Annotated in this window: 45 protein-coding genes and 2 riboswitches (2 of these 47 running past the window's edge); of the genes, 19 read left to right on the top strand and 26 right to left on the bottom strand. The window is 70.3% G+C overall.

Annotated elements, in window-relative coordinates; translation table 11 throughout:
• The 4 genes in view from HAV40_RS10570 to HAV40_RS10555 are tightly spaced (each overlapping or abutting the next) and all read right to left on the bottom strand, a layout consistent with a single transcriptional unit that may run on beyond the window.
• Positions 1-1,360: the 5' portion of an ABC transporter ATP-binding protein gene (locus HAV40_RS10570; protein ID WP_166380673.1), read on the bottom strand. 308 nt of this gene lie to the left of the window's left edge; 1,360 of the gene's 1,668 nt are visible here — the first part of the coding sequence; its start codon is at positions 1,358-1,360; its stop codon lies off the left edge, out of view.
• Positions 1,347-2,504 carry an energy-coupling factor transporter transmembrane component T gene (locus tag HAV40_RS10565; protein ID WP_166380672.1) on the bottom strand — a complete coding sequence of 386 codons (1,158 nt, stop codon included), beginning with the start codon at positions 2,502-2,504 and terminating at the stop codon, positions 1,347-1,349. The genes HAV40_RS10570 and HAV40_RS10565 overlap by 14 nt, the downstream gene beginning before the upstream one ends.
• On the bottom strand, positions 2,491-3,375 hold the full coding sequence (locus tag HAV40_RS10560) for an LPXTG cell wall anchor domain-containing protein (protein ID WP_203670841.1): 885 nt from the start codon (positions 3,373-3,375) through the stop codon (positions 2,491-2,493). Before HAV40_RS10560 ends, HAV40_RS10565 begins: the two co-directional genes overlap by 14 nt.
• Complete coding sequence (locus HAV40_RS10555) at positions 3,372-4,673, bottom strand: prenyltransferase/squalene oxidase repeat-containing protein (protein WP_166380671.1); 1,302 nt, start codon at positions 4,671-4,673, stop codon at positions 3,372-3,374. Before HAV40_RS10555 ends, HAV40_RS10560 begins: the two co-directional genes overlap by 4 nt.
• 92 nt (positions 4,674-4,765) lie before the next feature.
• Positions 4,766-4,879: riboswitch (cobalamin riboswitch) on the bottom strand.
• 47 nt (positions 4,880-4,926) lie between these two features.
• A riboswitch (cobalamin riboswitch) is annotated at positions 4,927-5,065 on the top strand.
• Between the two features lie 131 nt (positions 5,066-5,196).
• On the opposite strand from HAV40_RS10555, the gene HAV40_RS10550 reads away from it, so the two are divergent.
• The 3 genes from HAV40_RS10550 (at position 5,197) to HAV40_RS10540 (ending at position 8,580) form a co-directional block, all read left to right on the top strand.
• On the top strand, positions 5,197-5,700 hold the full coding sequence (locus tag HAV40_RS10550) for a hypothetical protein (RefSeq protein ID WP_239085653.1): 504 nt from the start codon (positions 5,197-5,199) through the stop codon (positions 5,698-5,700).
• A 255-nt stretch (positions 5,701-5,955) separates the two neighbouring features.
• Positions 5,956-6,474 (top strand): HutD/Ves family protein, encoded by a 519-nt coding sequence (locus HAV40_RS10545; protein ID WP_166380670.1) that lies wholly within the window; start codon positions 5,956-5,958, stop codon positions 6,472-6,474.
• Between the two features lie 369 nt (positions 6,475-6,843).
• Positions 6,844-8,580, top strand: coding sequence for a tetratricopeptide repeat protein (locus tag HAV40_RS10540; RefSeq protein WP_239085654.1), 1,737 nt, complete (start codon positions 6,844-6,846; stop codon positions 8,578-8,580).
• Positions 8,581-8,642: 62 nt separating this feature from the next.
• Here HAV40_RS10540 and HAV40_RS10535 read toward each other — a convergent pair whose 3' ends face one another.
• The 3 genes from HAV40_RS10535 to HAV40_RS10525 form a co-directional block, all read right to left on the bottom strand.
• On the bottom strand, positions 8,643-9,701 hold the full coding sequence (locus HAV40_RS10535) for a beta-ketoacyl-ACP synthase III (RefSeq protein WP_166380669.1): 1,059 nt from the start codon (positions 9,699-9,701) through the stop codon (positions 8,643-8,645).
• 118 nt (positions 9,702-9,819) lie between these two features.
• On the bottom strand, positions 9,820-10,299 hold the full coding sequence (locus HAV40_RS10530; protein WP_166380668.1) for a hypothetical protein: 480 nt from the start codon (positions 10,297-10,299) through the stop codon (positions 9,820-9,822).
• Between the two features lie 116 nt (positions 10,300-10,415).
• Positions 10,416-11,285, bottom strand: coding sequence for a hypothetical protein (locus tag HAV40_RS10525; protein ID WP_166380667.1), 870 nt, complete (start codon positions 11,283-11,285; stop codon positions 10,416-10,418).
• A 209-nt stretch (positions 11,286-11,494) separates the two neighbouring features.
• Here HAV40_RS10525 and HAV40_RS10520 point away from each other — a divergent pair, with 209 nt between their 5' ends.
• Positions 11,495-14,590 (top strand): hypothetical protein, encoded by a 3,096-nt coding sequence (locus tag HAV40_RS10520; RefSeq protein ID WP_166380666.1) that lies wholly within the window; start codon positions 11,495-11,497, stop codon positions 14,588-14,590.
• 90 nt (positions 14,591-14,680) lie between these two features.
• A complete protein-coding gene (locus HAV40_RS10515; protein WP_166380665.1) occupies positions 14,681-15,328 on the top strand; it encodes a hemerythrin domain-containing protein in 648 nt (215 codons plus the stop codon).
• An 18-nt stretch (positions 15,329-15,346) separates the two neighbouring features.
• Here HAV40_RS10515 and HAV40_RS10510 read toward each other — a convergent pair whose 3' ends face one another.
• Complete coding sequence (locus tag HAV40_RS10510) at positions 15,347-18,622, bottom strand: ATP-binding protein (protein ID WP_166380664.1); 3,276 nt, start codon at positions 18,620-18,622, stop codon at positions 15,347-15,349.
• Positions 18,623-18,840: 218 nt separating this feature from the next.
• Between HAV40_RS10510 and HAV40_RS10505 the strand changes: the two genes are divergently transcribed.
• Positions 18,841-19,080 carry a mycothiol transferase gene (locus tag HAV40_RS10505; protein WP_166380663.1) on the top strand — a complete coding sequence of 80 codons (240 nt, stop codon included), beginning with the start codon at positions 18,841-18,843 and terminating at the stop codon, positions 19,078-19,080.
• Entirely contained in the window at positions 19,077-20,180 is a 1,104-nt protein-coding gene (mraY, locus tag HAV40_RS10500; protein ID WP_166380662.1) for a phospho-N-acetylmuramoyl-pentapeptide-transferase, read from the top strand. Before HAV40_RS10505 ends, mraY begins: the two co-directional genes overlap by 4 nt.
• Positions 20,181-20,236: 56 nt before the next feature.
• Here mraY and HAV40_RS10495 read toward each other — a convergent pair whose 3' ends face one another.
• The 4 genes from HAV40_RS10495 to HAV40_RS10480 all read right to left on the bottom strand — a co-directional run bounded on the left by HAV40_RS10495 (position 20,237) and on the right by HAV40_RS10480 (position 22,435).
• A complete protein-coding gene (locus tag HAV40_RS10495) occupies positions 20,237-21,145 on the bottom strand; it encodes a phosphotransferase enzyme family protein (RefSeq protein ID WP_166380661.1) in 909 nt (302 codons plus the stop codon).
• Positions 21,146-21,288: 143 nt separating this feature from the next.
• On the bottom strand, positions 21,289-21,642 hold the full coding sequence (locus tag HAV40_RS10490; RefSeq protein WP_166380660.1) for a nuclear transport factor 2 family protein: 354 nt from the start codon (positions 21,640-21,642) through the stop codon (positions 21,289-21,291).
• Complete coding sequence (locus HAV40_RS10485) at positions 21,639-22,100, bottom strand: SRPBCC family protein (protein ID WP_166380659.1); 462 nt, start codon at positions 22,098-22,100, stop codon at positions 21,639-21,641. Before HAV40_RS10485 ends, HAV40_RS10490 begins: the two co-directional genes overlap by 4 nt.
• Entirely contained in the window at positions 22,097-22,435 is a 339-nt protein-coding gene (locus tag HAV40_RS10480; protein ID WP_166380658.1) for an ArsR/SmtB family transcription factor, read from the bottom strand. The genes HAV40_RS10485 and HAV40_RS10480 overlap by 4 nt, the downstream gene beginning before the upstream one ends.
• Positions 22,436-22,729: 294 nt before the next feature.
• On the opposite strand from HAV40_RS10480, the gene HAV40_RS10475 reads away from it, so the two are divergent.
• Positions 22,730-23,548 carry a transglutaminase-like domain-containing protein gene (locus HAV40_RS10475; protein WP_166380657.1) on the top strand — a complete coding sequence of 273 codons (819 nt, stop codon included), beginning with the start codon at positions 22,730-22,732 and terminating at the stop codon, positions 23,546-23,548.
• 202 nt (positions 23,549-23,750) lie between these two features.
• On the opposite strand, the gene HAV40_RS10470 is transcribed toward HAV40_RS10475, so the two are convergent.
• On the bottom strand, positions 23,751-24,317 hold the full coding sequence (locus tag HAV40_RS10470; RefSeq protein ID WP_166380656.1) for a GNAT family N-acetyltransferase: 567 nt from the start codon (positions 24,315-24,317) through the stop codon (positions 23,751-23,753).
• A gap of 186 nt (positions 24,318-24,503) precedes the next feature.
• Positions 24,504-24,725, bottom strand: a complete 222-nt coding sequence (locus HAV40_RS39180; RefSeq protein ID WP_203670845.1) for a S1 RNA-binding domain-containing protein — start codon at positions 24,723-24,725, stop codon at positions 24,504-24,506.
• 178 nt (positions 24,726-24,903) lie between these two features.
• Between HAV40_RS39180 and HAV40_RS10460 the strand changes: the two genes are divergently transcribed.
• Together HAV40_RS10460 and HAV40_RS10455 are read left to right on the top strand one after the other, a co-directional pair.
• A complete protein-coding gene (locus HAV40_RS10460) occupies positions 24,904-25,422 on the top strand; it encodes a DUF1877 family protein (RefSeq protein ID WP_239085655.1) in 519 nt (172 codons plus the stop codon).
• A 147-nt stretch (positions 25,423-25,569) separates the two neighbouring features.
• Positions 25,570-26,193, top strand: a complete 624-nt coding sequence (locus HAV40_RS10455; protein ID WP_166380655.1) for a DinB family protein — start codon at positions 25,570-25,572, stop codon at positions 26,191-26,193.
• Positions 26,194-26,773: 580 nt separating this feature from the next.
• Here the strand turns inward: HAV40_RS10455 and HAV40_RS10450 are convergent.
• Positions 26,774-27,577 carry a DUF3050 domain-containing protein gene (locus tag HAV40_RS10450; RefSeq protein WP_166380654.1) on the bottom strand — a complete coding sequence of 268 codons (804 nt, stop codon included), beginning with the start codon at positions 27,575-27,577 and terminating at the stop codon, positions 26,774-26,776.
• Positions 27,578-27,761: 184 nt separating this feature from the next.
• Here HAV40_RS10450 and HAV40_RS10445 point away from each other — a divergent pair, with 184 nt between their 5' ends.
• The 4 genes from HAV40_RS10445 to HAV40_RS10430 all read left to right on the top strand — a co-directional run bounded on the left by HAV40_RS10445 (position 27,762) and on the right by HAV40_RS10430 (position 34,825).
• The gene (locus HAV40_RS10445; RefSeq protein ID WP_203670847.1) at positions 27,762-28,418 is read left to right on the top strand and encodes a TetR/AcrR family transcriptional regulator; all 657 of its coding nucleotides are present in this window, start codon (positions 27,762-27,764) and stop codon (positions 28,416-28,418) included.
• A gap of 465 nt (positions 28,419-28,883) precedes the next feature.
• On the top strand, positions 28,884-30,209 hold the full coding sequence (nhaA, locus tag HAV40_RS10440) for a Na+/H+ antiporter NhaA (protein ID WP_166380653.1): 1,326 nt from the start codon (positions 28,884-28,886) through the stop codon (positions 30,207-30,209).
• A 473-nt stretch (positions 30,210-30,682) separates the two neighbouring features.
• The gene (locus HAV40_RS10435) at positions 30,683-32,098 is read left to right on the top strand and encodes an MFS transporter (protein ID WP_203670849.1); all 1,416 of its coding nucleotides are present in this window, start codon (positions 30,683-30,685) and stop codon (positions 32,096-32,098) included.
• Positions 32,099-32,242: 144 nt separating this feature from the next.
• Positions 32,243-34,825 (top strand): helix-turn-helix transcriptional regulator, encoded by a 2,583-nt coding sequence (locus HAV40_RS10430; protein ID WP_166380652.1) that lies wholly within the window; start codon positions 32,243-32,245, stop codon positions 34,823-34,825.
• Positions 34,826-34,887: 62 nt separating this feature from the next.
• Here the strand turns inward: HAV40_RS10430 and HAV40_RS10425 are convergent, their stop codons facing one another.
• From HAV40_RS10425 to HAV40_RS10405, 5 genes are all read right to left on the bottom strand, one after another.
• On the bottom strand, positions 34,888-36,363 hold the full coding sequence (locus HAV40_RS10425) for a thrombospondin type 3 repeat-containing protein (RefSeq protein ID WP_166380651.1): 1,476 nt from the start codon (positions 36,361-36,363) through the stop codon (positions 34,888-34,890).
• 254 nt (positions 36,364-36,617) lie between these two features.
• On the bottom strand, positions 36,618-36,809 hold the full coding sequence (locus HAV40_RS10420) for a hypothetical protein (RefSeq protein WP_166380650.1): 192 nt from the start codon (positions 36,807-36,809) through the stop codon (positions 36,618-36,620).
• A gap of 650 nt (positions 36,810-37,459) precedes the next feature.
• A complete protein-coding gene (locus tag HAV40_RS10415; protein ID WP_166380649.1) occupies positions 37,460-38,188 on the bottom strand; it encodes a hypothetical protein in 729 nt (242 codons plus the stop codon).
• Positions 38,189-38,551: 363 nt separating this feature from the next.
• Entirely contained in the window at positions 38,552-38,899 is a 348-nt protein-coding gene (locus tag HAV40_RS10410) for an ASCH domain-containing protein (RefSeq protein ID WP_166380648.1), read from the bottom strand.
• A 36-nt stretch (positions 38,900-38,935) separates the two neighbouring features.
• The gene (locus tag HAV40_RS10405; protein WP_166380647.1) at positions 38,936-40,780 is read right to left on the bottom strand and encodes an RICIN domain-containing protein; all 1,845 of its coding nucleotides are present in this window, start codon (positions 40,778-40,780) and stop codon (positions 38,936-38,938) included.
• Positions 40,781-41,393: 613 nt separating this feature from the next.
• Here HAV40_RS10405 and HAV40_RS10400 point away from each other — a divergent pair.
• Together HAV40_RS10400 and HAV40_RS10395 are read left to right on the top strand one after the other, a co-directional pair.
• Complete coding sequence (locus HAV40_RS10400) at positions 41,394-42,824, top strand: RICIN domain-containing protein (RefSeq protein WP_239085656.1); 1,431 nt, start codon at positions 41,394-41,396, stop codon at positions 42,822-42,824.
• 298 nt (positions 42,825-43,122) lie between these two features.
• Positions 43,123-44,196, top strand: a complete 1,074-nt coding sequence (locus HAV40_RS10395; RefSeq protein WP_166380645.1) for a hypothetical protein — start codon at positions 43,123-43,125, stop codon at positions 44,194-44,196.
• A 159-nt stretch (positions 44,197-44,355) separates the two neighbouring features.
• On the opposite strand, the gene HAV40_RS10390 is transcribed toward HAV40_RS10395, so the two are convergent.
• The 4 genes from HAV40_RS10390 to HAV40_RS10375 all read right to left on the bottom strand — a co-directional run bounded on the left by HAV40_RS10390 (position 44,356) and on the right by HAV40_RS10375 (position 48,375).
• Positions 44,356-45,552 (bottom strand): serine hydrolase domain-containing protein, encoded by a 1,197-nt coding sequence (locus tag HAV40_RS10390; protein ID WP_166380644.1) that lies wholly within the window; start codon positions 45,550-45,552, stop codon positions 44,356-44,358.
• Between the two features lie 82 nt (positions 45,553-45,634).
• Entirely contained in the window at positions 45,635-46,090 is a 456-nt protein-coding gene (locus HAV40_RS10385) for a hypothetical protein (RefSeq protein WP_166380643.1), read from the bottom strand.
• Between the two features lie 369 nt (positions 46,091-46,459).
• Positions 46,460-47,842, bottom strand: coding sequence for a hypothetical protein (locus HAV40_RS10380; protein ID WP_166380642.1), 1,383 nt, complete (start codon positions 47,840-47,842; stop codon positions 46,460-46,462).
• A 146-nt stretch (positions 47,843-47,988) separates the two neighbouring features.
• Entirely contained in the window at positions 47,989-48,375 is a 387-nt protein-coding gene (locus tag HAV40_RS10375) for a RidA family protein (RefSeq protein WP_166380641.1), read from the bottom strand.
• 131 nt (positions 48,376-48,506) lie between these two features.
• Here HAV40_RS10375 and HAV40_RS10370 point away from each other — a divergent pair, with 131 nt between their 5' ends.
• The 3 genes from HAV40_RS10370 (at position 48,507) to HAV40_RS10360 (ending at position 51,471) form a co-directional block, all read left to right on the top strand.
• A complete protein-coding gene (locus HAV40_RS10370) occupies positions 48,507-49,247 on the top strand; it encodes a hypothetical protein (RefSeq protein WP_166380640.1) in 741 nt (246 codons plus the stop codon).
• A gap of 162 nt (positions 49,248-49,409) precedes the next feature.
• Positions 49,410-50,558: a glycosyltransferase family 4 protein gene (locus HAV40_RS10365; protein ID WP_239085658.1), complete on the top strand. Its 1,149-nt coding sequence runs from the start codon at positions 49,410-49,412 to the stop codon at positions 50,556-50,558.
• A 250-nt stretch (positions 50,559-50,808) separates the two neighbouring features.
• Entirely contained in the window at positions 50,809-51,471 is a 663-nt protein-coding gene (locus HAV40_RS10360; RefSeq protein ID WP_203670853.1) for a response regulator, read from the top strand.
• 68 nt (positions 51,472-51,539) lie between these two features.
• Here HAV40_RS10360 and HAV40_RS10355 read toward each other — a convergent pair whose 3' ends face one another.
• Positions 51,540-57,554: an RHS repeat-associated core domain-containing protein gene (locus HAV40_RS10355; protein ID WP_166380639.1), complete on the bottom strand. Its 6,015-nt coding sequence runs from the start codon at positions 57,552-57,554 to the stop codon at positions 51,540-51,542.
• 28 nt (positions 57,555-57,582) lie between these two features.
• Positions 57,583-57,671, bottom strand: partial view of a LamG domain-containing protein gene (locus tag HAV40_RS10350; RefSeq protein ID WP_166380638.1) — the 3' portion only. Its footprint extends 3,370 nt past the window's final position; only the last 89 of its 3,459 coding nucleotides appear in the window; its start codon lies beyond the right edge, outside the window; it ends in the stop codon at positions 57,583-57,585.

Genomic DNA, 57,671 nt, shown 5'->3' with positions numbered 1-57,671 from the left:
CCTGGTAGTCCAGGCCGCGGGTCGGTTCGTCGAGCAGCAGCACTGCGGGTGCGGCCGACAGCTGGATCGCCAGGACGAGGGCCAGTTGCTGCCCGGCGGACAGGTCCCGGGGATGGGCCGTGCCGCCGATGCCCGGTGTGATCTCGTCGAGCAGCGCCCGTGCCCTGCCGCCGACGGTGGCGTCGCGATCGGCTTGGGCGAGTTCGGCGTCGACGGTGTCCAGATAGAGCAGATCGGTGGCCGTCTGCGGGACGAGGCCGACCAGGGTCCGGGCTGTCGCGGGTTTCATCCGGGCCGGGTCGGCCGGGCCTGCGGCGGTGGGCACCTCGACCCGGCCGGTGGTTCTCAGTCCGGCGCCTTGCAGGGCCCACAGCAGCGAGGACTTGCCGGATCCGTTGCGGCCCATCAGCGCGACGACCTCGCCCGCGGCCAGCCGCAGGTCGGCCTCGCGTACGGCGACGACCTGGCCGTGGCGGACCGAGACGCCGGCCGCGGTGAGCGCGGTCGCCTGCCTCGTCGTGGCGGTGCGGTGCGGCTGAGTGGGCGTGGCGGGCAGGCGGTGGCGCAGGTCGGCGGCGCGGCGGCGGGCGTCGCGTACCGACAGCGGCACCGGCGTCCACCCGGCGGCCCTGGCCAGTTGCACCACCGGCGGTGCGACGGTCGCCGTCGCGAGCATGGCCGCGGGGTCGCCCGCGGTGACAGCGCCGTCGGCTCCGACGTGCACGATCCGGTCCGCGTACGGGATGACACGTTCGAGGCGGTGCTCGGCCAGCACGACGGTGACCCCGAGGTCGTGCACGAGCCGGGTGATCGCGGCCAGGACGTCCTCGGCCCCCTGCGGGTCCAGCGCGGACGTCGGCTCGTCCAACACCAGCACCCGGGGGTGGGCGGTGAGCGCCGCGGCGATGGCTACGCGCTGCTGCTGGCCGCCGGACAGCTCATACAGACCGCGGTGGCGCAGGTCGGCCAGCCCCAGCAGATCGAGGGCCTGCTCGACACGGGTGCGCATCACCGCCGGTGGGAGGGCGAGCTGCTCCATGCCGTAGGCAAGTTCCTCCTCGACGGTGTCGGTCACGAACCCGGCCGTCGGGTCCTGTCCGACGACCCCGACGACGTCTGCCAGCTCGCGGGGCGGGTGGGTGGCGGTGTCGCGCCCGCCGACGGTGACCCGGCCGGTCAGCCGCCCGCCGGTGAAGTGCGGGACCAGGCCGTTGATCGCGCCGAGCAGGGTGGACTTGCCGGTGCCGGTGTGCCCGACGACCAGGCACAGCTCGCCCTCGTCGATGGTCAGGGTCACCTCGCGCAGCACGGGCCGGGCGGCGTCGGGGTAGGTGACGCTGACGCGGTCAAACTGGATCAACGGCGGGCTCCCGAGCTGGTGCGGTGATACGGGCCGGTCCGGCCGGCGGTGGTGGCGCGGCGAACGCGGCAACCGCGGCGAGCAGGATCGCGGCGGCGGGCAGCAGCGGCAGGGTGGGCCACTGCAGCGGGTGCAGGCTGGGGTTGAGCGCGGCGGGGTCGTAGCCGGTGCCCGCGGCGAGCACGACCGCGGCCAGGGTGCCGCCGGCGGCGACGGCCCATTCGGGCCAGCGCCACGGGTCGGGCCGGTAGCGGGTCCGCGATACGCGCCGCCCGCCCAGGACCAGCCCGGCCGCGCAGGCCAGCGTCCCGGCGGCGAGGCCGCCCAGGCCGAGGGGACGCGGCACGGTCGGGTCGAGCAGCCCGTACACGCCGACGCACAGCCCGGCCATGCCCGACAGCATCAGCACGCCGGTGATACGGCGTGAGCCGGGCGTGGCGGTGCCGGTGCGGCCGTAGCCACGGGAGTCCATGGCCGCGGCCAGGCGCAGGGACCGGTCGAGGGCGTCGTGCAGCACGGGTATGGCGATGGCGGGCAGGGCGCGGATGCCACGGGCGCGTCCGGCGCGCAGCCTGCGGGCCTTGGCGACCCGTTGCACGCTTTCGACCAGCTGCGGTGCGACGCTGAGCGCGACGGTGACCGCGACGCCGAGTTCGTACAGGGCGCCGGGCAGCACCCGCAGGGCCCGTTTCGGGTTGGCCAGGGTGTTGGCCGCGCCGATGCAGCACAGCAGGCACGCCAGCCGCATCCCGTCCACGGCCGCCGACAGCACCGCCTCCACCGAGACCGCGCCGCCGAGCTGGATGCCGGCGTACCAGTCGGGGGTGGACAGCTGCGGCAGGGTGAGCAGGACGTGGTCGTCGGCGGTGACGCCGGTGCCGAACACGATCCGGAACAGCACCCGGATCCCGACCACGACCAGGGCCAGGTACAGGTAGTAGCGAAACGCCCGCGCCCACGGGGCGTCGCCCCTACGGGCGGTGACGACCAGACCGAGGACCGCGAAGATCAGGGCGAGCAGCAGCGGGTTGCTGGTCCTGCTGGCGGCGGTGGCCAGGGCGATCGCCCACAGCCACCACGCCACCGGATGCAGCGACCGCGGCAGCCGCGCCCCGCTCAGCACCGCCACCTCAGCCGCCCGCACGCCGCCGCTTGGCCACGACCGCCCCCGCCGCGCCGATCAGCAGCACCAACCCGACCGTCACCAGCGCGGGCGCCGACGATCCGGTGTCTGTGCGCGCCGCTTCCACCGGTGCCGCGTCCAGGAACGACGACTCACTGGCGGTCGGGGTGGGCTCTGCCGACACCGATGACGATGGCGGGGCCGAGGGTGGCGGTGCCAGGGACGCCGACGTCGACGTGCCCGGCCGGGCGGCTGCCGTGGTGGGCGCAGCCCCAGGTTTGGTCGCGGCGGGTTTGGACGGTTTCGGGCTTGGCCTGGGCGAGCTTCCTCCGCCGGGGGTGGTGTTCCTGGCCCGTACGCTGTCGGGGCTGAACCTCGGACCGCCGCTGGTGCCGCCGGTGTCGGTGGCGCCGAACACCCACGCGTCGACGCTTCCCGGTTTGGGCTTGTAGCTCATCGCGCCGAGCTGGCTGTAACTCCACGAGTTCCGGCCGGGGTCGGCGTGCCAGTACGACCAGTACGCCGTGGCGGGCGGGGTACGCGCGCACGGGTCCTGCTGCGGGGTCGGGAACTTCTTGCCGCTCTGGTGCCCGGAGTAGCCGATCCGGCAGATGAACGCCGGCCCGTCATGGCCGGTGCCCTCGGTCTTCCAGCCGCCCTGGTTGAGCAGCTGGTAGCCGGTCGTCGGCGTCGACCCGCACGCGCGCAGCCGAGGCCCGCCGAAGTGCCCGAAGTCGACGACCAGGATCACCCCGGACGTGGTGGTGCACTGGCTGATCGGCAGCGGCCCGGCCTGCGCCGGGGCGGCGACGGCCACCGCGGCGAAGGTCGCCGCGAGCATGACCGCCGCAGCCCGCACCGCCCTGCGCGGACCGACGGCGACGCCGGTCACGGCCGACCCGTGGCGCTGTCGCGGCGTCGGCGGGTGACCAGCAGCAGCACAGCGCCCGCGCCGATGAGCGCCACGGCGACCGATGCCATCGTGGTCACCTCCACACCGGTGACCGGCAGCCCAGCGCCCGGGGTCTGGCTCGGCGACGCGGTCACCGACGCGGACGCGCCCGGTGTCGCGGTCACCGACGGTGTCGCGCTCGCCGTCGCGCTCGGCGAGGGCCGGGTGGTGAGGTCGCGCAGCAGCGTGCCGTAGGAGGTGCCGGTCAGCGCGACGACGATCTGGGTCGTGGCGCGCACGTCGGAGCCCTCGTCGACGGCGGTGACGTCGAACCCGCCGTCGCTGTTCTGCGTCGTGGCCAGCCACGCCTTCGCCTTGGCGATCTGCTCGGCGTGGGCGGCAGCGTCCAGGCTCAGCGCCTGGACGGCCAGAGCGGTGGAGTTGGTCGATTTGGGTGCGTCACCGTTCTGCCAGGGCATCTTCACACCGGGGAACGAGCCGTCGTCGTTCTGCCGCCCGGCGACCCAGGCGACCGCCTTGTCGACAGCGGCAGCCGACGCGGTGTCGTCGAGCAGGTCCAGCGCCATCGCCGCCATCGCGGTGCTGTCGACGTCGCCGGTGGGCTCGGCGGGCACCGGGATGAGGCTGGCGTACCAGCCGTCGGCGTGCTGCAGGCCGCGCAGGAACCCCACCGGCGCGGCCGCGTCGGCGACGGAGCCCGCGCGGACCTGCGCGATCACGCCCAGGGACTGGGAGAACACCGACTCGGCGAACCGGTAGTTGCCCGCGCCGGCACACCCGAGCGAGGTGTCGACGCCGGTGCAGGTGAGATCGTGCAGGGCGTCGATCAGGTCGTGGCCGGCGAAGTCGCGCGGGTCGGCTCCGGTGACCTGGGCCAGCACCGCGGTCTTGGCGACGGACCCGCCCGACGGCCAGTCCCCGCCGATGCCCAGCCAGTTGTCCAGGGTCGTCTGTCCGCCTTCGACGATGCCGCCAGAGCTGATGAACGCGGTCATCTCCCTGGCTTTGGCGTCGTTGGTGCCGGTCGCGGCCAGCGCCCAGATCCCGTCGACGGTCAGACCGTAGTCGGGGAACTCGGGCATGAAGCCGTAGTACTTGCCCTGATGCATGTTCGCCGGGTCGACCAGGTACGCGACAGCCTTGGCGGGGTCGGGGCCGGTGGTGTCGGCGAGCGCGGGCCGGGCGGGCACGGCCGCCAGCACACCGGTCAACACCGCGACGGCGCCGGCCGCGAGCAGGAAACTGGCACGGGCATGCCGGCTGGCAGGATTAGACATATGCACTTCTCCGGGGGTGAGCGGCGCAAAGCGCGGAACACCGACCATTCCGGGGTGCGGAGAGTCTGGCTCCGCGCCGTAGACCTCGACGACGCTGACAGCTGACCCAGCCAGGTATTCCGACTCGTCCCTTGCGGAACCTACGGCTGCGGGCCAGTGCCGGAATTCGACCGGCTTCCCCTGCATGCTGGGTCGCCCCCATACGACCACGGGCCGCACCGTGTCGTCAACGCGACAACGTGTCACGTTCGCAACAGCGCGGTGGCGGTCGCGGTCGCTTACGGTGAAGTCGTCATCGTGTGGGGGAATCCGGTGCAAGGCCGGGACTGACGCGCAACGGTATGGGCCTCCCGGGCCCGAGTCCGAACACCCGCCCGGTGACAACGCGGTACACGTCCACGCGACCTGGACACCACCGCCCGGTCCCGCGCCGGTCAGGTGGCGGACCAGGCATGGCTTCCAGGCGCGACCACTGCCCGGCCGCCAGGTGCCGGCCGGGCTGATCCCCGACAGGGAGCCACCGATGTCGCCCACCCTCACCTTGCACCGCAGCCAGCCGCTGGCCCGCGTACTGGCCGGCCTCGCCGCCGTCTTCGCGCTGGTCACCGCTGTCGTCGTCGCCGACCCGGCCCCCCGGGCCGCGCAGGCGGCCGCCTGCGCCGGCAGCACCGGCGTCACCGTCGTCGTCGACTTCACCGCCTTCGGCGCGGGCGTCGTCGTCGCCTGCGCCCCCGGCGACCCCACCAGCGGCCTGACCGCCCTGACCGGCGCGGGCTACTCCGTCACCGGCACCCAGCGCTGGGGCCTGGCGTTCGTCTGCCGTATCAACAACCTGCCCGCCCCCGCCCAGCAAGCCTGCGTCAACACCCCGCCCGCCTCCGCCTACTGGTCCTACTGGCACGCCTCCACCCACGGCGCCGCCTGGACCTACAGCACCCTGGGCGCGTCCAGCTACAACCCCGCCCCGGGCAGCGTCGAAGGCTGGGCCTTCGGCTCTGGCGCACAGCCCAGCATCACCGCACCCTGAGCTGTCTCCGGTCCGGGTCGCGACCTGCCGTCAGGCAGCCGCCACCCGGACCGGGCCCGCAGCGCATACACGGTCAGGTGGCCCTCCAAGCCCTCACTTGCCCGAAGCGCGTTCCACAGTGAGTTCGGTCGGGTCGATGCGCAGCCCCGCAGTCACGCCATCCGTCGGGTCCGTGGCGACCTGACCGAGGTTCACCGCATCCACCCCGCTGCACGGCATAGGCTGCCCATCATGGGTGTGACGCTGCTGCCAGCCGTGGACCGCGTCGCCGTAGCGTGGCGCAACGGCGGCGGAATCACCCGGGAGATCTTCGTCCATCCCCCAGGTGCCGATAACTACCGGTGGCGGCTCAGCATCGCCGATGTCAGCGAGGATGGACCGTTCTCGGCCTTCCCGGGCTACCGGCGCATGATCACGGTACTCACCGGAGTCGGCATGCGCTTGACCGTCGACGGTGCCGAGCACGACATCGGACCGCTGGAGCCGTTCGCGTTCGACGGCGACGCCCAGACCACGTGCACGCTGCTCGGCGGGCCGATCACCGACCTCAACCTCATCGTGCGTACCGGGGATCGGGGTGCGGTTCGCGTCGTCGACGTCACCGAACCGCTGACCGTCACCGGCCCGGCCGGGATCGTCGTCGTACGTGGGACGGCGACCGTGGACGGGCACCCTTTGCGCTCACCGGACGCCGCACTCGTGGACCGCGCGACGGACGCGACGCTGCAGCCGCACGGCGCGACAAGCGTGGCCCTGATCGATCTTCCAGCTTGATCACATGAGCGTAGTGCGGCGACCTGGCGATCAGGATGCCGGCCGAAGTCGCGGACGGACGATGCGGGCAACACGCCGAGCGTGTCAGCACCGCCTTCGCCTCGACACGGAACGCCGAAAAGCCGTGAGCCAGCACGCGCCCGCTGTGTTGTCGGGTCGGCAGACGACACCAGAAACTGAACATGAAACGATGTACATATTTACGTTCCTCTGGCTAAGATCTTGACGTTGGCGTCGGAAATGGATCACTGGGAGGTTCGATGAAGAAGATGGTCGTCCGCAGGAAGGGCACGCTGCGCCTGCTGTCCGGCGCCCGCCGGCTCTGGATCGAATGGTGCTGGTAGGCAAGCCCGGAGCGGGCACCCCCGGGTGCCCGCTCCCCCTTGGCGGGTGCCCGGAGTGACCGTCGGCGACTTCGGCTCGTTCGACTGCCACCGCGAGCGCGGCCCGTATGCCGGAGTCGACGCGTTCCTGGCTCGGATCGCTCCCGCAGTGCGGCCTCGCCTGGTAGCCCGCCATCAGGTGGAGCTGTTCGCGGTGGCGCCTCGTCTCGACCCACGGCCACCGGCGCAGGAGCAGCCGATCCGGTTCCACCCCGCACGTCGCACCGCCTGCCTGGCGTACGGTGTTGCGGAGTTCGTCGCCGCCTGGGCACAGACCCTCTCCGGGCCCGCCACGGTCCGCTTCGAGCACACCGCCGAAGCCGACGAGACCACAGTCGAGCTGCTGCACGCGCTGACCGCCCGCCTCGACGGCGGCCCGTTGCGGCTCATCCTGGACGACGGCGGCACGGTCGAGCCGCCACGTATGGACACCGCGCCCGATGCGATCCGGACCGCCCTGGGCGACAGCTTGGCACGGGGTTTCTACCACCACGCGCAGCGCCTGGCCCAGCGCGGCCGTGACCTGCTGAGCCCGCAGGACGACCTGCGCAACTGGTGGGCGTACACCACCGGGCTGGCCACGGCCCTGTCCGCGCTGGACCGCGCCGACGAGGCGCTGCGACTCTACGACCAGACGCGTATGGTCACCGATGACCGGCGGACCCTCATGTCGGCGGCATACTCGACCGCGATGCTGTACGCCCGCCACCTGCGCCCCGACGCGCAGGACCAGTCGCGGGCCCGTGACTGGCTCGAGCAGGCGATCACGCTGGCCGCGGGAATCGAGGATCCGAAGCAGCGGCTGGTCACGACCGTCTTCTACGAGCAGGGCATCGCGCTGCTCGACAGCAGGGCCGGGGAGCATGCCCGTGCACTGCGCCTGGTCGACGACGGGCTGAGCCGCCTCGAAGGCGCGCTGGCACCTGGTGAGCGGCCTCAGGACGTGGCCCGCCTGTACCACAACCGGGCGCAGGTGCACCTGGCTCTGGGCGACCGGCAGCGTGCCATGTCCGACCTCGACCGGGTCGTCGCACGCGACCCCGGCAACAGCGAGTACTACATCGACCGGGCAGCGCTGCACCGGGCGGCGGGGCGGACCCGGGCCGCGTCGCGCGACTACGACGAGGCCATCCGCCTGGGCCCGCACCTGCCGGAGGCGTACTACAACCGCGCCGTCATCCGGCAGGAGCAGGACCGGCCGGGCCTGGCCGCCGAGGACTTCGGCCGCGCCCTCGCCATCGACCCTGGACACCTCGACGCGCGGGTCGCACTGGTCAATCTGCACCTCGAACAGCGCGCTCTCGACCGGGCCGAGGCGCAGGCACGGGACGGCCTGGCGGTCCTGCCCGACGAGCCGGTGCTCTTGTGCACCCTGGGCCTGGTCCGCTCCGAGCACGGCGACCTGGCCGGGGCCGACGCACTGCTCACCCTGGCGGTGACCAGGGCGCCGGAGCTGGTGGAGGCATGGACCAACCGGGCGGCCGTACGGTTCGAGCAAGGCGATGTGACCGCCGCGCTGGCCGACCTCGACCGGGCGGTCGCCCTGTCGCAGGCCCCCGTGCCGCTGTACAACCGGGGCGCTGCCCTGGCCCGGCTGGGCCGCTGGGACGAAGCGGTGCAGGACCTCACCGTCGCGTTGGCGCAACCGGAACTGGACCGCTCGCTGCGCCGCGACCTTCGCGCCGAGCTGACCCGCTGCCGCCGGGCAGCAGCCAGACGGTAGGACGAGACGCGCTGTCTTCGCACCGGGTCGCGGGCCGGGAGCTGCCGATCCGTGCAGGACCGTCAGGACCAGGGCAGCCGCACGACCTGGGCGGCGTAGGACAGGCCCGCGCCGAAGCCCACGAGCAGCGCCGTCCCGCCTGCCGGCACCGCACCGTCGCGCCGCATCCGCTCCATCGCCAGCGGCACCGAGGCGGCCGAGGTGTTGCCCATCTCGGCGATGTCCCGTGCCACCGGCAGGCTGTCGGGGAGCTTCAGCGCCTTGACCATCGCGTCGATGATCCGCATGTTGGCCTGGTGCGGGATGAAGGCGTCGAGCTGGTCCACGGTGATGCCGGCGGCCTGCAGCGCCTTGTTCGCCACGGGCACCATCTCGTAGGAGGCCCAGCGGAACACCTGCTGGCCGGACATCTGGATGAACGGCCGCGGGCCGGTGGGGTCGTCCATGAAGGTCTTCCAGTCGCGGGTCTGGCCGATCACGGTGTACTGGCTGCCGTCCGCGCCCCACACGACCGGGCCGATGCCCGGTCGCGACGCCGGGCCGATCACTACAGCACCGGCGCCGTCGCCGAAGATGAATGCCGTCGTCCGGTCCTGCCGGTCGATGAAGTCCGAGATCTTCTCCGCACCGATGACCAGCACGTGGCCGGCGCTACCGCCCTGGACCATGTCGCGGCCGAGCGCCACCGCGTGGCAGAAGCCGGCGCACCCGGCGGAGATGTCGAACGCCGCGGCGTTGACGGCGCCGAGCTGGTGGGCGATCAGGGCGGCGATCGACGGTGTCTGCTCCAGGTGTGTCACGGTGGCCATCACCACGCAGCCGATGTCAGCGGCGGTGATCCCGGCGTCGGCCAGCGCCGCGGTGGCCGCCTGGACGGACATGGCGGCCAGGGTCTCGTCCGGCTCGGCCCAGCGGCGCTGCGTGATCCCGGTGCGGGCCCTGATCCACTCGTCGGACGTGTCGACCCAGGTGCACAGCTCGTCGTTGGTGACGACACGGCGGGGCCGGTACGCGCCGAGGCCGAGGATCTGGGCGTATGGCGACCGGCCCGCAACGGCGATCGCGGCCGGTGTCGGGGCCGGCTCGTTCGGGATCGTCTCCGTCGGCGTCTGGGATGGCATCGTTGCGGCTCCTGGTTCGCGGTGAGGGCCGCTTACGATACGCGAAAGTTCCTCCGATGTTCCGGCGGGTCACCGCGTGCCGGGCGTCGATCGGGTCGAAGACGCGCGCCTCACCGCGTCAGGGAAACACGATCTCGAAAAGGTGATCGAACACCGGGACGCTCTGGCCGTGTTCCTGAACTGCGGCAATCCAGGCGGCTGGAAGATCGGGGAAGGATGCCGGGCCGTTTCCGAGGATGCCCTCGATGGCAAACGCCACCGGCGCCGAGACCTGCGGACGGACATCAGCACCCGCCCCGTCCAGCAGTTCCACGAAGGGCGACCACACGTCGTCCGGGATGTGGCCGCCTACCACCTCACACCAGAGCTTCACGTGACGCTCGGGCTTGATCCCTACGGCGACCAGGACGCCTAGCGAGCCGAAATCGCGACCGAGACGACCGAAGTACTGACCACCGACCCAGGCGAGGGTTTGGATGTATGCCGAGATCTCGGCCGTGCCCGCGCCCAGCCGTCGGCCGAACTCCTCGTCCGGAAGGTACAGCCGGACCCCGCCCATCCTGAAGTACGGAGCCGACGATTCCGGTCCTGAGTTCACGCGACGAGTGTGCCACGCCCACCGGACACCCTTGGTGACCGCCCGTCGCGCATCTCCTCGGCTGGTCCGGCAGTCGCCGGCCGGTGCGGCGGCACCGGCCGGCGACTGTGGTCCGGTCAGCGCGTGGACACCCCGCCGCTCAGCGCGGCCGAGGTCAGGCCGGCCTCGTGGGAGACGACGACCACGTGCACGAACGCCTGCGGCATGTGGGTGAAGTGCCAGGTGCGCTGGCCCGTTCCCGTGGTGCCGTAGATGACCGCGCGGGCCACGCCGACCTCGGTCGTCGGGATCGGCGCACCGTAGGTGGGCTGCGGGATCGGCAGCGACGGCCCACCGGGCGGGGTGGTCGGCAGGCCCGGGTCGGTCGGGGTGTCGTCCGGGGTGGTCTGCAGCCAGCTCAGCTCGATGCGGTAGTCAGCCTCGCGTACGGAGTTGTCGGTGAACGTGACGTCCAGGGTGCGTTTGCCCTCGTGGTAGCCGGGGGTCAGGATCAGCCCGCTGGGCGCGGCCGGTTCGACGCGGTACTGCGGGCAGGACAGCGGGGCGACCTCGGGCACCGGCTGGGAGCCGTCGGGCACGTTGTTGGCGGTGACGCAGAACCCGTGCAGGCCGGCCAGTGCCGAGGTGGGAACGGTGATGTCGAAGCCGACGTACGCGCCACGGCCCGCGTGCCACAGGTTCGCCGGGCGGGTTCCCACCGACGGGGCGTCGGCGATGACCGAGATCTGCACCGGCCCGCCGTTGGGGTCGCTGGCCCAGCCGGTGACCCGGACCGCCCCGCCGAGGTACTGCCAGGACTCCAGCCACCCCATCGGGTACTTGTCGGTGCCGACCGGCGGCGGTGGCGGCTCGGTGGGGCTGTCGTCGCAGGCTGGGGGCGGAACAGGGACGTCGCAGTTGGGCCGGGCGAGCGCGGTGCCGCCCACGGCGGCCATCAGGCCGGCGCTGACGGTGAGCGCGATACCGGCGGCGAGGAGTCTTCTCATGCCCACAGCACAGCAACGGCCACTTGGGCGCGGCTTGGCGTGCGCGGCCGCCGTCGCGTTAAGACACCGCCAAGTGAGGCGGTGAACGCTGCCGGGGCGTCCTGAGATGCAGGGCGCCCGAGCAGAGAGGCAGCGCCATGCCAGCCCCGAACACCGCGTCCGGTCCACCCGGACACGGACATCCACTCCCCCGCCGCCGGACGGCGACCGTGGCCCGCCGTCTGCTGAGCGCGGCCGTCGCCGCGGTCGTGCTGCTGACGCCGAACACGGCGCGGGCCGCCGAGCCCGTCGACTACCTGGTGCAGGAGTACCACACGGCGTTGTTCTCCGGGCACATGCGGGCCCACAACCGCGGCGTGGCCGGGTTGAAGAACCTGGTGCTGACGGCGGAGGTGCTGGACTGGCGGCGCGCGAACCCGACCGCCAGCCGCCAGGACATCACCACCCATCTGGTGCTGACCAGGCAGAAGATCGACGCCGCCGGGATCAGCGAGTCGTCGAGCCGCACCTACTACGGGATCTGGCTCAAGACGCTGGACGCGGCGTCGGGCATCCCCTGGGTGTCGATGGCCACGCCGATGATGAAGGTGCTGTCGGAGGCGACCGTCGGTTCGTCGATCCTGGACACCGCCCGGATCAACGACGAGGTCACCACCGCCCATCAGAACTTCCTGTGGATGTCGAAGTACAACGAGGTCCAGGAGCTGGCATGGGGTGATCTGGTGCGCACCGCCGACGGCGACGCGGACCTGGCCGCGGCGTGGGACGGGGTGATCGGCGCGCAGGTGTCGATCAGCTCCCGGGCCACCGTCGAGCAGCTGCTGGCTGATCCGCTGCTGTCCACGTTCGTCGACGTGCATACGATCATGGAGAAGGTCGACAACCAGCAGGCGTTCCTGCAGGAGGCGCGGGCGCAGGTCAACGACGCGCTGGCCAGGCTCGCCGAGCAGAGCGAGGACATCCGCGAGCTGCTGGTGCAGGCCAACCTGCAGTTCCCGGTGGGGCCCGGTCCGAAGCCGACCCCGCAGCGCTACACCCAGGAGTTGGCGTACGCGGCCGACCGTCAGGTCGCGATCGACGCCGCCGGGTCGGCGGTGTACATCCTGTCGACGCTGATCGGATTCACCGACGCCAAGGGCGGGCGCGACGTCGCCACGATCGGCAGCGCAGCGGTGTCGATCGCCACGTCGATCAACAACTACCTGCCGACGGTCGCCGGCCTGGGCATGGCCGCCCTCGGATCGCTGTCGACGGTGGTGCTGACCGGCAACATCCTGGGTGCGGTCATGCAGTTGCTGCCGCTGTTCACCGACTCCGGGCCGACCGAGAACCAGCTGATCCTGCAGGAGATCGGCCGGCTGCGCGAGCAGGTCGACGGGCTGCGGATGGAGATGCACGACCGGTTCGACCGGGTCGAGGCGATGCTGTCGTTCATGTATGACGACATCATGTCGGTGCTGGTGAAGATGACCGACGAGATCGAGACGATGAAGTACCAGATCGAGGTCGTCAAGGCCCAGCTGACCGTGATCGACACGAAGGTCGACCTGCTGGGCGCGTCGATCCGGCAGAGCCTGGGCACCGTCGCGCTGGCCGACACCGTCGCCGACATGAAGGAGTACCTCAACTACACCCAGCGCACCGGCGACGACCTGACCCGGCCGGAGTTCAACGGCGCCGAGGGCCACTTCACGACCACCGCGAACTGGTCCAGCTCACGGGAGCCGTTCGTGGTCACCCCGGCGATGTGGGGGTCGGGCCAGCCGGTCACCGCGTCGGCGGCGCTGGACGAGTACGGCCCGTACGGCTCGATCAGCTACCTGTCGTATCTGGCCCGCACCTGGGATCCGTCCTTTCCCGCCCAGAGCGGTATCGCCAACGTGGGGGTGTGGGCGCTGGGCGCGCAGGCGCTGACCACCCTGTCGATGCAGAACCCCGCGATGGCCAAGGCCCCGACCCCGCCGCCGGGCACCCCGCCGGCGGGCGGGCACCTGGCCGAGACCCGGCAGACGGGCCAGAACATCCTGGCCGCGGCGGCCCGGTTCAGCCGGCCGGGCACCGGCGGGCACACCAACGCCCTGTTCACCGGCCTGGTCGACAACTACCGGGCGGCGGTGCAGGCCCAGTCCGACCGGCTGCGGCAGATCCGCGAGCAGGTCACGCAGAACAACTTCAATCCGTGGTACGGGCCCGACCAGCTCCCGCCGACGGTCCGGGCACCGGCTGTGACGACGATGTCACGGTGCGACCCGAGCCCGTACAGTTCGCTGCCGTCGAGCCTGGCCGCACCGGTCAACGTCGCCACGGCCGATCTGCCCAACGTGTACCAGCTCGCCGCCACGATGCCCGCGGGGTTCGCACCCGCCTACTCCGTCTGCTACGAGGCCGAGCTGGTCAACGTGCGGGAGGTGACCACGCCGCGCTACGAGCAGACGTACGCCGACCTGCGGACCACCGCGCGGCTGCGGGCGCAGTTCCCCGGCGGGCAGCCGGTCGAGGTGCGCAGCTGGACCGACACGAACCCGGCAGGCATCATCTGCTCCTGGACGACGCGTACCCCGCTGCCGACCGGCTACTGCCTGGAGACCGCCGACGTGGTCCGCGACGGCTGGGCGGTCAAGCACAAGGCGGCGTTCGAAGCCGGGGCGGCCCGCTCCGGTGACAGTGCCGCCGCAGTCGAGGCGGCCCGGTCCAAGGTGAACCGGCAGCTGTGGGGCAAGCAGAAGGAGTACTACCAGCGGGTCGCGGCCGACTTCGCCGACGCGACCTCGGCCCTGGCCGGACACAATCGCAAGGTCACCGAGGCGGTGCGGCTGCTGCAGGCGTACACGAGGCTGGGTTTCGCCGTCGCGGCAGAGACCGACGCGCAGTTGTCCGGCCTGCTCTACGGCACCAACCAGCTGCCCAGCAACTACCGCTACGCGGGTGCCCCGATCGGCGGCGAGCTGCCGCCGACCCACATCGGGCGGGCCTACGACATCGCGGTGGGCAACTACGCGCCGTGCACGCAGTCGCGGCCGGGTGACCCGTGCCCGGACGCGGTCGCCGCGATGGATCCCAGGGCCGGTCAGCCGCCGATCTTCTCCCCGGCGTGTTCGGGTGCCGACAGCCCCGGCTCGCCGAACGAGTACCTGGGCAACTGCATTCACGCGGTCGCCAAGGAGCGGGCCACCGAACTGGCCGGGCTGTTCGAGGTGCACTCCCAGCGGCTGGCCGCCGGGACCTACACCGAGACACTGCCGCAGGTCAGTGACCTCGTGGCGGCGCTGGCCCTGACCCACCGTACGGTCAACGCCGCGTCCTGAACCACGGCCTGGCGCCCGCGGCCACTACCGGCCGCGGGCGCCAAGCCGCTGTTAAGTGCCGGCCAAGCCCGTGCTGGCAGCGTCGCGGCCATGACCGTCACCCGACCTGACCTGACCGGCTTCACCATCAACCACCGGGCCATGCGCGGCGACCTGCGCCGGCTCGCCGCGCTGACCGCCGCGTTCGCCGACGGCAGCCAGCCGTGCCCGCCCGAGCGCGCCGCCGCCCTGCGCGACTACGTCCTGCCACTGCTGGCCGGGATCCACCACCACCACGCCATGGAAGACCAGGTGCTGTGGCCGGTCCTGGCCCGCTCCGCCGGCGCGCAGGTCGACCTCGACGAGCTGTCCGACGACCACGCCAGCCTGGACCCGCTGCTCGACCAGGCACGCACCGCCCTGCTGGCAGCCGTCGCGGGCCCGGGCGACCCGGCCGCGTTCACGGACCTGGCGCGGCTGCTCGCCACGCTGCGGGACCTGCTCGACGAGCACATCGAGGAGGAGGAACGGCTGCTCTTCCCGGTGATCGCCCGGTATGTGTCGGTAGCGGACTGGCTGACCGTCGAACGCGCCGTTCGTAAGGGCGGCGCGTTGCGGTTCGAGGTCCCCCGCATCGAGCACTACGCCCGCCCTGAGGAGCTCGCGCCGCTGCTGACCGCCGCCGGGCCGGTGCTGCGGCTCATGCTGCGCCTGCTGCGCCCCGGGTTCCAGCGCCGCCAGCGGCTGCTGTTCGGGTGACCGGGCCCGGCTGCCGCGTCAGCGCCGCCAGGCGCGGCAGCCGGTCTGCTCGGCCAGCAGCCGGGCCTGCGCGTGGTGCCGGGCCGCCTCGCCGGGGCGGCCGAGCAGCGCCGCCAGGTCCCCCAGGACGTCGTCGACAGGACCGGCGACGATCGAGCCGTTCTCCAGCCCCGCGTACCGGCCCGACCACGGCCCCAGCTGCGCGTAGCTGGCCCGCGCCGCGTCCAGGTCGCCGAGCAGCACCGCGTTCTGGCCGCGTACCGTCGCCCAGAACAGCCAGAAGTAGTCCTCCCGCAGCGGCAGCCACGGCCGCCACACCCGCCGGGCCTGCTCGACCTGCCCTGCCGCGAGCAGCGAGCGCGCATACAGGTCGTGGGTCTGCTCGGGCACGGTCTCGTGGAACGGGGCGAACTCGGCGGCCGACTGCTCGACGCGCCCGGCGCCCAGCCGCACCGCGAACCTGCCCAGCACCCCGATCGCCACCGCGTTCGGGGCCCCGCCGCGCTCCATCTGCTGTGCGATCTCGGTGTATTGCCGCTCGGCGGCGGCGAAGTCGCCGTTCCACAGCGCCTGCACGGCCTCGAACAGCGACATCACCGCCAGGGTCAGGCCGAGCTGGCCGGTGGTGGCGCTGGCGATCGCCGCCTGCACGTGCGCACGGGCGGCCGCGAAGTCGTGCCGGCACAGCCGCGCCCCGTACAGCACATGGTGGGCCTGGGTCTGGAAGTTCAGCAGTCCGGCCTGTGTGGACACCGCGAGCAGCCGCTCACCGACCTCGGGCACCTGCCACTGCCGGTCAGGGACCAGCGCGACGAAGTAGCAGGCGTTCAGCGCCAGGCACAGCAGGTGCGGGTCGCCGACGGTCTCGGCCAGCTCCAGCGCCTCCTGCCCGGCGATCCGGGCACGCTCGTTGTCGTCGCCTTCGACTTCGAACACCAGCGTCGACAGCAGCGCGCTGCGCTCGGCGGGCAGCAGCCGGTCGTCGGCCAGCGCCTGCTCGATGGTGGCGACGAGGTCGGTGTCGACGCGCCGGTCCTGCCGGATGGTCCAGGTCACCGGCGCGTCCATGGACGTCAGTGCCCGCCGCATCCGGTCGGGGCCGCCGAGGCGGGCGGCGGTGTCGACGGCGTCCTGCCGGACCGCACGGGCGCCGAGCACGTCACCGGCGTTGCCGAGCGCCGAGGCCAGCCCGCAGAGCACGTCGAGACGGTCGGCGTCGAGGCTGGGGTCACCGCCCTGGTCGAGCACGGCCCGGATGCCGGCCCACAGCCGTGCGGCTTCGCGTGGTGCGAACAGGTGCGCGGCCTGACGGGCCGCGGGCACCGCGAAGCGGATCACGTCGGCGCTGCCGCCGGGCCCTGCGGCGGCCAGGGCGTGGCGGCCCAGCGCGGCGGTGTCGTGGGGCCGCAGTCGCCGCATGGCCTGCAGTGCCCGGCCATGCAGGCGGCCCCGGCGCAGCAGCGGCGTCTCGGTGTACAGCGTGTCGCGCAGCAGTGCGTGGGCGAACCGCACCCGCCCGGCCGACGGCTCCACCAGCAGACCGGCCAGCACCCCGCCCTCGAGTCCGTCGAGGACCGTGTCGTCGTCGGTGGCGTCCATCGCCAGCAGGACGTCGACGTCGACGTCGCGGCCCAGCACCGCCGCGTGCCGCAGCACCGTCTGCGCGGTCGCGGGCAGCCGGGCCAGCCGCCGGTGCAGCACATGCCGGATCCCGGCGGGCACGGCGTCGTCGGCGGCCGCGGCGCCCTCGGCGGCGATCAGCCGGGCGGTCTGGGTCACGAACAGCGGGTTGCCGCTGGTGCGTTCCCACACCCGGTGGGCGGTGTCGGCGTCGACCCGCGCGCCGTGGCGGGCCAGCAGCTGCGCGACCGCGTCGGCGCCGAGGCCGGACACCGTCAGGTCGGTGGCGGCGACGTGCGCCAGCACCGCCCGGGTCGTGGTCAGCTCGTCGGTCGCCTCGGCCGGGCGGTAGGCGGCCAGCAGCAGCAGCGGCCGGTCAGCGAGCGTGTTGGCCACGTGCCGCAGCAGCTGCAGGGTCTCCCCGTCGGCACGGTGGACGTCGTCGACGACGATCAGCAGCGGCGCGTCGGCGGCGACCGTACGCAGGTAGTCGCTGACGGCCTGCACCATCCGGAACTGGCCGCCGTCGCCGGTGCCGTCGCCCTCCACCAGCGGCGCCAGCCGCTGCGGGTCCGCTGCGGGCACCGCGGCCAGCAGGGTACGCAGCGCCTGACCCCATGCCCAGGCCGGTGGGGCACCGTCGACCTCCGGGCAGCGCGCCCACGCCGTGTGCCAGCCGGATGCTGCCAGCCGCCGTGAGGCGTGGTCGGCCAGCGTCGACTTGCCCGCTCCCGGTTCTCCGGCCAGCCATACGATCTGCGGGCCGGACCGCAGAGCCTGCTCGGCGGCGGCGGCGATCTGTGCGTACTCCCGATCGCGGCCCAACGGCCCGTCGGCGTCGGCCGGTTCGGGCAGCGGCGGGGCCGCCGACGCCGCCACCGGGCCGGCGCTGGCCGCCCGTGCCGGGACAGGCCGCAGGTGCGGCGCCTGACGCAGCACATCGACTTCGAGCTCACGCAGCGCCGGGCCCGGCTCCACGCCGAGCTCGTCGTCCAGCCGGTCGCGTGCGGTACGCAGCACCGCCAGCGCATCGGCCTGGCGGCCCACCTGGTACAGGGCGGTCGCCAGCGCGTGCACGGCCTGCTCGCGCAGCGGATGGGCCCGGACGTGGCCGTCGAGTTCGGCGACGACACGGGCAGGCTGCCCCAGGGCGATCGCCGCGACCGCCCGCTGCTCGACCGCGTCCAGCCGCGTCTGCTCCAGCCGCCGGGCCTCGGCGGCCGCCCAGTCCTCGTCGGCGAACTCCTCGAAGGCGGTGCCGTCCCAGGCCGACAGCGCGGCGTCCAGCAAGCCCAGCGCCCGGCCCGGATCATCGGCCAGGCAGGCTGCGGCGTCGGCGGTCAGCGCCTCGAAGCGCCACACGTCGACCGACTCGACCGGCAACCGCAGTGCGTAGCCGGGTGCGGCGCTGATGAGGATCGTGGCAGGGCTGCGCGCGGGCCGACCCGGCTCCAGGGCGCGGCGCAGGTGCGACACGTACACCTGCAGCGCGGCGAGGGCCTTCGGTGGCGGCTCGCCGCCCCACAGGTCGTCGATCAGGCGATCGGTGGCGACGACCTGGCCACCCGCGGCGACCAGCCGCGCGAGCACAGCGCGCTGACGCGGGCCGCCGATGTCCACGGCCGGTCCGTCGCGCAGCGCCCGCGTGGTGCCCAGCACCGCCACCCGAACCATCAGACGATCATAGGTATACGCCGCCAGACGGCCGCCCGGCCCGTGATCGAACACACGCGTCGACGGCGGTCGCGCCGTGCGGCTCGTGGCGATACGACCGTTGTGGTCCGCCTTCAGCGTGGAGTCGACCGCGACGACGGCCGCCGCCGGTGCGGCTGGGCGGTGTCGCAAAGTGCGCGGGTTGCCCTGCTTGCTGCCGGATGGCAAGCTCACGTCCCGTGATCGATGATCTCGTGAAGGACCACCTGCACCACCAGCTCAGATCGACACGTCAAGCGCTGGTGCGGAAGCTCGACGGCCGGTCCGGGCACGACGTGCGGTGTCCTCTGACGGCGACGGCACCAACCTCCGGCCCGGTCAAGCATCTGGCTACCGTGGAGGCCTGGTACTTCGGTGAGGTTTTCGGCCGCGATGGGGACGCGGTGAGAAATCCGGATCTCGTGGCGGCCCGCCGGTGAGGGCAGTCATCGTCGCGGTCGCGGTCGCTTTCATCATCTCCCTGTTGGGCACCCCGGTCGCGGTCCGCGTCTTCACCGCGCTCAAGGCCGGCCAGCCGATCCGATCCCTCGGGCTCGCCAGCAACCAGGGCAAGAAGGCCACGCCGACGATGGGCGGCGTCGCCTTCATCGTGGCGACCGTCTTGGCCTACGTGGCCGGGCACATCGCCCTGATGACCCTGCCCGAACGGCAGATCGCGCAGGAGGGGCCGACCATGACGGCCCTGGTCCTGCTCGGGCTGTTCGTCTGCTGCGGCGGGGTCGGCTTCCTCGACGACATCCTCAAGGTGCGCCGGCGCAGCTCCGACGGCCTGTCCGCCAAAGGCAAGCTGCTCGGCCAGGCGATCGTCGGCGGCGGGTTCGGCATCGCCGCGCTCTATGTGGCCAGCACCAACGGCCAGACTGTGGCCAGCGAGCACATCTCGCTCATCCGCGACATCAGTTGGCTGAACGTCGGCAAGGTCGGCTCGGTGATCGTGTTCGTCTTCGTGATCACGGCGATGTCGAACGGCGTGAACCTCACCGACGGCCTCGACGGCCTGGCTACCGGGGCGTCGGCCCTGGTGTTCGGCGCATACGCGCTGATCGGCTTCTGGCAGTACCGGCACTGGTGCGCCGACGACGCGTACGTCCGCGTGAACGACTACTGCTACCAGGTCCGGGATCCTCTGGAGATCGCCATGATCGCGGCGGCGGCCGCCGGTGCCTGCGTGGGCTTCCTGTGGTGGAACACGTCCCCGGCGCGGATCTACATGGGTGACGTGGGCTCGCTCGGTCTCGGTGCCCTGATCGGCGGTCTGGCGGTGGCGACCCGGACCACGCTGCTGTCGATCATGATCGGCGGGCTCTTCGTCATCATCGCGACCACCTGGGTGATCCAGATCGTCTCGTTCCGTACCACCGGTAGACGTGTCTTCCGGATGGTGCCGCTGCACCACCATTTCGACCTGGCCGGCTGGAGCGAGGTCAATATCGTGGTCCGGTTCTGGACCGTGGCCGGCGTCTGCGTGGCGGCCGGCCTGGGCCTGTTCTACTCGGATTTCCTGGCGGCCGCGGGATGAAGCGAGCGCGCCGGACAGTCCACCCAACGAGTGGCTACACGACTTCTAGACACCGCCTAGTAGGACGGTGATCGGCGAGGGATTGGCTCGACCAGGAACTCCCGCGCTGCGAGCATGCCCATCTCATTCTCTCGCGCATCCTCGATGCCGGTCATGTCGCGAGTCGCGATGCGCTTCGCGAAGTAGTCGGCCTGAACTGCCCACCTGAACCGGTGGAACACATCCAGTCCTCGCTCGATCTCGTCCTCGCCGAGGGCACCGGTCCGTACGTATCCCGCGAGCAGCGACTGGGCCGCTACCTTCCCTCCGGCGTACATGACCGCCGAGGCGAGGTCGTAGAGCAGCGGACCATGCATGGCCACCGACCAGTCGATCAATCCGACATCGCCGGTCGCGGGATCGACGAGGAACGCCCCGGGTGCCGGGTCGGTGTGCAACATGCCGCAGGTGAGCGACTTCGGGTCGAGCGCGTCGAGCATCGTCAGGGCCTTCACGACACCGGGCTTCACCCATGCAGGGGCATGATCGAGGTGCGCGGCGTTCGGATCGACCCAATGAAACTGCTCTGCGCCGGCCACGCGGATGTCCCGGACTGCCACGTGCACACGCCCGAGAGTCTCACCGATGACACGCAGACCGCTCTCGTCATCGGGCGGCCCGGCGCCCGGCACGTACTGCAGGAGCGCCACCGGCCCATCAGCGGTCTCGACCGCCAGCCGCCCGGAAGCCGTGAGGATCGGCGCACCTGCCGGGATACCAGCACGCTGGACGTGCGAGGCCACCGTGAGCCCGCCGACGAACTGGTCGCGGTTCCAGCCGGGGACGTGCTTGGCGACGTCGCGACGGCCGTCGTGGTCGATCCACCAGGTCGAGGAGTTCATACCACCGTTGTGTACCTCGACGCGTACGTCGACGAGGCCCCAATGGTCGGCGATCAGGCCGGACAACCTGTCGGAATCGATCATCCGGCGAGTCAATCACACGCCTGATCAGGCGGCGATCGATTAACCTGCCCGCCCATACCCACGCTCCATACCGACGCGGTGACCGCAGTGAATTCGTGCTGGCCGGAACGGCGGTGCGGCCCACGCCGACGGCGGAGGCCGCGTCAGGGCAGCGGGACGACATATGAGTCGACCCGGGCGATGAGCCCGTCGCGGAAGGTGAACAGGTCGTTGAAGGCGAAGCGGAACGGTCCGTGGTCGACAGTGGCGCCGCGGCCCTCGCCGGTGGCGATCACGACCGGGCCGTCCTCGTACACACGGTGGATGTCGAGTTCGGGTTTGCCGGTGAAGGCCGGATTCTCGATCTCGCCGTCGAACTCGGCCTTGCCACGGGTGGTGCGGTGGCCGTGGATGACCCACTCGACGTCGTCGGTAAGGGTAGCGAGGATGCGCCGGTGGTCGCTCGTCCGGAATCCGGCGAAGTACTCCTCGACGAGGTGGCGCTGGGTGTTCGTCATGGCGTAGGTCCGTCCTGGTCTGTCTGCTCTCGCAGGTGGCCGTCGAGGGCGTCGATGATCGAGGCGAGCCCGTCGGCGGCCTGCGCCGTCCGCAGCTCGGCGGGAAGTCGTCGTTGGTGGATCGTGAGGTTCGTGCCGCCTGCGGCCGGCTGGATCGTCACCGTCGTACGCAGCCCGGTGACGGGTTCGTCGAAGACGAGCTCATGCGGGGCGGTGATGCTCACGTAGACGAATCGCAGCCGCCGGGTCGCGCCGTCGGGGGCTCGCGTGTCGAGGGAGAACTCTCCGCCGGGCCGCAGGTCGACGGTCACCGATTCGACGGCGACGGTGGCGTGCGAACCGCCCCAGAACGCCGCGATGCTCGCCGGCGACGTGAACGCGGCCCAGACCCGGCGGGGTTGCGCCGACAGGTGGCGATGTGCGGTCAGCGTGTCACCGCGCAGCTCTGCTCGGCTCAATGTGCTTCTCCGTCAGCGAGGTGCCGCTCAAGGGCGTCGATGCGGTCGTTCCACGCCCGGCGTTGCTCGTCGATCCACGTGCCCAGCAGCGACAGGTGATCGGCTTTCAGCCGACACGGGCGGCGGGTGCCTTCGCGACGCTGCTCGACCAGGCCGCACCGGCGCAGCACACCGACGTGGTGCGAGATCGCCTGCGGGGTCAGGTCGAACGGTTTCGCGAGTTCGCCCACGGTGGCGTCGCTGTGGGCGAGTCGGGTCACCAGGGCACGACGAACCGGGTCGCCGAGAGCGGCGAATGCGGCGTCGAGATCGGGACCCGCGAGTGAGGCGGCCATGGCGCCACTTTAACGCAAAGACTTATTTGCGCAAGCATTTGTTTGTATACCGAGGTCGGCGCCTTCCTCTGACCAAGCTCCCGCCACCGCGGCCCCGGCGAGCGCACTAGTCCTGGACCTGTGCCAGGGTCGCCGCACACCCAGCGGGTATGTCACTGTGGCGGTCGGGCGAGACTGCACCGATGTAGCCCCGACCTCGGGAAGCTACGTCGGGGCGCCCAGCGGCAGGCTCGCCGGCGATCGGCGCGTCGGCGGTGCCTCCCTCGACAGCCTCTACGGGAAAGGCGGACCACGATGGCGGTTCAGCGGTCCGAGGTCGCCTGCGCGTTGACGTTCACGGTGCAGGAGCCTGCCGAGTTCGCGCTCGGGATCGGGGTCGGGCTGCGTCTCGGACGGACGGTCGACGACGAGCTGTCGGTCGTCGGCCACGACCAGGCAGTCGGCGTGCGGGTGATCCTCGGCCCCGACGGCAATCGGCGGCACCTGTTCTCAGCCGAGCCTGGTGAGCTGTCGATCTCCTACCGGGCGGTGGTCGCCGACCAGCCCGGTGAGCCGCAACGTCCGACCGAGTGGGACCTTCTCACCGCGCTACTGCCGAGCCGGTACTGCCCGGCTGACCGGATGACCGGCTTCGCCCAGCGAGAGTTCGCCGGCTACACCGATCCAGTGCGGAGGGTCCAGGCGATCTGCGAGTACGTCTTCGAGCATCTGCAGTACACCCCGGCGGCCAGCGGGCCGACCACCGACGCCGCAGACACCCTGCTCGACGGCCGCGGGGTGTGCCGCGACTACGCCCATCTCGTGGCGACGCTGTGCCGGGCGGTCGAGGTGCCGGCCCGGGTGGTGGCCGTGTACGCCCCCGGGCTGAGTCCGATGGATTTCCACGCCGTGGTCGAAACGGCTACCGGCGGCCAGTGGCAGGTCTGGGACGCGACCCGGTTGGCACCGCGGTCGTCGCTGATCAGGGTCAGCACCGGCCGCGACGCCGCCGACAACGCTTTCGCCACGATCCTGTCCGGACGGGCCGAGCTGGACCGGATGGAGGTCACGGCCATCGTCCTCGACGGTGATCTGCCCGCCGACGACCACCGGTCCCCGGTCCGCCTGCTCTGACGGTGACGTGGCCAATCATGCGACCTCCGGCGCACGTACGCGCATGGGTGAAGCCTGTGCCGGCTACTGTCGGTGACCGCTCACCCAGCGGCCGCGGGCTGTTGCCGGTCCTCCACTGTCAGCCGGAAGCCGGTGGACCTGCTCGGGCCAGGAACCGTGCTGCGGCAGACTGAGCAGAGCGCCGGGTGATGCGGGCGGCAGATCACGCCTGGTGGCTAAAGCTCGTGATCTTCGAACGCATTTGCCAGCCGAGACGTTCGTACAGCGCGCGGCCTTCTTCTGTCCCGTGGAGCACGGCGGTCACCGCACCCTGCTCCATGGCCGCGGCGGTGAGTGCGTTCATCACCGCTGTGCCCAAGCCGCGGCGTTGATGTCCGGGATCGGTGGCCACACGATCTACGACGGCGACACCACCCACCACGGCGGTATACCCCGCCGCAACGACCTCCCCCGCTTCGGACCGTATACGCACATTGACGACACCCGCGTCGATCGTGGTGGTGGCGTCGTACCCGATGGGCAGGCTCGGCGCTACCTTCCGCAGTGTTGTCGTCATGAGCGGCTCCGGCGGCGTGCTGTGCCACGTCGTCCCTAGCAGGGCCGCTACCGCGTCCCCGGCGGTGACGACGATGATCACACCGTGTGGAGGGGTCGCCTCCATCGCCGCGCTGCGCACTGCGTCAAGGTCATCACGAAACACCAGGCAGCGGGATCGGGTCTTCGGCCGGACCTCCTCGATCCGCAGACCCCAGGCGGTCTCGACGGGCACGGAATTACGCCTGACGGCGGCCAAACCCCTCGCCCAGCTGCGGAGTACGTCTACTACCTCGTTCGAGATCATCCGCACGAGGGTACTCGTAGGTCTGAGGTCCGCTGCCAGGGTCGGCCAGGGGCAGCGCCGAGCAGGCGCTCCCGATGGCTCGCGCAGGTAGCTGCCGCAGGTTCGACAGAGGAGTCACCGAAGGTGGGATGGGCCTTGTCGTGGGGAGAGGGTCAGCCTGCGTCGCTCTCCGTCGATTGCGGTGACGACGACCGTGACCTCGTCACCGACCTGGAAGACCTCCGATAGGGCCTCCGTGGGTGTCAGGGTGAGCTCTCGCAGGTGGACCAGTCCCTCGACTCCGTCGGCGACCTGGACGAAGACGCCGAACCGGGACCAGCGTGGTGACCTGACCATGCAGTATCCGCCCCACCGCGACGCCGTCGGCATATGCATGGAAGGGGTCCGGCTGCCTTGCCCGCAAGGACAGTCGTGGTATGGGATCTGGTTCGAATCCGACGCGCCCATCCAGGTCGAGATGGTGTCCACCGGTTCGTGAAGGACCCCTGTCACAGCCGAGGTCTACCCTGCGCCGGTGAGCATCAACGGCAACTGGCTACGGGTGACGCCCGCCGAACTGGAGCACGCCAAAGACGACCTCGACTGGGCTTATGCCTGCGCCCGCGAAGCGTCCGACGACGCTGATCGGACCCACAGCACCGGCAAGGCATGGCACTCCCTGGCGTACCTGCTGGACCGGTGCGGCCTGGGCATTCCGATCGTGTCCGGCGCCGAACAGTTCATAGACGAGTCGGTCGGCGAGGTCGAGAACGAGCACGGTTACCTCGCCTGGGAGGTCGACTGGGGCTACGGACCGCCCCGCTATCTGACACCTGAGCAGGTCGCTGTGGCCGCGGCTGAACTCGCCGCCATCTCCGGAGACGACCTGATCAGGGGCGTGGACCAGGCGGAGCTCGTACAGGCCGAGATCTACCCCGACGTCTGGGACCGTCCTGACGAGCTGCCGTGGGCAGCCCATCACCTGCCCGGCGTCAAGCAGTTCTTCGCCAGCGCGGCCAAGGACGGCGACGCCGTCATCTGCTGGCTGGACTGATCGCCGCTGCCGGTCAGCAGCACCCGCTCGGCGACAACCCGTCGGGAACTGTCAGCCACCAGCCACCCCTTCACACAAGGGTCATCTGACACCATCAGTGAACGCGAGGCCAGCTGCTGCGGTTGGCCGTGTGGCAAGCTCGTCGGCATGATCGACCTTTACGCGAAGGACTTCCTGCACGGCCGGCTCAGGGTGATCCGTGAGACGCTGGTGTGGAAACTCGACGGCCTGTCCGAGTACGACATCCGGCGTCCCCTGACGGCGACGGGAACCAACCTCCTCGGCCTGGTGAAGCACGTGGCTACCTGTGAAGCCTGGTATTTCGGTGAGGTCTTCGGTCGCCCGTCCCCGGAGCCACTGGGGCGGTGGCAGGACGCTGACGGCAGCGACCTGTGGGCGGCCCCCGAGGAGACACGCGAACAGATCATCGACTTCTACCAGCGTGCCTGCGAGCACGCGGACGCGACGATCGCGGAGCTTCCCCTCGACGCGCCCGGCCACGTGCCGTGGTGGTCACGACCCGACGTCAACCTGCTCAACATCATGATCCATATACTTCAGGAGACCACCCGGCACACCGGCCACGCTGACATCCTGCGTGAGCAGCTCGACGGCCGGACCGGGCTGAGGGCCGAGTTCGAGGAAGAGGTCGACACCGCAGCCCGCGCGACATACCGCGCGAAGATCGAATGGGCTGCGCAGGCGGCGGTCGGCGGCGCGGGTCATGCTGACCCATCCGCCCCACGCGGCGCGGTCGAGAATAAGCCCTGACCCGCCGGACCTCGGGACCGTCAGTCGACTCGAGTCCCTGGACCCCGCCTGCCGTTGACGCATTGTCATCCGGCGTGAGTCTTCTCGAACGGTGACTCGCCGGCGAACGCGCACAGGTATGGGCCGAACTGCGAGCACTCGGGCCGATCGAGCGTGGCCGTTCACCAAACGACGACGCACGTGCCGTGGCCACGGTGACGATGCAGCGGGTGCGTGCGAACGTCGAGGTTGCGCGGGCACGCCGGCGAATCAGCTGGCCCTGGGGCACAAGCGGGAGGAGGCACCCGAGCCGGTCCCCGGGGTCACGTACGCCGGGAAGTGCGACCCACTGGTAGTCGAGTCTTCTGCGGCTGGCTCGTCGCGCAGGGCCCCCGCACTTGGGAGTGTGGGACCCCGACACGTTCGCTTCTGGTTGGCCGGTACCGCTCCAACACGTCCTTCAGGTATTGCCGGTCGCCTACCTAACCATCCACGGTTGGACCGGTCTGCGAACTCCGTGGACGACACCGGGACGTGACCAGTGACCTCTTCCGTAGGAAGGTAGAGGTCACGACGGCCACCGGGTGAGCTGTCGGCGGTCTCAGACGAGAGCGGCCGTGTTTGCCTTGATCGCTGCGGTGATCCCATCCCACAGTCGCACGCGAGCGCCGAGTGTGGAGGTGACGGCGGTTGCGCATTCCTGCCACTTCTGCTGGTCGTCGCCGCACAGGTCGGCCAGCATCTGCATCGCCATCGGGGTGTGCTCCTCGTCGTCCACCTGGATGTGACGGCGCAGGTAGTCGACGAACAGGCCGAGGTTGCCGACGTTCTCATTGATGTCGACGACCTGCTGGAACATCTCGGGGATGAGGTCCTCCCGGCCGAAAGCGAACGCCGCGGCCTGACAGTGCAGAGGCAGGGTCTGGATGAAGGTGAAGGTGCTGTCCACGAATTCCGCGGATGGGCCAGGCACCGCTACCGCTCGCAGAGCCTCGGACACCGGCGTGCCGGCGCGGATCAGGCTGATGAACGGTTCGATGACCGAGGTGTCGGCACCGGCTTGCGTCATGCCTTGAAGGTAGAGCTCGAAGTGGCTGATGAATCCGCCGCCCAGTTCGTCACTCTCCTCCACCAGGACGATATCGTTGATCAGTCGGCGGCTCGACGTCGGCCCTGACGGAACCCACGGCACATCCACACAGGTCAGGCTGCGCTGCAACGACTTCAGCAGCGACATGAAGTCCCATACCGCGTACACGTGGTGCTCCATGAACGTCACAATGGCCGCGTGTGAATGGAGCTGGGAATACATCTCGTGCTTGACGACATTCGCGCGGGTCGCTGCCACTGCAGCCTTGAGCTGGCTGATCCCCTCGTGGCTCTGATCCCATTCGTACCGTGACATAGCGCTGCCTCCGCATGGACTCAATGAGGATTCCGATAACCGATGGTCAATGAATCACCAGAAGGCTAAGCCGACCCAGCGGCACCACACAACCGGCTGGGGCAGCACTTTTCATGTTTAAGTCGAGGCCCCCCTCACGTTATCGACCTAATATGAGGCCGCCCTCCGCCTGTATGCTGCGTGGGTGCCCACTCGTAAGCCGCCACCGCTTCGTAAAGACGCGCGCCGCAACCGGACGGCCTTACTCACCGCGGCCAAGGCCGCATTCGCGGAGGAAGGCCTCAACGCCACCCTGGAAGGCATCGCCCGCCGCGCCGAGGTGTCGATCGGCACGCTCTACCGACACTTCCCGACCAGGATGGACCTGGTGGCCGTGGTCATCGCCGACAAGAAGCGGGCCTGGATCAAAGCCGCCGAAACGGCCGTGGCGATGGAATCGGCCTGGGACGGCCTCGCCTTCTTCCTGGAGCGCACGTGCGAACTTCAGGCCGGCGACCTCGCCTTCAACGACATCGCCTCGATGCGCTTCCCCCATGCACCCGGCATCGAAGCCGCCCGCAAACGGGCCTACGACCTCGGCGGACGCATCATCGAACGAGCCCAGGCGGAGGGAAGCCTGCGGCCCGACCTCACCCCCGCGGATCTCGCCTTCATCGTCTGGGCCCAGTCCCGCATCAGCGAGGCCACCCACGCCATCGACCCGGACGCATGGCGCCGCTATCTCGCCATCACCCTCGACGGCCTGCGGGCGAAGGCGGCCCACCCGCTTGCCGTGACGCCCTTGCGCCCACGCCAGGTCATGCGCGCCCAGCTGGAACTCGGCCGCCGCCGCCTCCGCTGAGTTGCCAGCCTGCACGCCTGGCTGCGTCAGGTCCAACGGGGGCTGCGCCGCGGCGCTGCTGCGGCTGGGCCGCAAACTGGCGTTCCTCCCACCTCGCCGACGCCCCCGCGGTCGGAGGAGCTGGCCAGGACACTCGACTACGTCATCGACAACAGTCTGCAGCGGATCGCGACTCAGCCCTGCCGACTTCGTGCGCCGTTTAGGCGGCGGTGCCGATGGGGCTGCTCAGTCGGCGGGTACGAAGTCGCCCGGCGACGCCAGCCCGTGGACGACGTCGGAGTTGGAGATCGCGATCTCCGCGCGCACCACGGCAGGGCACTCCACCTACCCGGACGGGCCGAGGCGTCCGTCCCGCCGGTTGATCACCGACGGCGGCCAAGACTGATCATGCGGGTAGGGTGAAGGCAGGTGTGCCGGGAAGTCTGGTCGGCGAGTCCGCTGTTTCGCTGACCGCAGGAGGCCGGTATGTCCCCGTCTACACCCACCCGTGCGCTCTTCGGACGCGGGTCGTGGGCCGAGGCCCGGCGCTTAGCCGACATCCTGCGCCAGGAGACCGTCGGCGGGACCCTCCTGCTCGCCGCCACCGTGGCCGCGATGATCTGGGCCAACTCGCCCTGGTCGCCTGCTTACGAAGCGCTCCGGGATCACACCGTCGGTCCCGCTGTGCTGCACCTGGATCTGCCGCTGGGCGTGTGGGCCGCCGACGGCCTGCTGGCGATCTTCTTCTTCGTCGCCGGACTCGAGCTCAAACGCGAGTTCGTCGCAGGCGACCTGCGGGAACCACGCCGCGCCGTCGTACCGGTCGCCGCCGCCGCCGGTGGCGTGATCGTCCCAGCGCTGATCTACCTGGCGGTCAACCACGCCGACGCGACCGCAGCACGCGGCTGGGCCGTCCCGACCGCCACCGACATCGCCTTCGCCCTGGCCGTACTCGCCGTCGTCGGCCGCAACCTGCCCTCGGCGCTGCGCACGTTCCTGCTCACCCTCGCCGTCGTCGACGACCTCATCGCCATCGCCATCATCGCCGTGTTCTACACCCAGACCCTGCACCTGCTTCCCCTGGCCGCCGCGATGATCCCGCTGACGGCCTTCGCCACCCTCGTGCAGCGCCGCCACCGCTCCCCCTGGCTGCTACTGCCCCTGGCCGCAGCGACCTGGGCGCTCGTGCACGCCTCCGGCATCCACGCCACCGTCGCGGGAGTCCTACTCGCGTTCACCGTCCCCGTCCGGCCGCGCCACGGCGGCGACGCGCGCGGCGAGCACGATCCCGGCCTGGCCGGCCACTTCGAACACCGGCTGCGCCCGATCTCGGCGGGCATCGCCGTCCCGATCTTCGCGCTGCTGTCGGCGGGCGTCACCATCGGTGGCCTGACCGGGCTGACTGCCGCCCTCACCTCGCCCGTCGCGGTCGGCATCACCGCCGGCCTGGTCCTCGGCAAGACCGTCGGCGTCCTGGCCGCCACCGTTCTCGTCGCCCGGTTCACCGCCGCCACACTCGACGAAGGCCTCGCCTGGTCCGACATCGTCGGGCTGTCGATGCTGGCCGGCGTCGGTTTCACCGTCTCACTGCTGATCGGCGAGCTGTCGTTCGGTGCCGGCAACGAAGCCGACTCCCACGCCAAGATCGCGGTGCTGGCCGGATCGGTCCTTGCCGCGGCGCTCGCTTCGGCCGTGCTCCGGGCACGCGCCCGCGTGTACAAGCGCATCGCCGAGCAGGAGGGGCACGATGGCGACGCCGACGGCATCCCGGACGTCTATGCCGTATCACCAGCCTGCTCCTCCGATCACTGAATCCATGATGATCACTGTGGCGGTGCTGTGCCTCACCGCGGCGGCCACACTGATCGCCGCAGCACGAGCGCCACGTTCGGCCTGAATACAGCTTCGGCAGCTCTGACCTGCAAGGTGACGCTGTCACTGACGGCTCGCTGGAACGTGTGCTGGGCAGCCCGCGGCAAGTGCAGTGCCTGCGGCGTCATCGCAGACGCCGACGCGGTCGCTGCTGGGCAGCCGCCGAATATTGCCGGCAGGGTGCGGTCCGCTCACCATATTTGCCGTCTTGGCTGTTCAGCGCCGCTCTTGGCGGCTTGACGGGTCTTGGCAGTTGATCTTTGTCGGTCAAGGTGACCACTTTCCTGATGAAGCAGTATGAAACGGACAGGCTGACTACGCTGGGCAGCACACGTGACGGGTTTCGCCGACCGTGCTCCTGGATCCGCGGCGCTCGACGCGGCCCGCGCGGCGCGGCGAGCGAGGAGGCACACATGACCGCGGCCGAGCCCACCGCAGCAGGGCCGCCCGCGGGTGCACTGCGGCGGATGCTCATCCCGCTCGCGCTGGCGCAGTTCATCTGCAGCTTCGCCGGCTCCAACATGAACGTCATGATCAACGACATCAGCGCCGACCTGAACACCACCGTGCAGGGCGTGCAGATCGCGATCACGATCTTCCTGCTGGTGATGGCGGCGCTCATGATCCCGGGCGGCAAGCTGACCGACCGGTACGGCCGCAAGCGCTGCTTCCTCGCCGGACTGATCCTCTACGGCATCGGCGCGCTGCTCAGCGCCGTGTCTCCCCATCTCGGCGTGCTGATCCTCGGCAACTCCATCCTGGAGGGCGTCGGCACCGCGCTGCTCATCCCGCCCGTCTACATCCTGACCACGCTGCTGTTCACCGGGGTCGCCGCGCGGGCCAAGGCGTTCGGCCTGATCAGCGCGATGGGCGGCGTGGGCGCGGCGGCGGGCCCGCTGATCGGCGGCCTGATCACGTCCGCGCTGAGCTGGCGGTGGGCGTTCGTGTTCCAGGCGCTGGTGGTGGCCGTGATCGTGGTGCTCGGCCGTAAGGTGTTCGACCCGCTGCCCGCGGACCCGACCCGGCGGTTCGACACCCGCGGCGCGGTGCTGTCAGCGGCCGGGCTCGTCCTCATCGTCGCGGGCATCCTCGCCGCCGACGACAACGTCTGGCTGATGCTCGCGCTGATCGCCGCAGGGGCGCTGCTGCTGTACCTGTTCTTCCGCTGGGTGCGCACCCAGGAGCGCACCGGTCGCGAGCCGCTGCTGTCCACCACGCTGTTCCGCAACCGCACCTCGAACCTCGGCCTGGTCACCCAGAACGCCCAGTGGCTGATCCTGATGGGCACCTCGTTCACGGTCGCTGCTTACCTGCAGGTGGTGCGCGGGTACGACGCGATCCAGACCGGCGTCATCTTCACCGCCGCGACGGTCGGCCTGCTGATCACGTCACTGGCCGCCGAGCGCCTGGCCAAGCGGCGCCCGCAGCGCACCCTCATCCAGGCCGGGTTCGTGCTCACCGCGGTCGGCGTCGTGGTGCTGCTCGCGCTCGTCACCGGCACACCAGGGGTCTGGGCGTTCGCGCCCGGACTGCTGCTCATCGGACTCGGACTCGGCCTGATGCTGACCCCGTCGGTCAACGTGGTGCAGTCCAGCTTCGGCGACGACCGGCAGGGCGAGATCTCCGGACTGTCGCGCAGCGTGTCCAACCTCGGCTCGTCGCTGGGCACCGCCATCGCCGGAACCATCCTCGTCGCGGGCATCACCGCGACCCCGCAACGCGCCTACGGTCTGGCCATGGCCGTGCTCGTGGTGGTGGCGCTGGCCGGACTGTGGGCGGCTTCGAAGCTGCCGCGGGCGAGGGCGGGCGGCCCGCCCCGGGCGATCTGACGTACCGACCGCGGACCCAGGAAGGAGACCAGGTGAACACGCTGTAGTTGCTGCTCAACGCCGTCACCGTCATCTTCAGCTCAGCCGTCGACCACGCAGCCTCAGCGGATGCCCAGGCTTGGCGGTCTGCGAGATGATCTAAGCATGACGATGGTCGGCCGGGCGCGGGAGTTGCGTGAGATCCTCGGCGCGGTACACGATCCGCGGACGGACCTGGTCCTGGTGACCGGTGATGCCGGCGTAGGCAAGACGCGGCTACTCGATGCGGCGTCCACCGCCGTTCCCACCGTCCGAGCCTGGGGCATGCGAGGACTGTCGCATGTACCGCTGGCGGCCCTGGCGCATCTGGTCGACCCGGCGACGACATCGCTCGCGGAGATGGTCGCCCAAGTGCTTCGAGCAGTCCCGGCGGGGACGGCGCTCGCGGTCGATGACCTCGATGGGTGCGACGGGGTCTCCCTGGCTGTCGCGGTGCGCGTCGCCCGCGACGCCGGACGGACACTGGTCGGCACAGTACGGACCGTCGGCGGTCGCATGCCGCCTGCCGTGGCCGAACTCGCTGCGTCGCCCGCGGCCGTCGTCCTGACCGTGGCCGCGTTCGACCGGCCGTCGACGGAGGAGTTCGTCCACGCCCTTCTCGATGGGCCCGTGGACGCCGGAGTCGTCGACGAGGTATGGCACCGCGCAGGAGGAAACGCGCTGTTCACCACCCAACTGCTCGACGGCGCACGGCGCGCCGGCACGTTGCTCCGCTCGACGGTCGGCTGGCACGCGGTCGGTCCGCTGCCGGTCCCGATCGGGCTGCGCAGCCTCCTGCCAGCCCGCCTGGAGGGCCTGCCCGACATCGCCACCGCCGCCGCCCGCTTTCTGGCCGCCGCCGGCCAGGCCAATGCCTTCGAGATCGAGCAAGCCGGGCACCTCACCGGAACCGAGCACCTGGTCGCCCACGGCATCGCGGTATGGACGAGCCAGAACGCACGGTTCGTGCACCCGCTGTTCGCCGAGGTGCTGTGGGACGGGCTGTCGACCGCCCAGCGGCGGGCCGTGCTGCGCGAGCACCTTGCCGTCGCCCGCAGGCTGACGCCGCATGACCATGTGCGCTGCACCGTGCTCGGCCTGGACGCCGGCGAGGTCGTCGAGCCGGCACGGCTGCTGGCAGCAGCGCGGGTCGCCGCCGCCGGCGGCGCGACCATCGTCGCGGTACGGCTGGCCGGAGCCTGCCTCGACCGGGCCGGCGCGGACTGGACCACCCACCCGCAGGTCGCTGCCGGCGCCGCCCTCGTCCTAGCGGTCACCCTCTGGGAGACCGGGCGCGCCGACGAGGCCGTGGCCATACTGCGTGACGCGTTGGACCGTACCCCGCCCGGTGCCGACGCTGCCCTGCTCGCCGTGACCCTGCACAAGGTGATCCTCTGGGGCCGCTACGACCTGCCCGCCGCCCAGGACGTGCTGCGGCGGCAGTCCGCCAGGTATCCCGCTGGGGCGTCGGTGGGCGTCCTGTTCGCAGTCGCCGAGGCCGACGCGCTGGCATACACCGGATTCCCGGACGAGGCACTGGCGCTCGCCTCCGACATCGGGGACGGCGCCGGGCTGCCGCTGCCGGTGCGGGCCACGTTGGCGACGAGCCGCAGCAACGCCTTGACCCACATCGGACAGACTGGCGAGGCAGTCGCCGTCGTCGAGGAAATGCTCGACCACGTCACCGCCGCCGGGCCACAAGCGGCTACCGGAACCCGCGACAAGCTGCTCGTCTACGCCAGCCACGCGCTGCGCGAACACGGCCGGCTCGACGACGCCGCCCGCACCGCCGAACGCGCCTACGACAGCGCGCTGGCCGACGGCGTCGTCTTCGAACGCGCCTGGGCCGCGCTGTGCGTCGGCGCGGCGCGGCTGCGGGCCGGGCACCTCGACGACGCTGCGCGCTGGGCGCGGCGCAGCCTCGTTACCGCGACGGCCGCCGCGATGACCGACTGCATCCGGGTGTGCATGAGTGTGCTGACCGTGTCCTACGGCTCGCGCGGCATGGCCCCCGACCCGGCGTGGGTGGAGCACCTGCGCTCGCCGCAGGCGGACCTGGGGTTCCTGCGCCACACCGTGCCGATCGCCCTGGGCTGGGCCGCACACGCCGTAGGCCGTCACGCCGAGGCCTGGGACCTGCTACGACAGGGCCAGGCCAGGGCCGCGCGGGAACGGGCGGTCGTGGCCGAGTCCTGGATCCTGCACGAGCGCCTGCGGATGCACGACAACACCGGCGTGCGTGCCCGGCTCGCGGAACTCACCGTCGACTCCCCGATCGGCGCGGCGCGGCTGTCCTTGGCCACCGGCCTGGAGCAGGCCAGCCCCGCGACCCTGCTGGAAGCCGCAGCGGCGTTCGAGGCCACCGGCTCGGCCCTGTACGCGGCAGAGGCCGCGGCTGCGGCGTTCCGGTGCGGGTCGGGCCGGGCCGCCGCCGCCGCGCGCCGGCGGGCCGACGAACTCGCGCACGAAGTGGGTGACCCGGCCACTCCACTGCTGGCCGGATCACCAGCGCCCGCCGACCCGCTGACCTCCCGCGAGCGCCTGGTCGCCGAACTCGCGGCGGGCGGGGCGAGCAATGCCGAGATCGCCGCACGGCTGGTCCTGTCGGTGCGGACGGTGGAGAACCACCTGTCGCGCGCCTACGCGAAACTCGGGATCACCTCACGGGACGGCCTCGCCCGGTCCGGGATCGGCAGCCGGTTGGCCTAGCCGCCCGGCTGCGGTACGGCACACGCCTACGACGAGCGACGCACCGCAGCCGGGCCGGGACATCAGCAGGTGCCAGGGCCGGATGCACAGCCGCCAGGTGTGCCGCCGCCGGTCGCACCCTCGAGCGGACTGGGCAGGTCCGGGCGGGTCTCCGGTTTGGCCTCGTTCCAGCCTGCCGAGATGACCATCGCCCCGGCGTGCGTGGCGACGTCCTCGCCTGCGAACAGGGAGACCAGGTCGCGGTGGTGCATCATCGCGTTGACGTCGTCGTCGGTCACGACACCGATCACATCGGGGGCGTCCTGGGCCGGAGTGACCGTCGCGCCCTTCATCGTCAGCATCTTCTCGAGCGCCGCGGCCACCTCCTGATGCGAGAGCCAGGCCGTGCCGGGCAGAGCCGGGCCGGTGAACTCATCGCCGGTGGTCATCGCGTCAGTGCAGTTCTGACCGTTGGCATCACACTTCTGGGTCTTCTCCGAAGAGGTCTTCTTGCCGTCCTTGTCGGTCGACGTCTCCTTGGTGGTCTTCGTCGTCCCGGTGACGTTGCCGTTCTTGTCGCGGTGATACTCGGTGGTCTCCTTCTTGACCGTCGTGCCGCCCTGGTCGTTCTTCTGGTGCGTGGTGTGCTCCTCCTTGACGACCCTGTCGTTCTTATCGCGTTCCGTCCGGTCGGTGTGGAACACCCCGTTCATGTCGTAGTACGCCTCGTCGGTGGAGGACCCCACCGTGTTCAGCCCCGAGTCGTAGTACTCGGTCCGGCTGCTCGCGGTGCAGATGTCTTCGCACCCCTTATCGGGAGTGGTGACCGACGAGGACCCGTCGCCGTAACTTGTCCTTCTCGTCCCGTCGTCGTCGGCCGGCCATGCCGTCGCGCCGCCGTGACCGGCCGCCCACCACGCGGTCACGCCGTCGTACGCGCCGTACCAGCTGCCGTTGAACCGGCCGAGGTCGATTCCCATGTCCTTGCCGTCGTGGTCGCGGGCCGACAGGCCGAAGGACAAACCGTTCACCCACGGCATCTCGATGCCGAACTGCTTGAGCAGCCCGTCGCCGATACCGGCCAACGCGAAGCTGCTCTGGCGCGTCGGTATCCCGAAGACCTCCGACGGCAGCGTCGGCGGGATGCCCCCGGGCAGGTCCTGGCGGGCGAGCCAGTTCTTCTCCAAGCCCCTGACGAACTCCTCCGGGAACACGGCCCAGGTGCCGTAGCCGAGCTCGTAGGTCGGCAGCTTCCGGCCGAGGGTCGCTTTCAGGACGAGGGCCAGGGGCGGGGTGCTGGCCGGGTCGAGCGGGTCGTAACCGAGGGAGATCTCGTCGGCGTCGGACACACCGTCGGCGTCGGAGTCCACGACCCCCAGCGCGAGGTAGCACGCGGACAGATCGCACACCCGCAGGTCGGACAGGTCACCACGGCGTCGGCCGTCGTCGGCTCCCGCCGCCGGTGCGGGGACTACGGGCAGCAGGATGGCACAGGTCAGGGTCGCCAGCGCGATCCGCAGCCGGGTAATGGATCCGAGGACAGATCGAAAATTGATCATGTTAGATAACCTAAGGAGCGGTCGGCGGCATGTCCTGAGTGGCGGGTACTCAGATGTTGACGCACAGCTGACACCGCCTCCCGGAGACGATCTCCGAACTCTCCGCCCCGATGCCGACAGGATTGGTCGCGGCGCGTCTCCACAGGCTGGCTCGCTCCGGGTCCGCAACCGCGTCAGCGGACGCTCACCACCCGGCAACGGCAAAGCCGCGCCACGATTCGCCGACGACGTCAGCATCGCGCGCGAAGCGCGACTCAGTCGGGCTTCGCGCTGCGTATCGCAGCCTCGATACGCAGCAGAGCCCCGCCGATGAGAAGGGCTCCAGCCACAGTCGCGATGCCCACTGGTCCAAGGTTCGTCGTGAACAGGCGGAGCAGCATGAAGAAGGCCAGAACGACACAGATGCCGCCCACGTTCCCGATCACGGCAGTCGATTTCTTCGTCACCGTGCGAACGGTACGCACCACGCGCCATCGCCGCTGCCCCTGCAAGCGCTGCCCTGGTCCCCATACCCGTGGGGTGAGCCGTCGATCTCACACGAGCTGCCGTCGCGGCCGGGGACGCGCCCCGAGGCTCCAAGGGTGGCCGGCCACCGGCATTCGACCCGGTCGTCTACCGGCAGCGTCGCGCCAGTCACCGACAACCCACTCTCTGAGCTAGGACTTCGCGACACCGCTAGCCGGTGGGGTCGCCGCCACCGGAGCTTGTGCCCCTGGGGTCGCCGTCGGAGAGTACGGACAACCGGGTATCGGGTTCGACGTGGACCGACCCCGGCACCGCGAGCAATAGGGCCGCTGTGAGCGCTGCGCCGGTGGCGGCGAGGAGAAGTCGTCTCATGGAGTAACAGCAGACACGGGCCTTCTGGGATCCGTCTGGGATGACTTCAGGGCGCCCAGCCGACGTAACCGTCTCATGCGGGACTACCGGACCGACTGCGCCCGGGTGGTGTCGCCACGTCTGGCGCACGTCGTCGTAGGTGCAGAGCAGGGTTTGCTTGGAGTCGGCGACGGCGCCACTCTTGGCTGAGTCGTATGCGTCATGCGACACCTATGACCTTCGGCTCCGGCCAAGAACCCGCGCTCTGTCGGTGAGCGTGTCAGCCCTGCTTCACTACTGCGGCGCCGTCGCTGCCGACCAGTACCCGGTTGCCTAGCGGCTGGGCGAGCCGGATCGTGTAAGGCTGGGTGCGGTGCACGAGATCGTCCACGCACTCCCCCCGCCGGCCGGGCGCCGCCGCCGGTGAGGACTCGACCAGCCGCATCCCGACGGTCACGGCGGTGGCCGATTCGGCCACCTCGGCCTCGAACCGCTCTGTGGGCATTCCTGGGCACGGCTCGGGGGTCTTCATCATATGTACGGTCAGCGTCACCCCGTCTGCGGCGATGCTCGCCCCGCCCCCGCCGTAGTTGGGTACGTCAAGTCGCCAGAACGCCGACTCTGCGAGCATCGGCACTGCTAATGGCTGTGTGGTTTCTACGGCGGTGAACAGCCATGCGGGCAGTGTCAGCTCGCCGCGGTCGGTGCGGAACTCCGCCGTACCGGCAGCGACCTTGGTGATCCGCAGCGGCGCCGGGTCGACGTCGGCTGCCGCACCCGGGTCACCGGCCGCGACGATGACGTCGTAGGCCTGCCGAGCGCTGATGGCGGGGAGAGTGAAGGTGCCGTCGGTCAGTTTCGCCTCGACGGTCTCCGGACCTTCGGGAAGAGCGGTTTCCAGGGCGAGTTTGCCCTGCATGAGCGCGATCTTTGCGTTGTCGGTCGAGAAGCCCTTCACCCGTATCCGGGTGTCGCCCAGGACCACGATGGGGCGGGGCGTGCGTTGCACGGGGAAGTCTGCCCACTGTTGGAGAACAGCCGGGTCGGCTCGGACGAGGGTCACCCCACCGGGCGTCATGCCGCCGTCTCGAACTCCGGTGGCGGTCGGAGGCGCGCAACCGGCTACAGCGGCCAGTAGCACGACGACGGCAGCACGCAGCGCACGAATCCTCACACCGACCCCCGTAGATTCGACTTGCCGTGCTTTTCATCCATGGCGAGATGTCACCGGTAACTCTTGCATCGGCGTGCGTGTCGCTTCAATCACGAGCATCGCATCTGCAGCCCACGGCGCGTGTCATCCCGGCTGGCGATCGCCCGTTCCGGTCCCGGGCCGCGTTGTTGACCGAGTGGTCGCGCCAGCCTGCCGGACTCAGGATAAAGGGTGCATCTGGGCGGCGACCTGCATGGTGATCGCCAGGACGCCGTGGTGCGCCTCGTCGGCCGGGCTGTAGGTGGCGGTCAGCTCGGCCTCGGCGGTGGCTCGGTCGGCTCCGGGACCGGCTACAGCTGCGGTGGGGATGGCGTCCAGCGCGGCCGCGAATGACGCGAAGCGGCGTAGGCCGATCACTTCGGCGACCGTCTGCTGTCGGGTGTCGGTGTTACTGAACGTGATGCTGTCGCCGAGCCGCACCGCAGCGCGGCGTTCGTCGTGCAGCCGTATCTCTACGGTCTTGTGCCCGGTCGTGAGCAGGTCGAACCAGCGCGGCCGGAGCCTCATGCGGTGCATGGCCGACGTCCAGCCGTGCACCGACACCTATGGCTGGGTGCGCTGCCAGCGCTGGTTGGCGCCCGTCCCGCAGGTCCACTGGACGGCCTGGGCGCCGTCGGTGGTGGCGGCGTTGAGCACGTCCAGGCACTTGTTGCTGTGCCGGGCGACGAGCTGGAGGTAGCCACTTCCGGCGTCCTGGATGCGCCATTGCTGGTTGGTGCCGCTGCCACAGGTCCACTGCACGACGCGGACGCCGTCGCCGGTGGCACTCGCGCCGCCGTAAACGTCCAGGCACTTGCCGCTGTTGAGGCTCACGACGTTGAAGTAGCCACCGCCGGCATCCCGGAACTGCCATCGCTGGTTGGCCTGCCCGTTGGCTGCCCACTGCACGACGTTCGCGCCGTCGGCCGTGGCGGCGTTGTACACGTCGAGCAGCTTGCCGCTGTGCCGCGCGGTCAACGTGTACGTGGAGGCCTGCGGTGGTGTCGGTGTGGTGGTCTGGGTCGCGAGCCGGTAGAGGCCGGAGCCGTGCGCGGGTAGCGAGCGGGTGAGGGTGCCGCTGGCCGTGCCCAGGTTGGCGCCGGACCACAGGTCGGTCACGGTCGCCGACCCGATGCCGAGTTCGGCGAGGTTCAGCGACACGTTCGCCGTCGCGCTCTCGCGGTTGAACAGGGCCACGTACTTGTGGTTGCCGCCGGGCACGTCGGCGGTCCACACCTGCCGGGTGCCGGCGGTGACCTGGCGGTTGTTGGTGCTGCTCTGATCGACTGCCAGGACCGCGGTATTGGTCATCAAGGCCAGTTCGGCGGCGCGGTTCTCGACCAGGTTGCCGCCCCACATGAGTGGCGCTCGATTGATGACCCACAGTGTCATGAGGGTGCGTTGCTCGTCGGCGGTGAGCCCGGAGTAGCGTGGCGAGCCGACCGGCCCGTACTTCGACAGGCGCCCGATCGGGATCATGTCCGGGTCGGGCCAGGCGCCCGTCGCCCGGTACGGTGTCCAGGCACGTAGCTGGTCGAACAGTGCGTCGAGCGCCGACCAGTTGTCCCACAGGTCGTTGACGATGCGCCACATGTGGGCGTTGGCCTGCACGTGTGGTCCGCCCGAAACCGGTGTCGCCCCGGGTGACAGGCTCAGCACCATGGGTCGGCCGCTGCGCTGGATCGCCAGGCGGTATCCGTCGATCTCGGTCTGCCGGTATGTCGGCGCGGCGATGTCATCGACCTTCACGAAGTCGACACCCCAGCCGGCCAGCAGCTGGAACACCGAGTCGAGGTAGGCCTGCGCGCAGGCGTTGGACATGTTGAGGCCCCACATGAGGTTGAGCCAGGCCGCAGTGGTGCTGTTGTTGATCTGATTGGCGCGGCAGCTGGTGCCGAGGATCGCGACGTTGTCGGCCACCGCCTGTCGTGGGATGCCGCGCATGAGGTGCACCCCGAACTTCAGTCCCTGCGCGTGTACGTAGTCGGCGAGTGGTTTGAAGCCGTTGCCGCCGGTCGCCGACGGGAATCGTGTGGTGTCGGGCAGCAGCCTGCCGTTGGCGTCCATCCGCAGCCGGGGTTGCAGGTTCGCGTCCTGGTTGGGGCTGTTGTCGTGCCGGCCGGGGAAGTACCACGCCCAGTCGATCACGACGTACTGCCAGCCGTGCTGGCGCAGGTTGTCGCGCATGTAGTCCGCGTTGGCCTTGACGTCAGCCTCGGTGACGCTCCAGTTGAACGAGTCGTAGCTGTTCCAGCCCATCGGCGGGGTCGATGCCACCCCGTTGTCCCACGCGGCGGCAGGCTCTTGCGGGCTGACGGCGAGGCCGACGGCGAGCAGCAGCGCGGCGGTGGTCAACACCGCGCTGACGATCCGGTGCCGTGTTGCCGGGCGTGCCAGGACAGAGCTCATCGGACCCTCCAGCGCCAACCGTCGTCCATCGGTCTGCATCAGTGTTAGCGGTCACATTCCCGCTGTCAAGTAGTGCTCCCAAAGCAGGGACTGCCGGGCGAATGGCTGGATCAGCGGGCGGGGCGTCGCCGACACGAACGAGCGTTGGCCGCCCCGGCACTGACACCGGGTCCGGGCGGCAGGCGATGCACCTCGCCGTGGAATCTGCTGTACCGCGAAAACCCGGCCGCCACCCTCACTCCGATTCGAACATCTTCGATCGCAGCCTTGACAGCCGTTTCGAAGATGTGAACACTTTGCATCAATCTGAACCCATTACTCCCCCACCTGCGCGAGCCTCAATGTGATCGCTCACACTGACGCTCGCCGATGGATGATGCCCGACATCGCGAGCTTGCTCGAGGACCAACTGACCCGGACACCCTGCCCTTCGTCACATGGACCTAGCACCCGGGGCCCTATCAAGGCCGATGCACGCCGCCGTACCTCCCGCGGCCGCAACATCCTCTAATCCAACGGACGGACACTCATGTCATTGATCACGTCGGTGGGTACCGAAATGCCAGCATCGCCGCGAAGTGCACACTCCCATCGGTTACTGACCCTCTTCGTGGTGACCACGCTCACGGCCCTGTCGGGCCTCATCATCTTCACGTCGCCGGCCGAAGCCGCCACCAGCCAGTTCCGCGGCATGAACTGGGCCGTGCTCGGCGACAACTTCAGCACCGGCACGCTGGTACTGGATGGCCTGAGCCAGTCCGACAGCAACGCGACCGTGCGGGCCAAGGCCAACGCCATCTATGACGACATGGCCTCCACCATGGGGGTCAACACGGTCCGGTTGCCCATCAACACCCATACCGTGGCCAACACGACCTGGTGGAACGCCTACCGAGGCGCCATCGACGCCGCCACCGAACGAGGCTTCAAGGTCATCCTCGCCTACTGGGAGGACGGTGCCGCCTCCGGCGGGCGGATCACCAACCTGGCCGCGTGGAACGCGATGTGGTCCAGCGTGACCAACACGTACGCCTCGAACGGCAGCGTCTATTTCGAGCCGATGAACGAGCCACACGGCTACAGCTCAACGGAGTGGCGAAACGTCGCAGCCAACTGGCTCGACTACCACCACTCCGCAGTACGCGGTCGAGTGCTGATCGGCGGCACAGGCTACAGCCAGGACCTGCGCGACATCTGCGGCGACAGCCGGTTCAACAGCACGCTGCTGTCCTTCCACCACTACGCGTTCTTCTACGCCGCGATGACCTACGACGCGTTCCTGAGCCACATCCAGACACGTCTGGGCAGCTGCGCCTCGCGCGCTGTCGTGACCGAGTTCGGCGCGGCCATGCACACCGGCCTCAACTACGCCGACGCCAACAGCACCGAGAACTTCGTCCGCTACCTCCGTGCCATCGCACAGGTGATGCGCAACAACCAGATGGGCGGCACCTACTGGCCCGCGATCGGCGGCAAGCCTGGCACCATCGGCTACGACGGGTACTCGATGTACGCCATGAGCGGCAGCGGCACCAACCTCAACCTGGCCATCCGCAACGCCGCCGGGGCGGACCGGGTGCGGTACGCCTGGGGCGACACCGTCAGCAACCCCACGACGCCGCCGGCAACCTTCTACCGGATCAACGTCCGCCACAGCGGCAAAGCGATGGACGTCCAGTCGCCCAACACCGACAACAGCGCACGCGTCGGCCAGTACACCTACAACGGCAACGCCTGGCAGCAGTGGCAGTTCTCCGACGCCGGCAGCGGATACTGGCGCATCGTCAGCCGACACAGCGGCAAGTGCCTCGACGTGGTCAGCGCCTCCACCGCCGATGGCGCCGAACTCGTTCAGTACACCTGCGGCACCGGCACCAACCAGCAGTTCCAGATGGTCGCCAACGGCAACTACTTCCAACTGCGGGCACGGCACAGCAACAAGTGCGTGGACGTGCCATCGGCATCGACCGCCGACGGAGTGATCCTCAAGCAGTACACCTGCAACACCGGTACCAACCAGCAGTGGTCGCGCACGGCCGTCTGACGACCATCACGGCGTGACCGCGAGCGCGGCACGTAAACGCCCCCGGCGCCGAACGCGGGCTCGGCACCGGGGGCAACACCGTTTCGATACCGCCATCGGCCGTGGGATCGATCGGATGCCATGTCGTCACGTCGGCATGGACTCGACCACCCTCTCAGGATGCTCGCGTTGAGGTGGCCGATGAACAACGGCAGCTGCGCCGGCAGCCCTCACCGGCCATTCAGCGGATGCCTGCGCGCTGGTGGATCTTCTAGATTGCAGCAGGCCGCACGGGGCGGCCGGATACGGGGAGCGTTTCGTGCGCCATCGTCTGCGGGTCGGGCTGGCCGCCCTCCTGTGCACCGTCGCGTCTGCGCTGCCGTCGACGGCGCATGCCGCCGCCGCGTCGGCCGACCTGGCACTGTCGAACGTGCCGTCGGCGGTGACGACCGGGGCACGGGTGATGACCTCGGTGAAGGTCACCGTACGCAACCAGGGTTCGGCCACGGCCGAGGCCTACCTCGCGGTGACCCTGGAAGGCGGCACCGGCCGGGTCACGGTCAGCTCGATGGGCGGACCCGCCGTGATCGGGCCCGGTGAGCAGAAGCAGCTCACCGCGGTGATCATGCTGAGGCCGTACGCGAAGACCGGCTTCGCGGGCACGATGGTGGTGGACGTCCAGGGCGGGGCCAACGAGTCGACGCCCGCGCGGGTCAAGGTCAGCGTCGGTGTGCCGCGCAACGCCGACGTGGTGGTCAGCGGTAACAGGGTCGCGCAGGTCGCCGCCGGGCAGACCGCGGTGTTCCGGTACACGGTCACCAACCGAGGCCCGATGGAGGTGCCGACGTTCGAGCTGACGATGCGGGGCAGCGGCTTCGAGGTCGTCCGGCTGGTGGGCTGCACGAAGCTGTCGAAGTCGTCGTTTCGGTGCCGCGCCGACGATCTCGCCCCCGGCAGGTCGCTGCGCTGGGAGATGCACCTGCGATTCGCCAAGCCCAACGCGGACGCCTCCGGCGGGGTGAGTGTGCTCGTCGCCGAACGCTGCGACGACACCAACGTCACCAACAGCGACTTCGGATTCGAGGTACGCGCCGGCGGCGCGGGTGCCGCCCAGCCGACCAAGACGTCGGCCGGAACCGGGACGGCCCCGGCCCCGACCCCCACGGCCGTACCCTCCGCTTCCGAGGCGATCGAGACGTCCGTCAGCCCCGATCCGGCAGCCGTCGCACCGTCGGCGGCCGCAGCTTTGCTGGCCGGCACAGATGAGCCGCGGCCTGGCTCCCCCACAGCGGCGATCGTGGCGGTGGTGCTGGCGCTTGCGCTGGGGGCGTCGGTCGGCTTTCGGAGGAGGGCCCGTCTTGCTGTGGGCAAGGCTGCCGAGCCTAAACCGTGACCCACGCGGAACATGTCGGCAGATCTCCTCGACCGGAGTCGATCGCCCTCGCCCGCCTGCCGCCGAGAAGCACAACCGCGATCGTCAACCCAGCTCACCACTGGCAGCCGGAGCGCAGACGAGGTCGGACACGAAATCCGAGGTGACCGTCAGGTGTGCTCAATCGGCCGACGTGAACGCCAGACGGAGGAACTCGTCGCGGGCACCATTGAAGAGGAAGTCCGAGGTCTGACTCAGTGCGATCGCGATGAGGCCGCGGTCCGGATCGGTGTACCAGGTGGTGCCGTAACCGCCGTCCCAGCCGTAGCGTCCCGGCGTCGCGCTGACCTCGTCGGGTGCGACGGCGACGGCCATGCCGTAACCCCAACCCTGCCCGCCCAGCAGCATACCGGCGGTAGCGATCTGCTGCGGGGTGAGCCGGTTCGTGGTCATCCGCGCCACCGACTCCGCCGACAGCAGCCGCCGTCCGCCGGACACGCCGCCGGCCAGCAGCAGGCGAGCGAAGGCCAGCAGATCGTCCGCGCTGGTCAGAAGCCCGCCGGCGCCGGACGGGAAGGCCGGTGGGCGGGTCCAGTCCGCAGCCGGCGTCGCGGTGTGCTGCCGCAGCCCGCCGCCGTCCTCGCCGGTGTGGTAGTGCCCGGGCAGGCGGGCGGCGTTGGCCGCAGCGGTCCAGAAGCCGGTGTCGGCCATGGCCAGTGGTGCGAACAGCCGCGCGTGGAGCACCTCGCCCAGCGGCCTGCCCGCCGCCCGGGCAACCAGCACGCCGAGCACCAGCGAGCCCGCGTTGTACTGCCAGCGTTCGCCGGGCTGGTACATCAGCGGCAGCGTCGCGAAAATCTTGATCCACTCGTCGGGCGGGTACGGCGTGCGCGGATCGGGCGCCGCCAGCACCAGCCGCAGCTCCTGCGAGGCCTGCACGATCGGGTACGGCGGGTTGTACTCCGGCTCGGTGATGACGCCGAAGCCCATCCGGAACGTGAGCAGATCCTCCACGGTAACCGGTCGGCGCACAGGCACGGTCTGCTCGATCGGGCCGTCCAGCCGGGCCAGCACCCGGCGTCCGGCCAGCTCCGGCAGCAGCCGGTCGACGGGCTCGGCGAGGTCGAGCACGCCGTCGTCCACCAGCATCATGGTGACCGCGGCCAGCATCGGCTTGGTGAGCGAACCGGCCCGGAACAGCGTGTCGCGCGACATCGGGGTCGCGCCGTCGACGTCGTGCGTGCCGATGACGTCCACCTGCACCTGATCGTCGCGGGCCAGCAGCGTGACCAGGCCGGGCAGTTCACCGCGGCCGACCCGGGCCGCCATGGCCTCGTGCAGCCGATGCATCCCGGACGGGGACAGTGCGTCGCTCATCACCTCAGCCTGCCTCTTTTCGGGCGTACGCGCATGCCTGCCGTCATCGATACCGCATCCTGACCGCACCGCGCGGGCCAGCTCATCTGGGCCTGCCACGCTGGCCCGACACGGGTGAGCCCGCGCCACTTGAACCAGGGAGGACTACGGGCTGCGCAGGGAGCTGCTCCGCACCGAGTCCACGCAGCCGCTCCCAGGACAGCAGAGCCAAGGAGACACCGAAGTACGCAGTGACAAGTGACGGAAGAGGGATCACCTCCGAACTGGTGCGGCTACCTGAGGACGGCCAGAACAGCAGGGAGACGAACGGAGCCGCCAAGAACACTCCCCAAGCCGCCCTCGCCCACAGCGGCAAACGCCGCAAAGGTCGCGCCAACGCGAAGCCGGCACGCTCACCGGGCGCCGCGACAAACAGCGTGTAGAACGCCCCCACCACCACAATGAGAAACGAACTTAGCAGCGCCATCGAGACCGACCAGACCAACAGCACCTCGACCAGCGCGTGAACCGCCAGGGCCAGCCCGGCCACCACTGTCATCTTTGCTCTGTTCCGTAGCGTCACGGCACCCACCGTAGAAGCTGATCATCACCGCAGACACCACCCATCCGGGCAGCTGTCACGTCTGTAGCGTTGACCGTCGCCATGATCGAGGAACACCCGACGCATCGACGTGCCACCCGGTGTCATGATGCGGCACCGGCGCTCTCACCGCAGCTTCGGGCCCAGGTCAGCACGGCGGTGTCGGCGAGGGACCCGAACACGGCGTCGACGTCGGCACGACATCGGGCAGGGACGGCACTGCGATGACGTACAGGCCTGCCACGCGGGCCGAGGTGACTGGGCGGCCACCTCCAGGGTGCCGCCGATACGATGGCCCAGCCGACGCCGACCGGAACGGCGGAAGCATCATCCCTGCACACAGGCTTCGGAGCGGCTGAGCCCGGCGCAGGCTGACTCCCGTACCCGGGGCGGCAACGCATTGTCGGCCGCGATACGGCAGAGCGCCTCCCTGGCGCGGGGAACGGTGTCGTGCCACCGCAGCATCGCTACGGCCGGCCCCGCGGCCACGCCATGGTGCGCGTACCGCTCGGCGAGTTCCATCGCCCACGGGGTGATACCGACGGGGCAGTCGACGTGCATGCCGAGCCAGGTGAAGACCTCGCCCGCGATCCAGGAGCTGATCCACGCCACCCACCGCCGGGCGAACAGCTGCGCCAGCTCACCCTCCGGGTCCGGCGGACTGCCGGGTATGCCCAGCAGCGCGCACTCCCGCAACGCCTCGGTCATGCGCTCGCGGGTCACCTGCCGCGCGTACGGCATCAGACGGGACATGACCGATCGGACTTCGAGCCACGCGGGCGGCTCCTCGTCCTCGCCTCCTTCCCATGAGGGGGCAGGGGCGGGTTCCGAGACCGGTTCGGCGGGCAGGCACGCTTCCAGAACCGCTCGTGCGCGAGCGATGTTCTCGTCGGTCTCCGGCAGACCCGACGGCCACTGGAAGCCGGACGCCCACGCGTAGGGCAGCTCTCGGACAGCGGGAGGCAGCAAAGGTTCCTCGCCGTGCGCCTGTTCCCGTCCGCGGCTCTCGTAGCCCCGCCGCCGTATGGCGATGAGCCACTCCCGTGCCCACGCGCGATGGTGTGCGCTCACCCCGGCGTCCTGCACCACGCGCAGCAGAGCCTGCTCGCCGTGGGGCGCGCCGAGGGCATGGAGCAGGTTCACCGCCTCTTGAGCAGACAGGTCGGCGCGGACGCAGCGCTCGGCCACCGCCGCGATGCTCCGCTGGTCTTGCGGCTCCTGCTTCAACCACCACAGCACGTCATGGACCCAGAGCGACAGAACGGAGCGGGCCCATGTCGCGAGGATCCCGTCCGTCTGCTCCTCGATCCACCAGTCCGGCAATGACCCGGCTGCGTTCTCCGCCCATGCGCGAAGTACATCGATGATGCCTTCTCGGGTGAGCAGGTCGGCTGTCGGCATCGCCTGCGCGAGCCGGTGCGCGCATTCCGCCCGGAACCGGTCGTAAAGTTCCCGAGATTCGTCGCTCCGGCCGCCGGGCGACGCCGGCCGCATCTCTGACAATGCTGCGGCCAGTGCATCCAGGGCTGCCTGCTCATTCGCTGCGGTGTGCGGGAGCTCTTCCAGTGTCCGCTTCCGCTTCGGGGTCAGGTCGTTCCACGGCGAAGGCAGTTCGCGCACAGCCCACGGCAGAAGATGGTGTGCGATCACTTTCCCAGCCACCCCGTTCCCTTGCGTCATCGGCCGGGAACCCAGGAACACCCAGGTCACGCATGGTGGTCGCCGAATCATTCAACACGTGCACGGGAGGGTCGGTTTCGTCGGCTCGTGCTGCGTACTCCACTCCCGCACAGCCGGCGCCTTCCGCGGCGGAGTTGCTGCAAGGTCCGGCGAGCACACCCGCGCAGGCGATCACGTCATACCGTCTGGCGGGTGTACGCGGTCATCCGGATCGACACCAGGACACCGGGCAGTTCGACACCGAGTTTGGCGACGTAGCGTGTTGGTGGCGTGCCGGGGAACCAGGTCGCGTACTCCTCGTTCATACCGGCGAAGTCGTCCGGCCTGGCCAGCAGCACGCCCACCTCGACGATGTCATCCCAGGCCGCACCGGCTGCCCGCAGGACGGCGCGGCAGTTGGCCAGGGCCTGCCGGGTCTGCTCCTGAATCGTCGCTCCGGCCAGCGCGCCGGTGGCGACGTCGATGCCGACCAGGCCTGACACGTAAACCATGTCACCTGCCTTCACGGCCTGGCTGTACAACGGCGAGCTGGGGGCTTCGGCCGTACTGACGATCTCGCGCATGCATCGCTCCAAGGTCGAACCGCCCAGGTCACCCCGGTGCGGCAGGTGGTCGAATCGAGTATGAGCGATCCGGAGAAGCGAGGGGATCCGAGTTCTCGGCAGTGCTGCCGGCACCGGCATAAGGTGCCGGTATGGAACGAGCACCAGGACGCGAGGACACGATCACGCTGTGGCGGGCTGCGACGCAGGCGGAACATGACGTCCTGGCGGCGACAGGCTGGAAGGCCTGGCCGGCGTCCACGCCGGGCCGAGGCTTCGACGCATACGCCGAACGCAGGTCGGCCGAACGCATCGCACAGTCACTGGCCGCGACGGGCGGGGTCGGCTACGTCACCTCGTTCGATGTGCAGTCCGCTTTCGTCGACCACTGTCTGCAGTACCGGCGTGGAGACGAAGGCGGTATCGGTTACGGCCTACCGGAGGCGGAGATCCCTGGCCTCAACGAGCACACCGTAGGCGCTGTCATCGAACAGGCCGACTATCGTGCGGCCCTGGGCAGCCACGAGTTCGCCAGCGGTCACGCTCAGGCCCTGCCCGCATCGTGGCGCGGATACCTGCAACGCCCGGCATGGTTCAGGCGCGGCTGGCTGCCTCGTGGCCGCTACCTCTGGCTCTACACACCACGTGAAGGAGTCGAACTGGCCGACGCGTGGGGCGAAGACAGCGTCGAGCTACACCCAGGCATCGCGATCATCGGCGGGGACGGCTCGCGCGAACACCTCGCCGTGGACCTCCGCCACGATGATCCACCCGTTGTGCTCGTCGATGCCTTCGGCAGCGAGGGCTGGGAAGATGCAATCGAACAGACCCCCAGCGTGACGCATTTGATCGACCTGCTGGATGCCGGCACCTTCGATTTCACCTGGGAGTAGGTCACCGCTGACACCAGCCCACACACCGGCCAGGCCATCCTTGCCGGAACGGGTTGGGTGCCATGACACCGAACGGCCGAGCATCAGGACGTCGGCGAGGTTGCGGGCAATATCACTCTCGGTATCGGTGAAGCGGGCGCCCCGCATGGGTATGTCATTGCCATGACTACCGCCCCCGTGCGCATAACCACCCCTGCGATCGACATACCGGCGTTCTCGGGCGCGGACGACGCGAACAGCCGACCACTCAAGATCGTGATGGTGGCGCCGCCGTACTTCGACATCCCGCCCTCGGGCTACGGCGGCATCGAAACGGTGCTGGCCAGCCTCAGCGACTCGCTGGTGGCACTCGGCCACCAGGTGACGCTGGTCGCCGCCGGACGCAACGGCACCCGGGCTGCGTTCCGCGGAGTGTGGAAGGACACCGTCGCGCACCGGCTCGGCGAACCCGGACCTGAGATCATCTACGCGGCGCAGGCGCGCCGCGTGGTCGAGGAGCTCATCGTCGACGGCGCTGTCGACGTGGTTCACGACCACACGTTCGCCGGGCCGCTCAACGCTCCGGCGTACGCCCGGCTCGGCGTGCCCACCGTGGCGACCGTGCACGGTCCGGTCGACGGCGAGCTGCGCGAGTACTACCAGGCGTTGGGTTCCGATCTGCCGCTGATCGCGATCAGCGCGCGGCAGCGTCAGCTCGCACCGGAGCTGAACTGGATCGACACGGTGTACAACGGGCTCGACCCTGCCGAGTGGCCGTTCCAGCTGGAGAAGGGCGATTACGCGCTTTTCCTGGGCCGGTTCAGCCCGGACAAGGGTGCCCACACCGCGGTGCTGGCCGCGCAGGAGGCCGGGCTGCCGATCATCCTCGCCGGGAAGATCAACGAGGAGCCGGAGCGGCGTTACTTCGCCGAGCAGGTCGAGCCGTTGCTTGGCCCGAACGACCGGTTCGTCGGGCCGGCCGACGCACGGCTCAAGCGGGAACTGTTCGCCGGGGCCCGCTGCCTGCTGTTCCCGATCCAGTGGGAGGAGCCGTTCGGCATGGTCATGATCGAGGCGATGGTGTGCGGCACGCCGGTCGTCGCGCTGCGCGCCGGTGCGGTGCCCGAGGTGGTCCGGCACGGGGTCAGCGGCCTGATCTGCGACGATCCCCGCGAGCTTGCTGGGGCGCTGCGCGAGGTGACGCGGCTCAGCCCGGCCGACTGCCGTGCCCATGTCGTACGCACCTTCAGCGCCACCCGCACGGCGCAGGGCTACACCCGCGCGTACCGTCACGCCCTGAACTCGTTCCGGGCATCGGAGTACGCACTGTAGGCGCGGGCCAGAACGTGGCGGCCGACAGGCGCGTCGACGATCGGCACCTGATGGACCTTCGGGCATCAGGTGCCGTATCGCGTGGGCAGCGGTCGCCCCACAGGGGACCTGGCATGCCCACTAGCCAGCGTCCTTATTCGCCTTTTGCCCTGCTGTGCGCGGAGTTCGGATTCGTTCAATACGTGTAGGTTCCTTGCTGACCCCTGCTCTGCGCAAGCCTCAGGACGGTACACGAAAGGGCGGGCATGGCGTGATCGAAGTGAACGTCGTCGACGACCAGGTCCTGATCCGGGCCGGGCTGGTCGCGCTGCTGCGCGCCGCACCGGGCGTCGAGGTGGTCGGTGAGGCCGGCAGCGGCGAGGAGGCCGTCGCCGTGGCGCTGGCGACACGGCCCGATGTCATCCTGATGGACATCAGGATGCCCGGCCTGGACGGCATCGCGGCCACGCGGCGGATCCTGGCCGAGGCCGGGGATACACCACCGAAAGTGATCGTGCTGACCACCTACGACTTCGACGAGTACGTCTACCATGCGCTGCGGGTCGGCGCGAGCGGTTTCCTTCTCAAGGACACGCCACCGGATCGGCTGCTGTCAGCGGTGAACGTGGTCGCCGCCGGGGACATGCTGTTCGCGCCGTCGGTGACCCGACGGCTGATCGAGGCGTACGGGTCGACGGTGTCGGAACAGGTGCCACCGGTGGAACTGGACGGGTTGACCGCCCGCGAACGCGAGGTGCTGCAACTGGTCGGCCGGGGTCTGTCCAACGCCGACATCGCCGCGGAGCTCGTCATCACGGAGGCGACCGCGAAGACACACCTCAACCGGGTGATGACCAAGCTCGGTCTGATCAACCGGGCGCAGGCAGTCGTGCTCGCCTACGAGACCGGCCTGGTCACTCCGCGCAGCCGCTGAACCGTCGCCGGATGCGCAGCTGGTGGACGGTTCCGGATCTTCCGGAACCGTCCACCCGCCGTCGGCGGTCAGCGCCGCAGCATGCCTAATGGATCGCCTGGCTTCCGGGGTTTATCTTCCTTCTCCGCTTTAGCACCTTTTGAAGTGAACTCGTCCCACATTCGGTGGCCGACGAGAATGACGACGAGGATCGCGAGGGCAACTCCGACGATGATGCCGCCGATGATGCAGGCCGCTGTGCCGAGGCCGGTCATGCAGAACCCGGCTACGAAGGGGGCGAGGGTCATGCCGAACAGGATGAAGAGCGCCGCGAGATATTCGACCATCATGGGGCACCAGGCCACTGCCTCCTTGCACTTCTCGACTATGCCGCGGAAGAACTGCCGGTAGTCCTTCCCTGTCGGGCGCCAGGGGAAGTCGGGCTGGAAGTCAGGGATCTTGAAGCAGGCCAGCGGGTTGTAGTTGCCGCAGGCTATGCCTGCGGTGGCCGGTTGCGGCGCGGTGCCGCGGACCTGGCTCTGCCGGTCGCCGATCCGATCCTTGACCGCGCACCAGCCGGTGCAGGCATGCGAGGGGCCGACCGCCGGGGTGTGGTGGCCGCTGCTGCCGGATGCCCCGTTACCCGAGCCGCTGCCCGAAGATCCGTTGCCGGAGTGGCCACTTCCCGACGACCCGCTGCCTGGTCCGTTGATGGTGCCCGATCCCGTGTCGGTGTTGGAGCCGCCGCAGCCGGGATCGCCGCCGTGGCGGGCGTACTGCCACGTCCCGCCGCCGCCGCAGGGTGCCATGCCGGTGGCGTCGGACAGGGTCACCGGGTTGTTGTTGGCGTAGCTGTAGCCCTGCATCTGCTGCGGGTCGTCGAGCAGCAGCGGGTCGGCGGAGATGAACCTGCCGATCCCGGGGTCGTACTCGCGGGCCCCGAGATGGGTCAGGCCGGTGGCGGCGTCGCGGGTGCCGCCGACGAACGTCTTGTCGTCGAGCCAGGTGCCCGTGGGGGTGCCCCGAGCCGCGCCGAACGGCGTGAACCGGCGCTGGGTCAGGGCCTGGGTGGAGGCGTCGATGGACAACTGGGCGGTGTTCTGGTGGTCGGCGGTGCGCAGCTGCACCCCGCTGCTGGTGCGTACGGCGACGGTCTTGCCGCCGTGGGTGTAGTAGCGGGTCCCGCTGGCTGCGGTGGCCCCGCCTGCGGACAGGTGCAGTTCCATGCCCGGCAGGTACAGCGTGGTGCCCGTGGCGTCGCGGCGCACCAGCCTGGTCCCGGCGGCGTCGTAGATGTAGTCGGTGGTCTTGGTTCCTTCGGTGACCTTCGTCAGTGCGCCGCCGGCGTCCCAGGTGAGGGTGGAGGCGGTGGCGCCGATGGTGCGGGTGGTGGTGTTGCCTGCGGCGTCGTAGCCGAAGACGTCCTGGCGGGTGCCTGCCGCGCCGGTCTGGGTGACCCGGTCGAGGCGGTGGCCGGTGTTGGCGTAGGAGCGGATGGTGTCGGCCTGCCCGCCGGTGCCGTGCAGGGTCTCGGCGGTGCGGTTGCCCGCCACGTCGTAGCCGAAGCTCTGCCAGTAGGGCGCCGGTCCGCCGAGCGCGGCCGACGACGGTGCCGCCGCGCAGGTGGCGGCGCCCTGCGACCAGGCCTCGGTGAGGCGCTGGGCATAGTCGTAGGCCAGGCACTGGTTGTCGGTGCCGGAGCGGGACACGTCCAGGATCGACCTGATGTTGCCGCCGGCGTCGTAGCGGTAGGTCAGGTCCTGGTCGACGCCGCTGACGTCCTGGCGGTCAGTACGCGAGGTCGCCAGCCGCTGGGTGCCGTACTGCCAGGTCAGCGTCTGCCAGGCTTTCTTCGCGCCGGTGCTCAGCTCGTACTGCAGCGGCTGGCCGGTCGGCGAGTACTTGGTGTCGGTGACATAGGAGCCCAGGTTGCCGGTGAGGCGGGTCGGCCGGGCGAGGTCGTCGTAGGTCGTCACGACGGTCTCGGCCGGCAGGCCGCCCGCCTCGGGGAAGCTGGTCGAGCGTACGGTGCCGTCGAAGTTGTAGGCGGTGCCGAACGTGTAGGTGTCCTCCAGCGCGCCGAGCGCGTCGGGCACGGTGATCGACGACTGGATGGGCCGGTTGTTGTTGTCGTAGGCGACGACGCTGTTGACGTACGCCTTGCCGTCGACGTAGCGGGTGGTCGAGGTCAGCTGACCGCGGCGCACGGTGTCGTACAGGTAGGAGGTGCGCAGCGGGCCGGACGGCGAACCTTCGCGGATAGAGGTCGCCCGGCCGAGGGCGTCGTAGCCGAGGACGAGTTTCTGGCCACGGGCGTCGGTGGACTCGGTCAGCTGGTCGAGTACGTCGTAGGCCATCGTGGTGGTGCCCCGGTCGGGGTCGACCCGGGTGCGCTGGCGTCCGCGCAGGTCATGGGCGAACGTCCACACGGCGCCGTCCGCACCAGTGATCTTGCTGATGCGGTCGGCGAGGTCGTACTCGTAGCGGGTCGCGTCGTAGGTCCCCGTCGGTGCCGAGCCGCGGTACTCGCGCAGCTCGGTGCGACGGCCGCGGGCGTCGGTGTCGGTCCGGGTGGGGCGCTGGCCCTCGGGCGGGTCGACGGCCGTCCAGCCGCCGCCGTACGTGGTCGTGGTGCGCCACTGCTCCTGGCTGTCGTTGTTGCCGGCGAGCAGGCGTTCGACGGTGACCCGGTTGAGGCCGTCGTAGGAGTAGGCGTGCTGGGTCTCGACCGGGGGCGGCAGGGTGTCGTCGGGCAGGTCCGTGGCGGGTGCGCCGTCGGCGGCGTACGGCTCGTACGTGCGGGCGAGGTTGCCGCGGCTGTCGTAGAGGCTGTCGCTGATGAGCCGGCTGCCACCGGGCCCGGGGACCTGCTTCTGCCTGCTGCGCAGCAGGCCGTCGAACAGTTCGTGGCTGACCCGCTGCCCGCCGCCGTTGGCGGTCAGCGTCCTGGTGGTGATCGCGACGATCTTGTTTTCGGTGAACTGGTAGGCGTACTCCAGGTCGGGTCGCGGTGCGCCGGCACGGCCGGGCAGCCAGACCTTGCCGAGCCGCCCCAGCGCGTCACGGGTCGCGGTCGTGGTCTGCCCGCCTGCGTCGGTGCCGCCCAGCACCAGACCCCACGCCGGGTCCAGGGTGCGCACCTGGCTGTGCGCGCCGCCGGGCACGGCCGGGCCGGTCACGGTCATCGCCGTGGTCAGCCCGGACGTGTCGTCGGCGTACGACGCGGTCATGATGTTGCCGGCCGCGTCGGTGACCGTCGCGGGCCGGCCGTAGGCGTCGTAGCCGGTGCGGGTCGTGGCGACGTAGGCGGCGGTGGTGCCGTCGTGGGTGCTGACCTCCTCCTGGCGGGTGACGTCGCCCCTGGTCGGGGTCGCGCCGAACGAGCCGCCGTCGAACCAGGCACGGGTGTCGGCGATGAGCTGCCGGGACCGGTCTGGGGTGCTCGCGCAGCGCACCGCCACGGTCTCGGCCCGCGAGCGCCGGTCCAGCAGCCACGTCGCGGTGTTGGCGAGGTAGGTGAGCCGGGTGCAGCGGTCGTCGGTGGCGGTGCCGGTGTCGCCCTGGTCGTCGATCTGCGTCGGCAGGCCGGTGCGGGTGTCGAAGCTCTGGTCGACGCGGGTCTGCCGCCAGTTGCCGCCGTCCATCGCCGTCCAGGTCCGCGCTGTCGCGGTGCCGGTCAGGTTCGCCGTCGTCGTGCCCCACGAGCGGGTACGCGACGCGGTCTGCTGCCGCCAGGGCGTGTTGACGGTCTTGGTGTGCACGGTGCCGGACGGGCCGGTGTAGGTGGTGTGTTTGAGCAGGTGCCCGGCCAGCGCCGCGTGGTCGGGGTGGCTGGTGCCCTCGCCGTCGGCGACGGTGACGGTCTTGACGCCGCCGGTGGGGTTGAGCCGGTCGCCGTCCATGCCCCGCAGGTACAGGTAGTCGTCGCGGGTCAGCGGGTCGTTGACGCCGCCGGTGGTGACCCGGACCAGGCCGTAGCCGCGCCACTGCGACCAGGTCTTCTGTCCGATGCGGGCCAGGCCGTCGTCGTCGTCGAAGTGCCAGGCCGCGCCTTCGGGATAGTCGTAGGTGGTGACCATGTCCGGGGAGCGGGCGGTGCGGTCGGAGACGATGACCTGCTTGACGACGTACTTGTGGAACCAGTCGAGGATCGGCGCGGTCCGGCCCGGCGGCTGCCAGTAGGTCGGGAAGCAGCGGCGGGTGTTGGTCTCCGGGGTCGGCAGGCCGGCCTGGGTGCAGTCGGCGGTGGAGTAGGTGACGTCGAGCTGCCCGCCGGACTCGTCATAGATCGCGCCGAGCCGGTACTTGATGAACGGGCGGATGTCGTCGCCGATCCGGTCGACCCGGTTGGGGGCCTGGACGTGGTTGAACGTCACCGGCGGCAGCGTCAACGCGGGGGTGGCGGCCTTGCCGGTCTGCTGGATCGAACCCAGCAGCAGGGAGCTGTCGGTGTCGGCGTCGGCCCACAGGTGCGTCAGGTTCCACGTGTCGACGTCACGGTAGCCGCCGTCGGGCTTCCTGATCTGCGTGTTCACGGCGGTCAGGCGCTTGCGGCTCCAGAACGTCGGGGAGATCTTGCCCGCGCCGGTGCACGACGACGTGCAGTTCTGGTCCCAGGGCACGTCACGCCACCGGTCCGGGCTCATGCCGATCTTCGCCGGGTCGCAGTCGAAGCCGGTGTCGGCCAGGCAGCGTTCGCTCGCGTCGAACACGACCCGGGCCGGGGCCGGTGCGAACAGGTCACTGGTACGCAGCCCGTACTCGATCCGTTCGAGCTGCCCGCCGCGCACGTACGCGACATCGGCGCTGGCGCTGACGTTGCGGCCGTACAGGTTCGTCTCCGTGGTGTACCGGTAGGTCATCGCGTTGCCGTGGGTGTCAACGACGTAGTCGAGGTTCCACCGCCACACCTGCTGGCACCATGACGAGCCGAAACCGGACGCGTCGTAGCAGGGTTCGCCGCTGTTGTTGCCGAACACCGGCACGGTCCAGGCCGCGTTCGTCTGCGCCTTGCCCGCCGACCAGCCGGGCAGCCGGTGACGGCCGAAGAAGTACTGCGTGCCGTCGACGGTCGTCGCCTTCCAGTACTCCCCATCGTTGTCGCCGTTGCCGGTGGCGGTGTCGGTCAGCCGCTCGAACCGGGTGCCGTCGTCGCCGCGCAGCCGCCACGTGCCGTCGGCGGCGCGGATCAGCTCGCCGCCCTTGCCACCCCAGGCGACGGTCGCGTTGTCGTACGCCCAGCACAGGTCCCCGGGTTTGACCCCGTTGACGGCCGGTGCCCCGTCGTCGGCGCAGGACTTGTAGCTGCGCTCGATGTAGCCGACGGACAGGTCGAAACCCTCCCCGACCCAGGACGTCTGGTTGTTGGTGCCCGAGGTGCGTCCGTCGATCGACGATGAGGAGTACGAGATCGCCAGGTCGGGGTCGAGTTCACCGCGGGTCGGCGGGACCCGCATCGGATACGACCAGGTGAAGTCGCCGGAGCTGCCGCCGGCCGCCCAGGTCGCCGACGGGGCGAGCGGTGTCGCCCGGTAGTCGCCCTGGTCGCTGGCGGTGCCGGCGACGGCCGCGAGCACCGTGACCCCGGCGGTGCCCAGGTCGGCGGTCAGCGCGGACGCTTGCCCGTCGTGGACCGCCGGAACCGGCGTCGTGGTGCGGCATGCCGCCAGCTGGGGGGTGTCCAGCACGCAGGCGGGCAGCCGCACCAGCCGCAGCCGGGCGCCGTACGAGCCGCCGTACGCTTGGGCGAACCGGGCGTAGTCGACCCGGACCCGGGTCGCCGCCTTCGCGTCGACGGTGAACAGCACCCCGTCGACCGCGGCACGCGTCGCGGCGTCGCGTTCGCGGACCTTGACGACGGCCGCGCCGGACGCGGTGATCGCGGTGCCTTTCGGCCAGGCGGCCTGCGGCGCGCGGGTGCTGGCGGCCGGGTCGAACCTACGTGCCCGGACCCCGGCCGGGCGGCCGACAGCGGCCGGCGACGAGCCGGCGACCTCGGGCCGGCCGGTGCTGAGATCCTCGGCTCGGGCCGGGGTGGCCACGAGCATGGTGGCGATCAGGTTGGCGACGACCGCCAGGGACAACCGCGAAGTTGCGGTGCGCATCAATACCTCCTGTGTGTCGGCGCGGTGCTCAGAACGGCGAGGCGGACGGCAGCTCGGTGTAACCAGCCAGGGCCTGCACCTGCTCCTGGCTCAGCACTCCGGAGAACGCCCACACGT

The sequence above is a fragment of the Catellatospora methionotrophica genome (assembly GCF_011297335.1).
GTDB classification, from domain to species: Bacteria; Actinomycetota; Actinomycetes; order Mycobacteriales; family Micromonosporaceae; genus Catellatospora; species Catellatospora methionotrophica.
The sequence above is the reverse complement of the archived record's forward strand: the minus strand, read 5'-3'. Positions and strand labels throughout refer to the sequence as shown.

Bases quoted from the DNA above. Each gene is read 5' to 3' on its own strand.
- HAV40_RS10555 (WP_166380671.1), bottom strand. From the start codon at position 4,673: ATGTCTAATCCTGCCAGCCGGCATGCCCGTGCCAGTTTCCTGCTCGCG.
- HAV40_RS10550 (WP_239085653.1), top strand. From the start codon at position 5,197: ATGTCGCCCACCCTCACCTTGCACCGCAGCCAGCCGCTGGCCCGCGTA.
- HAV40_RS10535 (WP_166380669.1), bottom strand. From the start codon at position 9,701: ATGCCATCCCAGACGCCGACGGAGACGATCCCGAACGAGCCGGCCCCG.
- HAV40_RS10525 (WP_166380667.1), bottom strand. From the start codon at position 11,285: ATGAGAAGACTCCTCGCCGCCGGTATCGCGCTCACCGTCAGCGCCGGC.
- HAV40_RS10515 (WP_166380665.1), top strand. From the start codon at position 14,681: ATGACCGTCACCCGACCTGACCTGACCGGCTTCACCATCAACCACCGG.
- HAV40_RS10510 (WP_166380664.1), bottom strand. From the start codon at position 18,622: ATGGTTCGGGTGGCGGTGCTGGGCACCACGCGGGCGCTGCGCGACGGA.
- HAV40_RS10495 (WP_166380661.1), bottom strand. From the start codon at position 21,145: ATGATCGATTCCGACAGGTTGTCCGGCCTGATCGCCGACCATTGGGGC.
- HAV40_RS10490 (WP_166380660.1), bottom strand. From the start codon at position 21,642: ATGACGAACACCCAGCGCCACCTCGTCGAGGAGTACTTCGCCGGATTC.
- HAV40_RS10480 (WP_166380658.1), bottom strand. From the start codon at position 22,435: ATGGCCGCCTCACTCGCGGGTCCCGATCTCGACGCCGCATTCGCCGCT.
- HAV40_RS10475 (WP_166380657.1), top strand. From the start codon at position 22,730: ATGGCGGTTCAGCGGTCCGAGGTCGCCTGCGCGTTGACGTTCACGGTG.
- HAV40_RS39180 (WP_203670845.1), bottom strand. From the start codon at position 24,725: ATGGTCAGGTCACCACGCTGGTCCCGGTTCGGCGTCTTCGTCCAGGTC.
- HAV40_RS10455 (WP_166380655.1), top strand. From the start codon at position 25,570: ATGATCGACCTTTACGCGAAGGACTTCCTGCACGGCCGGCTCAGGGTG.
- HAV40_RS10450 (WP_166380654.1), bottom strand. From the start codon at position 27,577: ATGTCACGGTACGAATGGGATCAGAGCCACGAGGGGATCAGCCAGCTC.
- nhaA (WP_166380653.1), top strand. From the start codon at position 28,884: ATGTCCCCGTCTACACCCACCCGTGCGCTCTTCGGACGCGGGTCGTGG.
- HAV40_RS10435 (WP_203670849.1), top strand. From the start codon at position 30,683: ATGACCGCGGCCGAGCCCACCGCAGCAGGGCCGCCCGCGGGTGCACTG.
- HAV40_RS10430 (WP_166380652.1), top strand. From the start codon at position 32,243: ATGACGATGGTCGGCCGGGCGCGGGAGTTGCGTGAGATCCTCGGCGCG.
- HAV40_RS10425 (WP_166380651.1), bottom strand. From the start codon at position 36,363: ATGATCAATTTTCGATCTGTCCTCGGATCCATTACCCGGCTGCGGATC.
- HAV40_RS10410 (WP_166380648.1), bottom strand. From the start codon at position 38,899: ATGAGGCTCCGGCCGCGCTGGTTCGACCTGCTCACGACCGGGCACAAG.
- HAV40_RS10405 (WP_166380647.1), bottom strand. From the start codon at position 40,780: ATGAGCTCTGTCCTGGCACGCCCGGCAACACGGCACCGGATCGTCAGC.
- HAV40_RS10390 (WP_166380644.1), bottom strand. From the start codon at position 45,552: ATGAGCGACGCACTGTCCCCGTCCGGGATGCATCGGCTGCACGAGGCC.
- HAV40_RS10385 (WP_166380643.1), bottom strand. From the start codon at position 46,090: ATGACAGTGGTGGCCGGGCTGGCCCTGGCGGTTCACGCGCTGGTCGAG.
- HAV40_RS10375 (WP_166380641.1), bottom strand. From the start codon at position 48,375: ATGCGCGAGATCGTCAGTACGGCCGAAGCCCCCAGCTCGCCGTTGTAC.
- HAV40_RS10370 (WP_166380640.1), top strand. From the start codon at position 48,507: ATGGAACGAGCACCAGGACGCGAGGACACGATCACGCTGTGGCGGGCT.
- HAV40_RS10365 (WP_239085658.1), top strand. From the start codon at position 49,410: ATGACTACCGCCCCCGTGCGCATAACCACCCCTGCGATCGACATACCG.
- HAV40_RS10355 (WP_166380639.1), bottom strand. From the start codon at position 57,554: ATGCGCACCGCAACTTCGCGGTTGTCCCTGGCGGTCGTCGCCAACCTG.